This is a genomic window from Pseudomonas rosaeacicularis (assembly GCF_057128745.1).
This window is the reverse complement of record NZ_JBSKHT010000005.1, coordinates 1-57,671: the sequence shown is the minus strand read 5'-3', so window position 1 is coordinate 57,671 and position 57,671 is coordinate 1. Positions and strand designations below refer to the sequence as shown.

49 protein-coding genes, 2 tRNA genes and 1 riboswitch (1 of these 52 running past the window's edge) are annotated in these 57,671 nt (G+C 58.4%); of the genes, 12 read left to right on the top strand and 39 right to left on the bottom strand.

Going from position 1 to position 57,671, the window contains the following annotated elements:
- A protein-coding gene (gene ssp4, locus ACWKWM_RS08285) for an Ssp4 family T6SS effector (protein ID WP_483845682.1) crosses the window boundary here: on the bottom strand, positions 1-244 show its beginning. 677 nt of this gene lie to the left of the window's left edge; the window shows 244 of its 921 coding nt (coding positions 1-244); the start codon lies at positions 242-244; the stop codon falls past the left edge of the window.
- A gap of 194 nt (positions 245-438) precedes the next feature.
- Between ssp4 and ACWKWM_RS08280 the strand changes: the two genes are divergently transcribed.
- Complete coding sequence (locus tag ACWKWM_RS08280) at positions 439-927, top strand: Hcp family type VI secretion system effector (RefSeq protein WP_483845681.1); 489 nt, start codon at positions 439-441, stop codon at positions 925-927.
- Between the two features lie 54 nt (positions 928-981).
- Here the strand turns inward: ACWKWM_RS08280 and ACWKWM_RS08275 are convergent, their stop codons facing one another.
- The 8 genes from ACWKWM_RS08275 to rnr all read right to left on the bottom strand — a co-directional run bounded on the left by ACWKWM_RS08275 (position 982) and on the right by rnr (position 10,815).
- Positions 982-3,285 carry a YgiQ family radical SAM protein gene (locus ACWKWM_RS08275; protein WP_483845680.1) on the bottom strand — a complete coding sequence of 768 codons (2,304 nt, stop codon included), beginning with the start codon at positions 3,283-3,285 and terminating at the stop codon, positions 982-984.
- Positions 3,286-3,513: 228 nt separating this feature from the next.
- Positions 3,514-4,908: a replicative DNA helicase gene (dnaB, locus tag ACWKWM_RS08270; protein ID WP_268799322.1), complete on the bottom strand. Its 1,395-nt coding sequence runs from the start codon at positions 4,906-4,908 to the stop codon at positions 3,514-3,516.
- Positions 4,909-5,056: 148 nt separating this feature from the next.
- Positions 5,057-5,503, bottom strand: a complete 447-nt coding sequence (gene rplI / locus ACWKWM_RS08265; RefSeq protein WP_483845679.1) for a 50S ribosomal protein L9 — start codon at positions 5,501-5,503, stop codon at positions 5,057-5,059.
- A gap of 21 nt (positions 5,504-5,524) precedes the next feature.
- Complete coding sequence (locus tag ACWKWM_RS08260) at positions 5,525-6,421, bottom strand: YybS family protein (protein ID WP_483845678.1); 897 nt, start codon at positions 6,419-6,421, stop codon at positions 5,525-5,527.
- Between the two features lie 36 nt (positions 6,422-6,457).
- Positions 6,458-6,688, bottom strand: a complete 231-nt coding sequence (gene rpsR / locus ACWKWM_RS08255) for a 30S ribosomal protein S18 (RefSeq protein WP_037015707.1) — start codon at positions 6,686-6,688, stop codon at positions 6,458-6,460.
- A 28-nt stretch (positions 6,689-6,716) separates the two neighbouring features.
- The gene (rpsF, locus tag ACWKWM_RS08250) at positions 6,717-7,142 is read right to left on the bottom strand and encodes a 30S ribosomal protein S6 (RefSeq protein ID WP_122851041.1); all 426 of its coding nucleotides are present in this window, start codon (positions 7,140-7,142) and stop codon (positions 6,717-6,719) included.
- Positions 7,143-7,426: 284 nt separating this feature from the next.
- Positions 7,427-8,185, bottom strand: a complete 759-nt coding sequence (rlmB, locus tag ACWKWM_RS08245) for a 23S rRNA (guanosine(2251)-2'-O)-methyltransferase RlmB (RefSeq protein ID WP_483845677.1) — start codon at positions 8,183-8,185, stop codon at positions 7,427-7,429.
- Entirely contained in the window at positions 8,182-10,815 is a 2,634-nt protein-coding gene (rnr, locus tag ACWKWM_RS08240; RefSeq protein ID WP_483845676.1) for a ribonuclease R, read from the bottom strand. Before rnr ends, rlmB begins: the two co-directional genes overlap by 4 nt.
- Before the next feature lie 215 nt (positions 10,816-11,030).
- Here rnr and ACWKWM_RS08235 point away from each other — a divergent pair.
- A tRNA-Leu gene (locus tag ACWKWM_RS08235) sits at positions 11,031-11,117 on the top strand.
- Positions 11,118-11,423: 306 nt separating this feature from the next.
- Positions 11,424-11,510, top strand: a tRNA-Leu gene (locus ACWKWM_RS08230).
- 66 nt (positions 11,511-11,576) lie between these two features.
- Here the strand turns inward: ACWKWM_RS08230 and ACWKWM_RS08225 are convergent.
- The 12 genes from ACWKWM_RS08225 to ACWKWM_RS08170 form a co-directional block, all read right to left on the bottom strand.
- A complete protein-coding gene (locus ACWKWM_RS08225) occupies positions 11,577-13,511 on the bottom strand; it encodes a methyl-accepting chemotaxis protein (RefSeq protein WP_483845675.1) in 1,935 nt (644 codons plus the stop codon).
- A 150-nt stretch (positions 13,512-13,661) separates the two neighbouring features.
- Complete coding sequence (locus tag ACWKWM_RS08220; RefSeq protein WP_483845674.1) at positions 13,662-14,954, bottom strand: adenylosuccinate synthase; 1,293 nt, start codon at positions 14,952-14,954, stop codon at positions 13,662-13,664.
- A 54-nt stretch (positions 14,955-15,008) separates the two neighbouring features.
- Positions 15,009-16,196 carry an ATP phosphoribosyltransferase regulatory subunit gene (locus ACWKWM_RS08215; RefSeq protein ID WP_483845673.1) on the bottom strand — a complete coding sequence of 396 codons (1,188 nt, stop codon included), beginning with the start codon at positions 16,194-16,196 and terminating at the stop codon, positions 15,009-15,011.
- Between the two features lie 293 nt (positions 16,197-16,489).
- Positions 16,490-17,359, bottom strand: a complete 870-nt coding sequence (gene hflC / locus ACWKWM_RS08210; protein WP_483845672.1) for a protease modulator HflC — start codon at positions 17,357-17,359, stop codon at positions 16,490-16,492.
- Entirely contained in the window at positions 17,359-18,531 is a 1,173-nt protein-coding gene (hflK, locus tag ACWKWM_RS08205) for an FtsH protease activity modulator HflK (RefSeq protein WP_483845671.1), read from the bottom strand. Before hflK ends, hflC begins: the two co-directional genes overlap by 1 nt.
- A gap of 96 nt (positions 18,532-18,627) precedes the next feature.
- Complete coding sequence (gene hflX, locus ACWKWM_RS08200) at positions 18,628-19,929, bottom strand: ribosome rescue GTPase HflX (RefSeq protein WP_483845670.1); 1,302 nt, start codon at positions 19,927-19,929, stop codon at positions 18,628-18,630.
- A 12-nt stretch (positions 19,930-19,941) separates the two neighbouring features.
- Positions 19,942-20,202, bottom strand: coding sequence for an RNA chaperone Hfq (hfq, locus tag ACWKWM_RS08195; protein ID WP_268799311.1), 261 nt, complete (start codon positions 20,200-20,202; stop codon positions 19,942-19,944).
- A gap of 92 nt (positions 20,203-20,294) precedes the next feature.
- Positions 20,295-21,266 (bottom strand): tRNA (adenosine(37)-N6)-dimethylallyltransferase MiaA, encoded by a 972-nt coding sequence (miaA, locus tag ACWKWM_RS08190; protein ID WP_483845669.1) that lies wholly within the window; start codon positions 21,264-21,266, stop codon positions 20,295-20,297.
- A complete protein-coding gene (mutL, locus tag ACWKWM_RS08185; protein ID WP_483845828.1) occupies positions 21,266-23,203 on the bottom strand; it encodes a DNA mismatch repair endonuclease MutL in 1,938 nt (645 codons plus the stop codon). The genes miaA and mutL overlap by 1 nt, the downstream gene beginning before the upstream one ends.
- 38 nt (positions 23,204-23,241) lie before the next feature.
- Positions 23,242-24,666 (bottom strand): N-acetylmuramoyl-L-alanine amidase, encoded by a 1,425-nt coding sequence (locus ACWKWM_RS08180; protein ID WP_483845668.1) that lies wholly within the window; start codon positions 24,664-24,666, stop codon positions 23,242-23,244.
- 14 nt (positions 24,667-24,680) lie between these two features.
- Positions 24,681-25,151 (bottom strand): tRNA (adenosine(37)-N6)-threonylcarbamoyltransferase complex ATPase subunit type 1 TsaE, encoded by a 471-nt coding sequence (tsaE, locus tag ACWKWM_RS08175; protein WP_483845667.1) that lies wholly within the window; start codon positions 25,149-25,151, stop codon positions 24,681-24,683.
- Positions 25,139-26,635 carry an NAD(P)H-hydrate dehydratase gene (locus ACWKWM_RS08170; protein ID WP_483845666.1) on the bottom strand — a complete coding sequence of 499 codons (1,497 nt, stop codon included), beginning with the start codon at positions 26,633-26,635 and terminating at the stop codon, positions 25,139-25,141. Before ACWKWM_RS08170 ends, tsaE begins: the two co-directional genes overlap by 13 nt.
- Positions 26,636-26,697: 62 nt before the next feature.
- Between ACWKWM_RS08170 and queG the strand changes: the two genes are divergently transcribed.
- Positions 26,698-27,807, top strand: coding sequence for a tRNA epoxyqueuosine(34) reductase QueG (gene queG / locus ACWKWM_RS08165; RefSeq protein WP_483845665.1), 1,110 nt, complete (start codon positions 26,698-26,700; stop codon positions 27,805-27,807).
- A gap of 60 nt (positions 27,808-27,867) precedes the next feature.
- Here queG and ACWKWM_RS08160 read toward each other — a convergent pair whose 3' ends face one another.
- Together ACWKWM_RS08160 and orn are read right to left on the bottom strand one after the other, a co-directional pair.
- Entirely contained in the window at positions 27,868-28,479 is a 612-nt protein-coding gene (locus ACWKWM_RS08160; protein WP_483845664.1) for a trimeric intracellular cation channel family protein, read from the bottom strand.
- An 8-nt stretch (positions 28,480-28,487) separates the two neighbouring features.
- Positions 28,488-29,024: an oligoribonuclease gene (gene orn / locus ACWKWM_RS08155; protein WP_483845663.1), complete on the bottom strand. Its 537-nt coding sequence runs from the start codon at positions 29,022-29,024 to the stop codon at positions 28,488-28,490.
- Positions 29,025-29,138: 114 nt separating this feature from the next.
- Between orn and rsgA the strand changes: the two genes are divergently transcribed.
- The gene (rsgA, locus tag ACWKWM_RS08150) at positions 29,139-30,170 is read left to right on the top strand and encodes a small ribosomal subunit biogenesis GTPase RsgA (protein WP_483845662.1); all 1,032 of its coding nucleotides are present in this window, start codon (positions 29,139-29,141) and stop codon (positions 30,168-30,170) included.
- Between the two features lie 177 nt (positions 30,171-30,347).
- Here the strand turns inward: rsgA and motB are convergent, their stop codons facing one another.
- Together motB and motA are read right to left on the bottom strand one after the other, a co-directional pair.
- The gene (gene motB, locus ACWKWM_RS08145) at positions 30,348-31,385 is read right to left on the bottom strand and encodes a flagellar motor protein MotB (RefSeq protein ID WP_483845661.1); all 1,038 of its coding nucleotides are present in this window, start codon (positions 31,383-31,385) and stop codon (positions 30,348-30,350) included.
- Positions 31,386-31,388: 3 nt separating this feature from the next.
- Entirely contained in the window at positions 31,389-32,240 is an 852-nt protein-coding gene (gene motA, locus ACWKWM_RS08140) for a flagellar motor stator protein MotA (RefSeq protein WP_483845660.1), read from the bottom strand.
- Between the two features lie 211 nt (positions 32,241-32,451).
- Here motA and ACWKWM_RS08135 point away from each other — a divergent pair, with 211 nt between their 5' ends.
- The 4 genes from ACWKWM_RS08135 to ACWKWM_RS08120 all read left to right on the top strand — a co-directional run bounded on the left by ACWKWM_RS08135 (position 32,452) and on the right by ACWKWM_RS08120 (position 37,847).
- Complete coding sequence (locus tag ACWKWM_RS08135) at positions 32,452-33,990, top strand: HDOD domain-containing protein (protein WP_483845659.1); 1,539 nt, start codon at positions 32,452-32,454, stop codon at positions 33,988-33,990.
- 46 nt (positions 33,991-34,036) lie between these two features.
- Positions 34,037-34,852, top strand: a complete 816-nt coding sequence (gene rhdA / locus ACWKWM_RS08130; RefSeq protein WP_483845658.1) for a thiosulfate sulfurtransferase — start codon at positions 34,037-34,039, stop codon at positions 34,850-34,852.
- A gap of 68 nt (positions 34,853-34,920) precedes the next feature.
- Positions 34,921-35,790, top strand: a complete 870-nt coding sequence (gene asd, locus ACWKWM_RS08125; protein WP_483845827.1) for an archaetidylserine decarboxylase — start codon at positions 34,921-34,923, stop codon at positions 35,788-35,790.
- Positions 35,791-36,068: 278 nt separating this feature from the next.
- Entirely contained in the window at positions 36,069-37,847 is a 1,779-nt protein-coding gene (locus ACWKWM_RS08120) for a molecular chaperone (RefSeq protein WP_483845657.1), read from the top strand.
- Positions 37,848-37,957: 110 nt separating this feature from the next.
- On the opposite strand, the gene serB is transcribed toward ACWKWM_RS08120, so the two are convergent.
- Positions 37,958-39,172 (bottom strand): phosphoserine phosphatase SerB, encoded by a 1,215-nt coding sequence (gene serB / locus ACWKWM_RS08115; protein ID WP_483845656.1) that lies wholly within the window; start codon positions 39,170-39,172, stop codon positions 37,958-37,960.
- 130 nt (positions 39,173-39,302) lie between these two features.
- On the opposite strand from serB, the gene ACWKWM_RS08110 reads away from it, so the two are divergent.
- Entirely contained in the window at positions 39,303-40,814 is a 1,512-nt protein-coding gene (locus ACWKWM_RS08110; RefSeq protein ID WP_483845655.1) for an AhpA/YtjB family protein, read from the top strand.
- Positions 40,815-41,050: 236 nt separating this feature from the next.
- On the opposite strand, the gene ACWKWM_RS08105 is transcribed toward ACWKWM_RS08110, so the two are convergent.
- From ACWKWM_RS08105 to ACWKWM_RS08065, 9 genes are all read right to left on the bottom strand, one after another.
- Positions 41,051-41,755, bottom strand: coding sequence for a PqiC family protein (locus ACWKWM_RS08105; protein ID WP_483845654.1), 705 nt, complete (start codon positions 41,753-41,755; stop codon positions 41,051-41,053).
- A 181-nt stretch (positions 41,756-41,936) separates the two neighbouring features.
- Complete coding sequence (gene parC / locus ACWKWM_RS08100) at positions 41,937-44,201, bottom strand: DNA topoisomerase IV subunit A (protein ID WP_483845653.1); 2,265 nt, start codon at positions 44,199-44,201, stop codon at positions 41,937-41,939.
- Between the two features lie 10 nt (positions 44,202-44,211).
- On the bottom strand, positions 44,212-44,694 hold the full coding sequence (locus tag ACWKWM_RS08095; RefSeq protein WP_483845826.1) for a retropepsin-like aspartic protease family protein: 483 nt from the start codon (positions 44,692-44,694) through the stop codon (positions 44,212-44,214).
- 35 nt (positions 44,695-44,729) lie between these two features.
- Positions 44,730-45,707, bottom strand: coding sequence for an esterase-like activity of phytase family protein (locus tag ACWKWM_RS08090; protein WP_483845652.1), 978 nt, complete (start codon positions 45,705-45,707; stop codon positions 44,730-44,732).
- Positions 45,707-47,611 (bottom strand): DNA topoisomerase IV subunit B, encoded by a 1,905-nt coding sequence (parE, locus tag ACWKWM_RS08085; protein WP_483845651.1) that lies wholly within the window; start codon positions 47,609-47,611, stop codon positions 45,707-45,709. The genes ACWKWM_RS08090 and parE overlap by 1 nt, the downstream gene beginning before the upstream one ends.
- 66 nt (positions 47,612-47,677) lie before the next feature.
- On the bottom strand, positions 47,678-48,295 hold the full coding sequence (locus tag ACWKWM_RS08080) for a YqiA/YcfP family alpha/beta fold hydrolase (RefSeq protein WP_483845650.1): 618 nt from the start codon (positions 48,293-48,295) through the stop codon (positions 47,678-47,680).
- A 249-nt stretch (positions 48,296-48,544) separates the two neighbouring features.
- Entirely contained in the window at positions 48,545-49,354 is an 810-nt protein-coding gene (gene cpdA / locus ACWKWM_RS08075; protein WP_483845649.1) for a 3',5'-cyclic-AMP phosphodiesterase, read from the bottom strand.
- 124 nt (positions 49,355-49,478) lie between these two features.
- Positions 49,479-49,931: a DUF1249 domain-containing protein gene (locus tag ACWKWM_RS08070; protein ID WP_483845648.1), complete on the bottom strand. Its 453-nt coding sequence runs from the start codon at positions 49,929-49,931 to the stop codon at positions 49,479-49,481.
- On the bottom strand, positions 49,922-50,539 hold the full coding sequence (locus tag ACWKWM_RS08065; protein WP_483845647.1) for an NUDIX domain-containing protein: 618 nt from the start codon (positions 50,537-50,539) through the stop codon (positions 49,922-49,924). The genes ACWKWM_RS08070 and ACWKWM_RS08065 overlap by 10 nt, the downstream gene beginning before the upstream one ends.
- A 219-nt stretch (positions 50,540-50,758) precedes the next feature.
- Between ACWKWM_RS08065 and ACWKWM_RS08060 the strand changes: the two genes are divergently transcribed.
- On the top strand, positions 50,759-51,505 hold the full coding sequence (locus tag ACWKWM_RS08060; RefSeq protein WP_483845646.1) for an RsiV family protein: 747 nt from the start codon (positions 50,759-50,761) through the stop codon (positions 51,503-51,505).
- Here the strand turns inward: ACWKWM_RS08060 and cytX are convergent.
- Positions 51,474-52,763: a putative hydroxymethylpyrimidine transporter CytX gene (gene cytX / locus ACWKWM_RS08055; protein WP_483845645.1), complete on the bottom strand. Its 1,290-nt coding sequence runs from the start codon at positions 52,761-52,763 to the stop codon at positions 51,474-51,476. The genes ACWKWM_RS08060 and cytX overlap by 32 nt on opposite strands.
- Before the next feature lie 146 nt (positions 52,764-52,909).
- Complete coding sequence (gene thiC / locus ACWKWM_RS08050) at positions 52,910-54,796, bottom strand: phosphomethylpyrimidine synthase ThiC (protein ID WP_483845644.1); 1,887 nt, start codon at positions 54,794-54,796, stop codon at positions 52,910-52,912.
- 161 nt (positions 54,797-54,957) lie between these two features.
- Positions 54,958-55,062, bottom strand: a riboswitch (TPP riboswitch).
- Positions 55,063-55,226: 164 nt separating this feature from the next.
- Here thiC and ACWKWM_RS08045 point away from each other — a divergent pair.
- Positions 55,227-56,666, top strand: a complete 1,440-nt coding sequence (locus ACWKWM_RS08045) for a TolC family outer membrane protein (RefSeq protein ID WP_483845643.1) — start codon at positions 55,227-55,229, stop codon at positions 56,664-56,666.
- A 224-nt stretch (positions 56,667-56,890) separates the two neighbouring features.
- Here the strand turns inward: ACWKWM_RS08045 and ACWKWM_RS08040 are convergent, their stop codons facing one another.
- Together ACWKWM_RS08040 and ACWKWM_RS08035 are read right to left on the bottom strand one after the other, a co-directional pair.
- Positions 56,891-57,244, bottom strand: coding sequence for a hypothetical protein (locus ACWKWM_RS08040; protein ID WP_483845642.1), 354 nt, complete (start codon positions 57,242-57,244; stop codon positions 56,891-56,893).
- Positions 57,213-57,671 (bottom strand): RHS repeat-associated core domain-containing protein (locus ACWKWM_RS08035; protein WP_483845641.1); only part of this gene is annotated, 459 nt, incomplete at its 5' end. The genes ACWKWM_RS08035 and ACWKWM_RS08040, both read right to left, overlap by 32 nt.

The window sequence follows — 57,671 nt, the reverse complement described above, 5'->3', positions numbered from 1 at the left end:
CGCCCATATATCTGGGAGGCTCTCGAAGAATGACCCGCTTGATCGCTACGCTACAGATCGACTGGAACTCCCGCAGGGTGATCACGTTGAAGTCGGCATCGATGTAAACCACGCCCGCTCCGACAATTGCCGGATCACTGTCGATGACGCGGTACAGACGGTTAAGGTCAATGGTGTTCTCTATACGTTGCCGAGTATTCATTCGTGCAACCGAAAATCCATCGTGAAGCCGAATGGTGTTCATCCCTTTCCCCTACGTTTGTTCAGATCTGCTGTTCGGATCTGGCAAGGATAGGTAGTCGTCAGGGATGCGAATGTAGGAAGAGGTTTGATAGTGCGTAGGACTGCTCCCGTTCTGCCTGTAGTGCCTTGCGATCAAAAGCCCGGTGATAAAAAGTGTCGCACGACAATTCGTCGTGACACTCAAAGGAATGGCTGATGGCTACTGATATGTTTTTGAAGTTGGGCGGCATCAAGGGCGAATCGAAGGACAGTGCTCACAAAGAGGAAATCGACATTCACACGCTTCAATGGGGAATGACGCAATCGGGCTCCATGCACCAAGGCGGCGGTGGAGGCGCAGGCAAGGTAAACATCAATAACCTCAGTCTCACCAAGTCGCTGGACAAGTCTTCGCCCAACTTGATGATGGCCTGTTCAACCGGCAAACATTACCCAGAAGCAACCCTTACGCTGCGCAAGGCTGGTGGCGGTAGCCCCGTGGAATACATGACGATCACGCTAAAGGAGGTGATGGTCGTTTCCTACGGCACTGATGCCGGCAACAGCGATGAAATTCCGAAAGAAAGTATCGCGCTAAACTTCGGCACTGTTCTGGTTACCTATCAGCCACAAAACGCCGAGGGCGGTAAGGACGGTGGACCGATCAAGTACGGCTGGAACATTCGCGAAAACTCGCCCATTTGAAACGCAAAACGCCAACTCGGAAGTTGGCGTTTGGTTTTGCACGCAATCTGATAACTAGCGCGGGAAGACCGGCTTGCGAGGAGGCTTGCCGTTAGGCTTGCCACCTTTCGCCGCGTCCATACGCTCCTTGGCCGCTTGCTTGTTCCGCGCCATCGCGGCGGCTTTGGCTTCTTCGCGCTTGTCCCACGGCTTGCTGCCGTCACTCGCGCGCGGTGGCAGGCCGGTGTGCTGCGTTTGAATCAGCGTGGTCTTGCCAACCTTGTGGCTGCCGGACGGCGTCGAGTTCTTGCGTCGGGCGCTCTGATAGCTGTCAGTCTCGGGCTGATGCGACGGGATCAGTTGATTCTTGCCCGAACCGATCAAATCGGAACGGCCCATGCGCACAAGGGCTTCACGCAGCATCGGCCAGCCCTTCGGGTCGTGATAGCGCAGGAAGGCCTTGTGCAAACGACGCTGCTCTTCACTCTTGACGATGGTGACCGAATCGCTCTTGTACGTCACTTTACGCAGCGGGTTCTTGCCCGAGTGATACATCGCAGTGGCGGTCGCCATCGGCGATGGATAGAACGCCTGCACTTGGTCAGCACGGAAGCCGTTGCCCTTGAGCCACAGCGCGAGGTTCATCATGTCTTCGTCGGTGGTGCCCGGGTGGGCCGCGATGAAGTAAGGAATCAGGTACTGCTCTTTGCCCGCTTCCTTGGTGTACTTCTCGAACATGCGCTTGAACTTGTCATAGCTGCCAATGCCCGGCTTCATCATCTGATTGAGCGGACCTTCCTCGGTGTGTTCCGGGGCGATCTTCAAGTAACCGCCAACGTGGTGGGTTACCAGCTCTTTCACGTATTCCGGTGATTCGACAGCCAGGTCGTAACGCAGACCGGACGCGATTAAAATCTTCTTCACACCCGGCAAAGCGCGGGCGCTGCGGTACAGCTGAATCAACGACGAGTGATCGGTGTTCAGATTCGGGCAAATGCCGGGGAACACGCAGGACGGCTTGCGGCACGCGGATTCGATTTCCGGGCTCTTGCACGCGATGCGATACATGTTTGCGGTCGGCCCGCCGAGGTCGGAAATGACGCCGGTGAAGCCTGGCACCTTGTCGCGGATCTCTTCGATCTCGCGAATGATCGACTCTTCGGAACGGTTCTGAATGATTCGGCCTTCGTGCTCGGTGATCGAACAGAACGTACAGCCGCCGAAGCAACCGCGCATGATGTTCACCGAGAAACGAATCATGTCGTAGGCAGGAATCTTTTCCTTACCATACGCAGGATGCGGAACGCGTGCATATGGCATGCCGAACACATAGTCCATTTCTTCGGTGGTCATGGGAATCGGCGGCGGGTTGAACCAGACGTCGACTTCGCCATGCTTCTGGACCAAGGCCCGAGCGTTGCCTGGGTTGGTTTCCAGGTGCAGCACGCGGTTGGCGTGGGCATACAGCACCGAATCGTTGCGCACTTTTTCCATGGACGGCAGACGGATGACCGTCTTATCGCGGGTCATGCGCGGGCTCGCCAGAATCTGAACGACTTTGGCTTCGTTCGGGTCTTCAAGCGGGCCCTTGTCTTGCTCAATGGCGCAGGCTTCGGTGTCTTGAGTATTGACGTACGGGTTGATGATCTTGTCGACTTTGCCCGGACGATCAATACGCGTGGAGTCAACTTCGTACCAACCTACGGGCGTGTCGCGACGAATGAACGCCGTCCCGCGCACGTCGGTGATGTCTTCGATCTTATGACCATAGGACAGGCGCTGTGCAACCTCGACGATCGCGCGCTCGGCGTTGCCGTACAAAAGAATGTCGGCGGCGGCGTCGATCAGAATCGAGTTGCGAACCTTGTCTTGCCAGTAATCGTAGTGGGCGATGCGGCGCAACGAGGCCTCGATACCCCCGAGGACAATCGGCACGTGCTTATAGGCTTCTTTGCAGCGCTGGCTGTACACCAGACTCGCGCGGTCCGGACGTTTGCCAGCCATGCCGCCGGGGGTGTAGGCGTCGTCGGAGCGGATTTTCTTGTCCGCGGTGTAGCGATTGATCATGGAGTCCATGTTGCCGGCCGCGACGCCGAAGAACAGATTCGGCTCGCCTAGCTTCATGAAGTCGTCTTTGGACTGCCAGTTTGGCTGGGCGATGATTCCGACGCGGAAGCCTTGCGACTCCAGCAGCCGGCCAATGATCGCCATGCCGAACGAGGGGTGATCGACGTATGCATCACCGGTGACAATGATGATGTCGCAGGAGTCCCAGCCAAGCTGATCCATTTCATCCCGACTCATCGGCAGGAATGGCGCTGGCCCGAAACATTCGGCCCAGTACTTCGGATAGTCAAATAACGGCTTGGCTGCTTGCATGTCAGGACCTACGTGTTTGCACGTTGGAAAATCGCGGGCGCGGAATATAGCACAAATTTTGATCAAATCCGACTACGGCGGTCGGACGTTTACGGCTTGATTCCAATCGATGGAGCGAGTGGGCGGCATTCCGACTTGCCCGCGAAGCTGCTACCGCGGCTTATCTGACACTCCGCGCCTGTCAGCTTCGCGGGCAAGCCTCGCTCCAACAAAACAAAAAGCGCGCACTTACTCGTCGTCGAAGTTGTAACTGCCCGGCGCCAGGTTTTCGAAGCGGGTGTACTTGCCGATGAACGCCAGCCGCGCCGTGCCGATCGGGCCATTACGCTGCTTGCCGATGATGATCTCGGCAATACCTTTGTGCTCGGTCTCGGGGTGATAAACCTCATCCCTGTACACGAACATGATGACGTCCGCATCCTGCTCGATTGCTCCGGATTCCCGAAGGTCGGAGTTGATCGGACGTTTGTTCGGACGTTGCTCAAGGGAGCGGTTGAGCTGGGACAACGCGACAACCGGGCAGTTGAATTCCTTGGCCAGGGCTTTAAGCGAGCGAGAGATTTCGGAAATTTCGTTGGTCCGGTTATCGCCACCGGAACCCGGGATCTGCATCAGTTGCAGGTAGTCGATCATGATCAAGCCGATTTCGCCATGCTCACGCACCAGACGCCGGGTGCGCGCACGCATTTCCGAAGGGCTGATGCCAGCGGTGTCATCGATGAACAGCTTGCGGTCATTAAGCAGGTTGACTGCCGATGTCAGGCGAGGCCAGTCATCATCTTCCAGCCGGCCCGCACGGACCTTGGTCTGATCGATCCGCCCCAACGAAGAGAGCATACGCATGATCAGCGATTCGCCAGGCATCTCCAGCGAGTACACCAGCACAGCCTTGTCACTGCGCAGTACCGCGTTTTCCACCAGGTTCATGGCAAAAGTCGTTTTACCCATCGATGGACGGCCGGCAACGATGATCAGGTCGGACGGCTGCAAGCCACTGGTCATGCCGTCCAAGTCGGTGTAACCGGTGGAAAGCCCCGTGATCGCATTATCGGTGTTGAACAACGTATCAATGCGATCGATGGCTTTGGTCAGCAGGTCATTCACGCTGACCGGACCGCCGGTTTTGGGCCGGGCTTCGGCGATCTGGAAGATCTGTCGTTCGGCCTCATCGAGGATTTCGGCGCCGGAACGGCCTTCGGGATTAAAAGCGCTGTCGGCGATTTCGGCGCTGATGCCAATCAACTGCCTTAGAGTCGCCCGCTCGCGAACGATCTGCGCGTAGGCCTTGATGTTGGCGACCGAAGGAATGTTTCTTGCCAGCTCGCTGAGGTATCCAAGACCACCGACCTGAGAGGTCTGGCCCTCCTTGTCCAACTGCTCTGCCAGCGTGACCACGTCGATGGGGCTGTTCTGATCAGCCAGTTTCGCGATGGCGCGGAAGATCAAACGGTGGTCATGCCGGTAGAAATCGCCGTCCGACACCTGATCCAACACGCGTTCCCAGGCGTTGTTATCCAGCATCAGACCACCGAGCACGGCCTGTTCGGCCTCGATGGAATGCGGCGGCACCTTCAGGGCAGCAGTTTGCAGGTCGTATTGCTCGGGGGCGGAGATATCGTTCATGGCCACACAGAATCAGGGATTTTAAAATCAGGATAAGCAGAAAAACAAAAGGCACGACCTGAAAACAGGATCGTGCCCGATGTTAACCGCCTGACGCACAAGTCGCCAGACGCTTGGACTCCCGCACAAAGCGCGGGAATCAAACTGCTTAAGCAGCCACCACAACAACGCGGACGGTAGCTTCAACATCGCTGTGCAGGTGCACAGCAACGTCGAATTCGCCGACGTTACGGATGGTGCCGTTCGGCAGACGAACTTCGCTTTTCGCAACTTCAACGCCGGAGGCGGTCAGTGCGTCAGCAATGTCGTGAGTACCGATCGAACCGAACAGCTTGCCTTCGTCACCAGCAGTGGCAGTGATAGTCACTTCCAGCTCAGCCAGTTGGGCAGCGCGCGTTTCGGCAGATGCTTTCTTGTCAGCAGCGGCTTTTTCAAGCTCTGCACGACGCTCTTCGAATGCAGCCAGGTTGGCAGCAGTCGCAGCGGTCGCTTTGCCGAAAGGCAGCAGGAAGTTACGGCCGTAACCAGCCTTAACGTTTACTTTATCGCCCAGGTTGCCCAGGTTGGCGATTTTTTCCAGCAGGATCAGTTCCATTTGGGTAATAACCTCTTAACTTTAACCTTCACCGTTCGCAGAACCGTTATCGGCGTCTTTCGACGCCAGCCGGCCGCGAAAATCAATCAGGCTGTCGACGATGGCAAACACCACCAGCAACGGATAGATCAGCTGCATAAACAGCAACAGCGTGACGTACAACCCTACTAGCCAGAACCGGGTCAATCGCTTCGCAGCGACCATACCGTGAATCAAGGCCAGTCCCGCAAATACCAGCGGCACGCTGCACAACGGTGTCAACATTGCCAGCTGCGGACCGAAGTTCGGCCCCACCAGCATGCACACCAACAGCACCAGCATCGGTACCCGCGGGAGTTTCAGACTGCGAAATTCGCGCCCGAAACCACCTGGGTTGTACAACAACGCCTGCCAGTAACGCCCAAGAAGCAGGCACAACACGCTGACGATTTGCAACAAAGCCGCTATCAGGCCATTCAAGACCGGTGCAATCAGTGCCCCAAGACGCGCTCGCTCATCTACCGACATCTGCTGGTAGACCTCACCGAGGACATGCGGCAGGAGTTTCTGCAACTCCAGCGCCATGGCTTCGATAGGTTCGCGGAAAACCGCTCCTAGAATCACTGCGTACAACAATCCCACTGCCACGCTGACCAACAGCACACGTACCCAGGACTCACTGGCACGCAACACTGCAGCCAATCCCAATGAACCGAGCAACACCATAAGCGTGCGTGGTTCACCGAAATACCACCAGACCAAGGCCGGTAGCAGCGCCCAGGCGAGGACGCCAACGGCATCACTCAACCCGCGCCGCAGGAGCACAAGGCACCCCGCAGCAGCACTTACCCAAAACAACAGCGGCAACGCCGCACATCCAACCATCACAAGGATGGCCTGCATGCGGCCGCGCATAATGAAGTCAGCCAACGCGCGCATGCGATCTATCCCTTACTGCTTGTCGACTACCTGGTCTCAGCGGCCGTGGCTGTCGGTGTAGGCCAGCAGGGCCAGGAAGCGGGCGCGCTTGATAGCGGTAGCCAGCTGACGCTGATAACGAGCTTTGGTACCAGTAATACGGCTTGGAACGATCTTGCCGGTTTCAGATACATAAGCTTTCAGAGTGTTGAGATCTTTGTAATCGATCTCCTTCACGTTTTCAGCTGTGAAGCGGCAGAATTTACGACGACGGAAGAAACGTGCCATGTAATAGGCTCCTCAAAAGGTCCGTGGATTACTCGTCAGCGTTATCGCTGTTGTCACTGTTGTCGCCGTCATCGCCATCGGCGCTGTCGGAGTGCTCAGGACGGTCGCGACGCTCACGGCGCTCACTGCGGTTTTCTTCGGCCTTGAGCATTTCGGACTGACCGGTAACGGCTTCGTCGCGACGGATGACAAGGTTACGGATCACAGCGTCGTTGTAACGGAAGTTGTCTTCCAGTTCAGCCAAGGCCTTGCCGGTGCACTCAACGTTCAGCATCACGTAGTGAGCCTTGTGAACATTGTTGATTGCATAGGCCAGTTGACGACGGCCCCAATCTTCCAGACGGTGGATCTTGCCGCCGTCTTCTTCGATCAGCTTGGTATAACGCTCAACCATGCCGCCGACTTGCTCGCTCTGGTCCGGGTGAACCAGAAAGATGATTTCGTAATGACGCATGAATGCTCCTTACGGGTTGTAGCCTGCCGCCATATAGCGGTCAGACAAGGAGTGAATAACACTGGTTTGTCTTGCACAGGGACAGGCACGTGAGCGCCTGCCGTCACAGCAAGGGGCGCAATTGTAGAGAAGGGTCGAGAGAGGCGCAAGGCAATTGGTGATTATTTGAACAGGTGACGGATAGTGCTAGATGTATGAGCGCGCTTGCCCGCGAGGCTTACTGCGATCGACCTGACAAACCGCATCAAGCCTAAATCGCGGGCAAGCGCGCTCCTACATAGTCATCACTTCTTATTGGCGGACTTAACGCTGCGCTGACGCAGGGCCTCAAACAAGCAAACACCTGTCGCGACAGAAACGTTAAGACTGCTGACGCTACCCGCCATCGGCAGGCGCACCAGATAATCACAATGCTCACGGGTCAAACGGCGCATGCCTTTGCCTTCAGCGCCCATGATCAGGATCGTCGGGCCAGTCAGGTCCTGCTGATACAGCTCAAGCTCCGCCTCGCCAGCAGTGCCGACTACCCACAGGCCGCGCTGCTGGAGTTTTTCCAGCGTGCGCGCCAGATTGGTCACAGCTACCAGAGGAATCACCTCTGCTGCGCCGCAGGCCACTTTACGCACGGTAGGGGTCAGCGTTGCGGACTTGTCCTTGGGCACGATAACAGCCAACGCACCCGCCGCATCGGCAGTGCGCAGGCACGCGCCCAGGTTATGCGGATCGGTCACGCCGTCGAGCACGAGGATAAGCGGCGCGCCTTCGGTTCGATCCAGCAGCTCATCGAGCATCGCTTCGCCCCAGACCTGGCTCGGACTCACTTCCGCAACCACGCCTTGGTGAACGCCCTCGACCCAGACGTCCATCTCACGGCGCTCGGCCTGACCGACCGAAATTTTGCTCTGGGTCGCCAGCTCTACGATCACCTGAACCCGTGGATCGCTACGACCCTCCGCCAGCCAGACCTGCTTGACCCGCTTGGGGTGGTGACGCAATAGCGCTTCTACGGCATGCACGCCGTAGATTTTTTCCAGCTGACTCATGACTTGGCCTTAGGTTTACGCACTCCGCCGCCACTGGCAGCAGGAGCGGAGCCCGATTTCGACGGGCCTTTACGATGCTTGCTTGATTTGCCGGATGGCGCGGAATCAGCGCCAGCCTTACTCGACTTTCCCGACGGTGCCTTGCTACCGCCCTTCGCGTCTGCCAGCAGAGCTTTTTTCAGCTCCCGGCTTTTGCGAACTTCTGCGTTTTTTGCCGCTGCATCGCTGGGCCGGTAAGCCTCGGTCGCAGCAGGCGCCTTAGCCTTGGCGGGAGAACCACGACGACCGGACTTGTTAGGTGCCGCAGCCTTTTCTTTTTCGGCAGGTGCAGCAGTCGGCTCGGACGTACGACGTTTGCGGCCAATCGGCGCGCTGGTGGTCTTCTCCGACATTTCGAAATCGATCTTGCGCTCGTCGAGGTCAACGCGCATGACGCGCACTTCAACGGTGTCACCCAAACGGAAGCTGCGGCCGGTGCGCTCGCCTGCCAGACGGTGATGAACCGGATCGAAATGGTAGTAATCGCCCGGAAGAGCAGTCACGTGAACCAAGCCTTCGACGAAGATGTCAGTCAGCTCAACGAACAGACCAAAACCAGTCACCGCAGTGATCACGCCAGGGAAGGACTCACCGACGCGATCCTTCATGTATTCGCATTTCAACCAATTGACCACGTCACGCGTAGCCTCATCGGCACGACGCTCGCTCATCGAGCACTGTTCGCCCAACTGCTCAAGCGCTGCCTCATCGTACGGATAGATGCGCGCTTTAGGGATCACGGTCGCACCGGCACGACGTACGTGCGGCGTGTCCTGCTTGGAGCGAATGACGCTTCGGATCGCGCGGTGCGTGAGCAAGTCAGGGTAACGACGGATCGGCGAGGTGAAGTGCGTGTACGCCTCGTAATTCAAGCCGAAGTGGCCGTGATTGTCCGAGCTGTAAACCGCCTGGCTCAAGGAACGCAGCATCACGGTCTGGATCAGGTGGAAATCCGGGCGGTCCTTTATGGTTTCAAGCAGCGCCTGATAATCCTTCGGAGAAGGACCGTCCTTGCCTTTGTGCAGCGACAAGCCCAACTCGCCCAGGAACGCGCGCAGCTTTTCCAGACGCTCCGGTGGCGGACCATCGTGAACACGATACAGCGCAGGAATTTCATGCTTCTTGAGGAATTCGGCCGTGGCAACGTTCGCCGCCAGCATGCACTCTTCGATCAGCTTGTGGGCATCGTTGCGGGTGGTCGGACGAATTTCGGCAATCTTGCGCTCGGTACCGAAAATAATTCGGGTTTCCTGCGTTTCAAAATCAATGGCGCCACGGGTATGACGCGCACCGAGCAGCACCTTGTACAGCGCGTAAAGCTGCTTGAGGTCCGGCACGACATCGCCGTACTCGCCACGAAGCTGTTTTGCTTCGGCGGTCTTCGAATGCTCAAGGATCGTGCTGACCTTGTTGTAGGTCAGCCGTGCATGGGAATGGATCACCGCTTCGTAGAATACGTAGTCGGTCATCTCGCCGGTTTTGGAGATAGTCATCTCACAAACCATGGCCAAGCGGTCGACGTGCGGATTCAGCGAACAAAGGCCGTTGGATAACTGCTCTGGCAGCATCGGCACAACGCGCTCAGGGAAATACACCGAGTTGCCACGGACTTGCGATTCGGCGTCCAGCGCCGAACCGAGCTTCACGTAACTGGAGACGTCGGCGATGGCGACGTAGAGCTTCCAGCCACCCGAGAACAACCGCAGCTTGCCGGGCTTTGCCTCACAGTAAACCGCGTCATCGAAGTCGCGAGCGTCTTCACCGTCGATGGTTACGAACGGCAGATGGCGCAGATCGACACGGTTCTCTTTGTCTTTGTCTTCGACCTCCGGCTTGAGCTTGGCGGCCTCTTTGAGGACGGCTTCAGGCCAGACGTGCGGAATGTCGTAGGTGCGCAGCGCGACATCGATTTCCATGCCGGGCGCCATGTAATTGCCCACCACTTCAACCACATCACCCTGCGGCTGGAAGCGCGGCGTTGGCCAGTGAGTGATCTTCACTTCGACGAACTGACCGATCTTGGCGCTGTTGTTACGACCCGGTGTCACCAGCACTTCTTGCTGGATCTTTGGGTTGTCCGGAATCACAAAGCCAATGCCAGCCTCTTCGTAATAGCGGCCGACAATGGTTTCGTGCGCACGGGAAATTACTTCAACAATCACGCCTTCGCGACGACCGCGACGGTCGAGACCGGAAACCCGAGCCAGCCCACGGTCGCCGTCGAACACCAGGCGCATTTGCGCCGGGCTCATGAACAAATCATCGGAGCCGTCATCCGGGATGAGGAAGCCGAAGCCATCGCGATGACCGCTGATACGGCCAAGGATCAGGTCGAGCTTGTCGACCGGCGCGTATGTCCCGCGGCGGGTGTAGATCAGTTGAGCGTCACGTTCCATTGCGCGAAGGCGACGACGCAAGGCCTCGAACTGATCTTCAGTCGTCAAGCCGAACTCTTCGACCAGCTGCTCACGACTCGCCGGCGAACCGCGGTCGGAAAGATGCTGGAGAATCAGCTCACGGCTGGGAATAGGGTTTTCGTATTTTTCCGCTTCACGAGCGGCCTCGGGATCGAGGGACTGCCAATCGGCCATTAGAATGAGTTCACCTTATCTGTATGCATTTAGTTTGGCATATACCCGATTGAAACGCGAAGACACCATTTGCTGGGTGTTCTTGCTATTTCAAAAAAATATTTCACAACAGGGCTTTACAGCCCCTAATCTCCTCCGTAAGATGCGCCCCACAACGACGGCAGCGCCACGTTGTAGTTGAAGTCAACCGTTTTTTCGATTGAAATCAACGACTTGCCCAGATGGTGAAATTGGTAGACACGCCAGCTTCAGGTGCTGGTGACCGCAAGGTCGTGGAAGTTCGAGTCTTCTTCTGGGCACCAATTCAACGAAACCGAGCCAAGTGCTCGGTTTTGTGCTTTCTGGCATTTAAAAAACATTCAAACGGATCACCCAACGCTCAGCGTAGATCAGTCCAAGACCCATGCCCGCTTTTTCCTGCCGCAATGACGGCCACATGAGCACGCTTGCCCGCGATGAATCCGGACGCCCAACGTATCCCGTACGCCTGACTGGTCCGTCACTGGCAAGCCCGCCCTGATGAATCACTGCGCGACAAACCCATCCTGATCGCCAATTACTAAATTCCTGTTGCAATCGCTCCATAAATCTAATTAAATCAGCGCATTGCCCAGATGGTGAAATTGGTAGACACGCCAGCTTCAGGTGCTGGTGACCGCAAGGTCGTGGAAGTTCGAGTCTTCTTCTGGGCACCAAACCTGCAAAACCGAGCCCAGCGCTCGGTTTTGTGCTTTCTGGGGTAGCCAATCCCAGGCAGCCCATCAAGCCCTGAATTGTCCCAGACTGGCCTTGAGCTGCGCCGCCAGCTTATCCAGCGCCTTGCCGCTCGCAGTAGTCTCGACGACTGCCTGCGCCGCACGCTCGGCTTGAGCATGGATCACCTCCACGCGCCCTCTTACCTTGTGCGCGCCCTCAGCCTGATGCGCCGCGGCTTGCGTTGCCAATCCAATAGCCGCGTGCACCTGCTCGACCGATGCTTGCACAGACTGCTGAAGCCGGGCGCTATCTCGCAGCACAGCCAGACCCTCCTTTGCCTGACGCCCTGCCAGACCGATCGCTGCCACAGCCTCTTTGGCTCCAGATTGCAGTGCTCCAATATGCGCTTGAATATCACCCGTCGAACTTTGCGTCTTGCTCGCCAGCGCCCGCACTTCATCCGCCACAACCGCAAACCCGCGACCGGTTTCACCCGCACGCGCAGCTTCGATGGCCGCGTTCAGTGCAAGCAGATTGGTCTGCTCGGCGATACCGTGAATCACCTCCAGCACCACCTCGATCTGCTCGCTCTGCTGCGCCAGACGTTCTATGACCTTGGAGCCGGTTTCAACCTGCCCGGCCAGTGCTTCGATAAGGCTGCCCACCTGATTTGATGTGCGCGTGGTTTCATCAGTGGCCTGACGAATGTCCACCACTTGCTTGAGCGCGGCCTGCATCGCATGGCTTTCCGACTGGGCTTCGTCTGCCATTTGTGCCAAAGCGTTAAGACTTGCAGCCACTTCATCGCGCTGCAATTCGGCCGCAGCACTGGCGCCAGCATTGCGCTTGCTTAGCGCGCCGATTTCCACACCGGTCTGCTGAGCCACGTCGCCCGCTTCACGAACAATAGGCTGAAGCTTGTCGACGAAGCGGTTGACGGCTGCAGCCATGTCGCCGATTTCGTCATTGCTGTTGAGCCTCACCCGCTTGGTCAAATCGCCCTCGCCTGCTGCCAAATCATTGAGCGCGCTGATGAGCAGGTGAAGCTTGCTGACAACACGACGCCCCAGCACAACGGCCAGCGCCAGCAATACGCCCAAACCTATCAGGCCCAAGCCAAGCCCTATTCGCCAGCGCAAAGTCTGAGCCGCTTCTTGCACCGTTGTCGTGGTATTGCTCGCCATCGCTGACGCAGCGGTTTGCGCCGATTCGAGACGTGTGCGCAGCGCTGCCGAGCTTTCTGCTGCGGCACCCGCAAGACTCTCAGTGACCATCTGCTCGCCGTTGCCGATCAATGCGGTAAAGCGCTTGTCCAGCGCCGCCAGGTTTTCTTCCACGGTGGCCGTTGATACACCCATGCGCACCTTGCCGATCTCTACACCATTGGGGCTGATCGATGCTTCAACGTAATACACAGACGGATCGTTCTTGGCGGCATTCAGGACCTTGTCCATCGCCCGATCACCCTCGCCCTTGGCAAGCAAGGACTTGATCGACTCATTGTCCCGGTTCAAATAGCGCGTCAGATGCTCACCCTGGGCATCGTCATACACAACGAAGAGCACGTTGGGATTGCGCTGCGCTCGGCGAGCGAATTCAGAAAGTGTTGGGGTGTCGCCATCCCACATGGCGCGAGGTGAGACAGCGGCGAGTAGCTCTGCCATGTCGGTCGCCGAATCGTGGAGATCTTTCTCAAGGGTCGCTCGTAGCTGTTTCTGCTCATCCTTGAGACGCGCGGAAAGACCAACGCTGAGGCGCTGGCGTGTATTTTGCGAAAGATTATCGAGGCTGGCCGTTACGTCGCGACTGGCCTGCTCAAGTTCCGATGACAAGTGTTGCGAATCTACACCCAGCCGCGCAGCGAGATCCGCCTCCAGCGCTGTGACTGTGCTCCGGGTCAGGGCGACGGCCACCAACACCTGCACCAAAAGAGCAATGCCAAGAGCAATGAATACGGGGCGCAGTAAGCGGCTGCGCAAAAGCGATAGGACGGCTGACACGGGCAATTCCCCCACAACAAGCGCCATTAAAATGATGGCATCTTTTCTGACGGTTTCTACAGCAAGTGCCGTGCCGTTGCGGGCAACGAAATAATTCGGGCAAAACAAAGGGCCGCCTGGGCGACCCTTTGTTTGTATTTCAACGGCTTATCAGGCGAATGGATGACGCAGAACGATGGTTTCGTTGCGATCCGGCCCCGTCGAAATAATGTCGATCGGCGCGCCAACCAGCTCTTCCAGACGCTTGATGTAAGCACGAGCGTTAGCCGGCAGCTCTTCCAGGGTCTTGGCGCCCAAGGTCGACTCGGACCAGCCTGGAATTTGCTCGTACACCGGCTCAAGGCCGATATAGCTGTCAGCGTCGGTCGGCGCGTCAATCACAGCGCCGTTTTCGTTCTTGTAGCCCACACAGATGTTGATGGTTTCAAGACCGTCGAGCACGTCCAGCTTGGTCAGGCAGATGCCCGAGATGCTGTTGATTTCGATAGCGCGACGCAGGATCACCGCATCGAACCAGCCGCAACGGCGGGCACGGCCAGTGGTAGCACCGAACTCGTGGCCACGCTTGGCCAGGAATGCACCGATGTCGTCGAACAGTTCAGTCGGGAACGGACCTGAACCCACGCGCGTGGTGTAAGCCTTGGTGATGCCCAGGATGTAATCCAGGTACATCGGCCCCATGCCCGAACCGGTAGCGATACCGCCAGCGGTGGTGTTGGAGCTGGTCACGTACGGATAGGTGCCGTGGTCGATGTCCAGCAACGAACCTTGAGCGCCTTCGAACATGATGTCTTTGCCAGCGCGACGCATGTCGTGCAGCGCAGCGGTGACGTCCAGCATCATTGGCTTGAGCAGCTCGGCGTATTCCATGCACTCGTCGAGTGTCTTCTGGAAATCGATCGCCGGCTCTTTGTAGTAATTGACCAGAACGAAGTTGTGGTAGTCCAGCAACTCGCCCAGCTTGGCCGCGAAACGCTCGCGATGGAAAAGGTCGCCGATGCGCAAACCGCGACGTGCAACCTTGTCTTCGTACGCAGGGCCGATGCCGCGACCGGTCGTACCGATCTTGTGCTCGCCACGGGCCTTTTCACGGGCCTGGTCCAGCGCGACGTGGTAGGACAGGATCAGCGGGCAGGACGGGCTGATGCGCAGACGCTCGCGCACCGGAATGCCTTTCTCTTCCAGCTTGGTGATTTCGCGCATCAGTGCATCAGGCGCAACCACGACACCGTTGCCGATCAGGCACTGAACGCCTTCGCGCAGAACACCGGACGGAATCAGGTGCAGAACGGTTTTTTCGCCGTCGATCACCAGGGTGTGACCAGCGTTGTGGCCGCCTTGATAGCGCACTACCGCAGTAGCGTGTTCGGTCAGCAGATCAACGATCTTGCCTTTGCCCTCATCACCCCATTGGGTGCCCAGGACTACGACATTCTTACCCATTTCACTTGTCCTCATTCACGCAAACTTGGTGCCGGCGGCGGCCGGCAGGGAAACTCAAGAGACCAGCGGCATTACCTGCCAGTGCTCGCCATGCTGAATCAATTGCCGGTCGCAATCGGCCTCGCGCGCTGCCGAGACCTGTTGGCCGGGCAACGCCTGAACCACTCGCTGACCTTCGCTGCGAAGCTGGCAAACGGTCTGCCAGAGCGCAGCATCAGTGTTGTCAGGCATCCAGATACCGCCAGACGGTAGCTCGATCTGTGCCTGCCCCAACGTGACCAGGGTTTTCAAATCGGTAGAGAAGCCCGTCGCCGGACGCGCCCTGCCGAAGTCTGCACCGATATCGTCGTAACGACCGCCCTGGGCGATCGACTGACCGACACTCGGCACGAATACCGCAAACACCACACCAGTATGGTAGTGGTAACCGCGCAACTCACCGAGGTCGAAATACAACGGCATGTCCGGGAAGCGCGCCGACAGCCGCTCGGCGATTTCCTGCAGGTCGTCCAGCGCTTCGATGACTGGCGCGGGCGCCTTGGCCAAACGATCGCGGGCGGCGGCCAACACATCACGTCCACCACACAGATCGACCAGCGCGCGGAGCATCGTAGCCAGATCGTCAGGAAGAGTGGCGGTCAGGGCAACCACTTCATCAATTGCCTTGCGCTGCAGCGCATCGAACAACTGTTGCTCGACCTCGCCCGACAGACCGGCGGCACGAGCCAGACCACGATAGATACCGACATGGCCCAGGTCCATATGGACGTCAGGCACATCGGCCAGTTTTAACATGGCCAGCATCAGGCTAATGACTTCGACGTCGCTGGTCGGACTGGCATCGCCGTACAACTCGGCGCCCAACTGGATCGGACTGCGTGACGAAGACAACGCACGCGGCTGAGCATGAAGCACGCTACCGGCATAACACAGACGGCTTGGACCTTCGCGACGCAAGGTGTGCGCATCGATGCGGGCAACCTGCGGCGTGATATCCGCCCGGAACCCCATCTGCCGACCCGACTGCGGATCAACGACTTTGAAGGTGCGCAGATCCAGATCCGAGCCAGCGCCCGTGAGCAGTGATTCAAGGTATTCGATATGCGGGGTGACGACGAACTCATAGCCCCAGCTTTGAAACAGATCCAACACCTGACGACGCGCCACTTCTATGCGCGCAGCTTCCGGCGGCAGTACTTCTTCGATGCCATCCGGCAGCAGCCAGCGGTCAACCGTTGCCATTACGCCTTTCCCCTATCATCCGGGCGGCCACAACCCTTGGGCGAGCCTTGAGTGAAGCAGACAGCGGCCCCTCGCGATCAGGCTCATGCTTTGGACACGAACCACCAATCGGAAGCTACCGCCACTGTCCTCGAAAAAACTGCCGCGCACGAAACACGCCACGGCCAATCAATCGTGCAGACGCAAAAAAGCCGGGAATTTCCCGGCTGCCGCATCATACACACGTTTTACCGCGTGATCACCCCGCCAGACGGTTTTTGCCGCCCGGCGGAGCTCTCAAGCACCGTTAAAAGCTACGGTTTGGCTTTCTCAAGATAGCGAAAGAAATCGCTGCTTGGGTCCAGCACCATCACGTCACTTTTGTTGGCAAAGCTCTCACGGTAGGCACGCAAGCTACGATAGAAGGAGTAAAACTCCTGATCCTGACCGTAGGCCTTGGAGTAGATCGCCGATGCTTGTGCGTCGCCATCACCACGGGCCTCTTCAGACTCACGATAGGCTTCTGCCAGCAACACGCGACGCTGACGATCAGCGTCGGCACGAATGCCTTCCGCCAGCTCGTTACCTTTGGCGCGGTGCTCGCGGGCTTCACGCTCACGCTCGGTGCTCATACGCTCGAACACGCTGCGGTTCACTTCTTTTGGCAAGTCGATGGCCTTGACCCGTACGTCGATGACTTCGATGCCCAGTTCTTTCTCGGCCATCTTGTTCAACGAAGAAGTAATGTCCGCCATCAGTGCGTCCCGCTCACCCGACACAGCTTCGTGCAGAGTGCGCTTACCAAACTGGTCACGCAGGCCCGATTCGAGACGGCGCGACAGACGTTCATCGGCAATTTGCTTGAGGCCGGATGTCGCAGTGTAGAAACGCTCAGCGTCCTTCACGCGCCATTTGGCGTAGGCATCCACCATGACGGCTTTCTTTTCCAGGGTCAGGAAACGCTGGGTTGGCGCATCGAGGGTCAGCAAGCGACCGTCGAATTTGCGCACCTGGTTCACATAGGGAACCTTCACGTGCAGACCTGGTGGAACATCAGCCTGAACCACACGACCGAACTGCAGCAAAACCGCACGTTCAGTTTGCGAAACGATGTAGACGCTGTTCCATGCGACGACGGCCAGTACGACACAGACGATCAGAGCGACCAGAGATTTATTGCTCATCAGCGAGTCTCCCTAGTACGCGTGTCGCGTTGCTGTTGCATGTCCGCTGCTCTTGAACCTGGATCAACGACTGTCGCCGCTGCGCCCGTTGAAGCGGGTGCGCCGTTACGGCCACTTTCAATCATTTTGTCCAATGGCAGATAAAGCAGGTTGTTCTGACCTTTGTCGCCGGTCACGAGCACCTTGCTTGTATTGCTGAAGACTTCCTGCATGGTGTCCAGATACAGACGTTCACGCGTGACTTCCGGTGCCTTGCGATACTCGGCGACCAGCTTGGTGAAGCGGTCTGCCTCACCTTTGGCGCGAGACACGACTTCGTCGCGATAGCCGTTGGCGTCCTCGACAATACGCTGAGCCTGACCACGGGCTTCCGGAATTACACCGTTTGCGTAGGTTTCAGCCTGGTTACGCGAACGTTGCTCGTCTTCACGGGCGCGGATCACGTCATCGAACGCTTCCTGAACTTCACGCGGCGCCGCAGCGCTTTGCACGTTCACCTGAGTCACGGAAATACCCGTGCGATACGTGTCCAGGAACCGTTGCAGGCGCTCCTTGATCTCACTGGCCATCAATTCACGACCTTCGGTGAGCACCTGGTCCATTGCGGTCGAACCGACAACATGGCGCAGGGCACTTTCAGTCGCGTGCTGCAGGCTGACTTCCGGCTGATCAACGTTCAGCACGAAGTCCTGCAAATTAGTGATTTTGTACTGCACGGTCAGCGGCACTTCGACGATGTTTTCGTCTTCGGTGAGCATCTGGCCTTGCTTGCTGTACGCACGTTCACGTGTCACGTTTTCGAGGTACTTGCGATCAAACGGCGGGAAGTAAATGTTCAGACCCGGACCGACCGTTTCGTAATACTTGCCGAAGCGCAGCACTACAGCTTGCTCCTGCTCGTCGACCACGTAGATAGCGTTGTAAAGCCATACCGCGAGAAGCACGACAAGGCCGATACCGAGCAGGCCAAGGCCACCACCTCTTCGAGAACCGCCGCCACCGCCACCATCGCTACTGCGTTTCTTACCACCACCGAACAACCCATTCAGGCTTTCCTGCAGCTTTCGGAAGGCCTCGTCGAGATCTGGTGGCCCCTTGCGGTCGCCGCCCTTGCGCTTACCACCCCAAGGATCCTGATTATTCGAGTTGCCACCCGGCTCATTCCAAGCCATAGCGCTCTCCATCTGATAAAGCAAAGACGCGCCCACGGCGCGCCGACCAATGCTACAGAATGCCTGCGAAAGCGATACAACCGCTTTCTCAGGCTTTTATTGCAAAGTGTGTTGCTCGATGAATTCCAGCGGCTGCAGTCCTTCGCGACTCACCAGGCGATTGAATTCAACTCGCGGTAAACGTACTGCCAACAGGCTTGTGCCTTCTTCGTCGTGCTCTTCGCTCTGCACTGCACCCAGTTGGAAAAACTGAGCCCGCAGTCGAGCAAAACCCTGAGTCAAGCGCAAGGTGCCGATGAACAAATCGTCACCCAGCAGCTCGGAAATAGCTTGCTTGAGCAGATCCAGACCGCGACCATCGCGGGCTGAAACCCATACCCGCTGCGGCTTGCCATCGGGATCGCGCTGGATCTGAGGCTCGACCCCTTCAAGCAGATCGAGTTTGTTATAGACCTCCAGTATCGGCAAGTCCTGCGCCCCGATCTCGCCCAGCACCGCCATGACCTGCTCAATCTGTTCCATACGATCAGGCTCGTGAGAGTCAATCACATGCAAAAGAAGGTTGGAGTTGCTCGACTCTTCGAGCGTCGCGCGAAAGGCTTCGACCAATTTATGTGGCAGATGGCGGATGAATCCCACCGTATCGGCCAGCACGATCGGCCCCAGGTCTTTAAGTTCGAGGCGGCGCAGAGTGGGGTCGAGGGTCGCGAACAGCTGATCCGCTGCATAGACGTCGGAATCGGTGACCGCGTTGAACAGCGTAGATTTGCCAGCGTTGGTATAGCCCACCAATGAAACGGTGGGGATATCTGCTCGCGAGCGGCCGCGGCGCGCCTGATCACGCTGACTGCGAACCTTTTCCAAGCGGCCTTTGATCTGCCGCAAACGAACACGCAGCAGGCGACGGTCTGTTTCGAGCTGGGTTTCACCCGGACCGCGCATGCCGATGCCGCCGCCCTGGCGCTCAAGGTGAGTCCAGCCGCGGACAAGACGGGTACTCATGTGCTCGAGCTGTGCCAGCTCGACCTGCAATTTGCCTTCATGAGTACGCGCACGCTGCGCGAAAATGTCGAGAATCAGGCCCGTACGGTCAAGCACGCGACACTCGAAAACGCGTTCGAGGTTGCGTTCCTGACTGGGCGTAAGGACGTGATTGAAGATGACGATGTCGATCTTTTCGGCTTTGACCTGGTCGCGTAACTCTTCGACCTTGCCACTGCCAATCAGATACTTGGCCGTTGGCCGATGCCGTGGCACGCTGATAAACGCGACGGTATCGGCGCCGGCCGATAGAGCAAGTTCCTGGAACTCCTGCGGATCTTCGCGCGCCTCAGGGTCCTGACCATCCAAGTGAACGAGGATAGCCCGCTCACCACCACCGTGGCGCTCAAAGAACAAAGCAGACTCCTATCAGGCGTTACCTGGCTCAACGTCACCCGCTTCGGATTCGGTTGCGCTAGGCAGACGAATTGGACGAACCGGAACGACAGTAGAGATGGCGTGCTTATAAACCATTTGGCTGACAGTGTTTTTCAGCAAAATGACGAACTGGTCGAAAGACTCGATCGTGCCTTGCAGCTTGATACCGTTTACCAGATAGATCGAAACCCCAACCTTTTCTTTACGCAAAGTGTTCAGGTAAGGGTCTTGTAGCGAATGCCCTTTTGACATGTGCCGCACTCCTTTAAGGATCAATAGAATAATTCGAAAATTTTTTTGCTCGGGCCGCTTACCCCCCAAGGATAGACGGCTATTGCAAGGACTCAGCTCAATATGGAGACCGATCCCAAGTATTTCAAGGCGCGTGGCAGATTGTCGCAAGCCAGGCTGTCCAACCAGTGCAGATTTTCCCAGCTTCGCAACCAGGTAAATTGCCTTTTGGCCAACTGCCTCGTGGCGATGATGCCTCGTTCCTGCATCTCGTCGTGGGTCAGTTTGCCGTCCAGATGATCCCAGACCTGGCGGTACCCTACAGCTCTTATTGACGGCAAGTTCGAGTGCAAGTCACCCCTCGAGCGTAACGCCACAACTTCCTCTACGAATCCTTGGTCAAGCATTTGCGTAAAACGTTGCGCGATGCGGTCATGCAATACCTTGCGATCCACTGGAGCGATCGCCAGATTCGCGACAGTATAGGGCAATTGATGACGCCCCGAAGCGGCTGCTTCAGTACTTTGCGCACTTTGTTGCTCGCGGTGTGCGGTCATGCTCAATCCGCTCACCCGATAGACTTCCAGCGCACGAGACAATCGCTGCGGGTCGTTGGGATGAATCCGCGCCGCTGACACCGGATCAATCGCCGCCAAATCATCGTGTAACGCCTGCCATCCTCTGCTTGCAGCCTCTGCTTCGAGCTGTGCGCGGATTTCAAGGTTTGCAGCCGGCATGTCCGCCAAGCCATCCAATAGAGCCTTGAAATACAACATCGTGCCGCCTACCAGCAACGGAATTTTCCCGCGCGCGGTGATTTCGGCCATGGCGCTCAAGGCATCCCTGCGAAAGTCCGCGGCGGAGTAGCTCTGCGAGGGGTCGAGGATATCGATCAATCGATGTGGAAACTTGTCCAGAAGCGCTTTGGAGGGCTTAGCCGTGCCGATGTCCATACCGCGATAGACCAGTGCCGAATCAACGCTGATCAATTCGCACGGCAGCACTTTGGTCAGCTCGATGGCCAGGTCCGTTTTACCTGCGGCGGTTGGCCCCATCAAGAAGATGGCGGGAGGCAAAGCGCTCATCAGCGGCCACGCAGGAAGAGTTTGTCGAGATCGTCCAACCCCAATTGGGTCCAGGTCGGCCTACCGTGATTGCATTGACCGCTGCGCTCGGTGTTTTCCATGTCACGCAGCAGGCCGTTCATTTCGGGGATAGCGAGACGTCGATTCGCCCGAATCGCGCCATGACAGGCCATGGTGCCGAGCAGCTCGTTCATGTGGGCCTGCACCCGATCACTGGTGCCGTATTCCATCAAGTCGGCCAACACGTCCTGAACCAGTCGATTGGCTTCGGCTTGTTTGAGCAGCGCGGGTATCTGCCGAATTGCCAGGGTTTCCGGGCCCAAGCGCTGCAACTCAAACCCCAGTTGCTGGAAGGTTGCGATGTGCTCTTCTGCGCAGTCCGCCTCACGCTGACTGACTGCCAACGACTCGGGGACGAGCAAGGGCTGACCGCTCAATCCTTCGCTGGCCATGGCAATTTTCAGTCGCTCATACATGATCCGCTCGTGAGCGGCATGCATGTCTACCAGCACCAGCCCGTGGGCGTTCTCGGCCAGGATATAAATGCCCTTGAGCTGGGCGAGCGCATAACCCAGAGGAGGAATGTCACCAGTGGACTCAGGCAGCGCAACCGAAGCAGCGCCCAGTTCAACGCCTTGAGCGCTCGGCAGCGGAGCAAAGAACTCGCGATACGCGGCTTGGGCTTCAGCCGCCGGCAATACCGAGGACGGACGCGGCGTGTACTGATACTGATAACCAGCGCCGGCGCCTGAGCCTGCCGGCCTGTCCAAAGGATCGGCTGGTGGCTGCTCAAGCAAACTGTTGGCAAGGCCCATCTCACCCTGAGGCCCGAATTCACCAGCTTCCGGGCCGGTCGGACGTACCAGCGCAGTGACCGATGTAGTGCCTGCCAGTTGATCTTCCGGACGCACGTCACCCAATGCACGATGCAGCGTGCCGTATAGAAAGTCGTGGACCATGCGCCCGTCACGAAAACGCACTTCGTGCTTGGTCGGGTGAACGTTGACGTCGACCACAGCCGGATCAACTTCGAAGAACAGCACGAAGGTCGGATGGCGACCATTGAACAGTACATCGCGATACGCCTGGCGGACCGCATGGGCAACCAGCTTGTCGCGCACTGCCCGGCCGTTGACGAAGAAATACTGCAGGTCGGCCTGGCTGCGCGAAAAGGTCGGCAACCCGACCCATCCCCACAACTTCAGGCCATTGCGATCAATCTCGATGGGCAGCGCCTGTTCCAGAAACCCAGCCCCACAGATGGCCGAGACTCGCCGCGCGCGGGCAACGTCATCGTGGGCTTCGTGCAGGCTGAGGATGGTTTTGCCGTTGTGCCGCAGGTGGAAGGCCACGTCGAAACGCGCCAGCGCCATGCGCTTGATGACTTCCTGCAGATGATCAAACTCAGTCTTCTCGGCTTTCAGAAACTTACGTCGGGCAGGCGTATTGAAGAACAGATCGCGCACCTCCACAGACGTGCCAACCGGATGCGCTGCCGGCTGAACCCGCGAGGCCATATCACGCCCTTCGGTTTCCACCTGCCAGGCTTGATCGGCATCGCGCGTACGAGAAGTCAGCGTAAGGCGTGCGACCGAGCTGATTGACGCCAATGCCTCGCCGCGAAAACCCAGGCTCATTACGCGCTCAAGGTCTTCCAGGTCGCGAATCTTGCTGGTGGCATGTCGCGCCAGCGCCAGCGGCAGGTCATCGGAAGAAATACCGCCGCCGTCGTCGCGCACGCGCAGTAACTTGATGCCGGCCTGCTCGACGTCGATATCAATGCGCCGCGCGCCGGAATCGAGGCTGTTTTCCAGCAGCTCCTTGATCACCGAAGCTGGACGCTCAACGACCTCGCCGGCCGCAATCTGGTTCGCCAGACGCGGGCTGAGCAGTTCGATGCGTGCGGTCTTGGCCCCGGGATTGTCTGGCTGCGTCACGGCTGCCTCGAATCCTGACTCATCCAGCAAGAGATCGGTCACGGTTCACCCGCCAACGCCGTGCTGGGGATCTTCAAGTCCTGACCGATTTTCAGTTCGTCGGATTTCAATTCATTGGCGTTGCGCAGTGCGCCCGTGGTCAAGTCGTAACGCGCGGCGAGCATTGCCAGCGTTTCACCAGGACGCACGACATGGTTACGCGGCCCCATGGCAAGTTTGCCGGTGTCGCGCAGCCAGGCGATATAGGTGCCTTGTGGCGGATTTTGCTGGAAGAACTGCTTCACGCCAGCGGTAATCGAGCGCGCCAATGCCTGCTGATGACTGGCGCCTTCAAGCTTGTTCGCTTCTGCTGCGTTGGAGATGAACCCGGTTTCGACCAGAATCGACGGGATGTCAGGCGATTTCAGCACCATGAATCCCGCCTGCTCAACGCGGGATTTGTGTAGAGAAGTCACTCGCCCGATGTTGCTCAAGACCTTCTGCCCAACGTTCAAGCTGGAAGTCAGCGAAGCAGTCATCGAAAGATCGAGCAACACGCCTGCAAGCATTCGGTCCTTGTCGTCCAGGCTCACAGCGCCAGCACCACCGATCAGGTCGGAACGGTTTTCACTGTCTGCCAACCAACGAGCGGTCTCGGACGTGGCGCCGCGCTCGGACAGCGCAAACACTGAGGCGCCGAAGGCGGCAGAGGACGGCGCAGCATCGGCGTGGATTGATACAAACAGGTCAGCGCCCTTGGCACGGGCGATTTCCGTACGCTTGCGCAGCGGGATGAAGTAGTCGCCAGTACGCGTCAATTCAGCGCGATAGCCTTTTTCAGAGCTGATCTGACGCTGCAATTCCTTGGCAATCGCCAGCACCACGTTTTTCTCTTTCTGCCCGCGTCCGCCAGAGGCGCCCGGGTCCTCGCCACCGTGGCCGGCGTCGATCACCACCACGATGTCGCGCTTGCCGTTTGGCACAGGCGTCAGCTTGATTTCTGGTTTGGCAGGGCTTACCGGCACGGCAGGCGCGGTGTTTGCGGCTGTGTCCGGCACGGTGGAGATTGGCGTGGGATTGGCGTCAGCGGCGTTGTCGAACAGATCGACCACCAGACGGTTGCCGTACTGCTGGTTGGGCGCCAAGGTGAAGCTTTTCGGGGTCACGGCCTTTTTCAGGTCGATGACCACACGCAGGCTGTCCGGGGTGCGTTGCGCTGAACGCATGCTGGTAATGGGCGTATTGGCGGTGCCGACGTTCAGCGAGCCGCCCAATGTAGCGCCGTTGATGTCGATGACCAGACGATCAGGCGATTCGAGAGTAAACACGCTGGCCTGAACCGGGCCGGACAGGTCGAAAACCAACCGAGTGTTATCCGGTGCGCGCCATAAGCGGACACTTCGTACCTGTGAAGCGGCGAACGCATCGATGGCCAATGTCGTCAGCAACAGCCCTATCACAGTAACCAGCGCGCGCATGCGCATACCTAACCCCATATCTATTTGAATTCCAAAGCCAAAGCGGCACACCAAGCCTCGCCACGTGAGCCTTCCGGGCTCAAAGTCAGCGCTCGACCGTCAGCGTGCGGCCCAATGGTAATGGTCATGTCCGGCTTTGGCAAAAAGCCTGCACCCAGACCGGGCCACTCAATCAGACAGAGCGCTTCTCCTTCGAAATAATCGCGGATGCCCAGGAATTCTAGCTCTTCTGGATCAACAAGTCGGTAAAGATCAAAGTGATACGCGCGATATCTCCCAATTTCGTAAGGTTCTACCAGCGTAAATGTCGGACTTTTTACCGCGCCAACATGGCCCAGCCCTCGGATGATTCCACGCGAAAGCGTGGTCTTGCCCGCACCCAGATCGCCCTCCAGAAAAATAATCCCATTGCCATCAGTGACTTGAGCGATTTTCTCGCCAAATGCCGTCATGGCGTCTTCACCCACAAGGTGCAGGGTTAGCTCAGACACGGTTGTTGCTCCTCCAGCAGCGCACGAATAACAGGAATCAGATCAGCGGCTGCCAAGCCACGGCCAAGCTGGCCCAGTTGCTCCCCAGCCTTGGCGTGCAGCCAGACCGCGAGACAGGCAGCGTCGAACGGTGACATCTTTTGCGCCAGCAACGCCCCGATGACGCCGGACAGCACATCGCCGAGCCCGCCCGTTGCCATAGCCGGATGACCGTGGTCACACAAAGCAAGCTTACCTGCGGGGTTTGCGATCAGACTGCCCGTACCTTTAAGCACGCATACGGCATTGAATTTCTGCGCCAGGGCGCGCGCAGCTTTTGGGCGATCAGCCTGAATTTCTTTAGTACTGACGCCGAGCAAGCGCGCCGCTTCGCCGGGATGCGGTGTGATGACGCAATTCTTGGGCAACTGGACCCAGCCTTGGGCCAGTTGATTGAGCGCGTCGGCATCCCATACCTGCGGGCGATCAGCATTGGCCGCCGCCGATAACAGGCTGCGCCCCCAACTGTGCTGACCCATGCCGGGGCCGACGACCAGCACGGTCGCGGGCTCGATCAGCGCCATCATCTGATTGGCCGAGCTGATGCCCGCGCTCATGACCTCAGGAAACCGAACCAGCGCAGCCGGGACATGCTCAGGCCGGGTCGCCAGTGTGACCATCCCCGCGCCGCTGCGCAGCGTACTTTCGGTGGACAGCAGCGCCGCGCCGCCAAAGCCATGGTCGCCGCCAATCACCAGCACACGGCCGAACATGCCTTTGTGCGCAGTGCGAGGACGCGGCGCCAGAGTCGGCAAATTGAAGGTATCGAGGCGTTTCACGCTCACCGGGGTGGCGGCGACGATCGCAGGATCGGCCTGGAGGTCGTCGAACACCAACTCGCCCACCAGGTCCGCTGCATCGCCGGTAAACAGTCCGATTTTCAGCCCAATAAAGGTGATGGTGATATCTGCGCGTACCGCCATGCCCAACGTGCGCCCTGTGTCGGCGCTCAACCCTGAAGGGATATCAATCGATGCAACCGGCGAACCGCTGTCATTGATGGCCTGAATCGCACCCGCATAGGGTTCGCGGACTTCGCCGTTAAGGCCGGTGCCAAGCAACGCGTCCAGCACCACGCCGTCCAGCGCTTGTTGTTTCCAGGGGTGAACATCGACGCCAGTGCCAAGCGCTTCTTTATAAGCGTCCTGGGCATCGCCGGTCAGGCCTGATGAATCGCCGACGGCCAACACCTTGACCAGCCAGCCTGCACGTTGCGCCAACGCGGCCACCAGATAGCCGTCACCTGCGTTATTACCGCGCCCCGCCAACACGGTCATTTGCCCGGCGTCCGGCCAGCGTCGACGCACTGCACGCCAGGCTGCGTGGGCAGCACGCTGCATCAATTGCAGCCCCGGCGTGCCCGCTGCGATGAGGCGTGAGTCGAGATCGCGCACCTGCGCGGCGTCGTACAGTGCGTCGGGTAATTGGGGTTTGCTGTGCAACATACGTTTATGAGCTCCGATGTCTGGCAGAATTATACGCACCTGCGCCCCGGTGTCCTCTCTGCATGACCGCTATTACTGTTGATCCGTCCTCCCCTTCAACGTCGTTGACGACCGCTGAACTGAACGACCTCGCCGAGTCCATCAAGGCGTGGGGCCGTGAGCTGGGCTTTCAACAGGTCGGCATCTCGGGGCTGGATCTGGCCGAGCATGAACAGCACCTCGAGCGCTGGCTCGACGCCGGTTATCACGGCGAGATGGACTATATGGCAGCCCATGGCAGCAAACGTTCGCACCCGGACCAATTGGTACCTGGGACACTGCGCGTGGTATCCCTGCGCATGGACTACCTGCCGGGCGACACCGAAATGGCGCACCGCCTGACTGAACCGGAAAAAGCCTACGTCTCGCGCTACGCCCTGGGCCGCGACTACCACAAGCTGATTCGCAAGCGCGTGCAGCAACTGGCCGAGCGTATTCAGCAGGCGATTGGGCCCTTTGGCTTTCGGGCGTTCGTCGACAGTGCGCCGGTGCTGGAAAAGGCGATTGCCGAGCAAGCGGGATTGGGCTGGATAGGCAAGAACACGCTGGTGCTCAATCGCAAGGCCGGGAGTTACTTCTTCCTGAGCGAGCTGTTCGTCGATCTGCCTTTGCCGGCCGATCAGCCCCACTCCACCGAACATTGCGGCCGTTGCACCGCCTGTCTCGATATCTGCCCCACTAACGCGTTTGTCGGTCCGTACGTGCTGGATGCGCGACGTTGTATTTCTTACCTGACCATCGAGCTGAAAACTTCTATTCCGGAAGAGCTGCGCTCAATGATCGGCAATCGGGTGTTCGGTTGCGATGATTGTCAGATTGTCTGCCCGTGGAATCGCTTCGCTCGGCCAACCGATCAAAACGATTTCAAACCGCGCCACAACCTCGATAACGCAGGTTTGGCAGAGCTGTTTTTGTGGGACGAAGAAACATTTCTGAGCAAAACCGAAGGCTCACCCTTGCGTCGGGCGGGGTATGAGCGCTGGCTGAGGAATCTGGCGGTGGGACTGGGTAATGCGCCATCGACGATTCCGGTGCTGGAGGCTTTGGGGTCGCGTCGGGAACATCCGTCAGAAATGGTGCGCGAGCATGTGGAGTGGGCGTTGCGGCAGCATAAAGCGCGGGCCCGCGAATGAATCCTGCATGGAGGGTCAGGCAAACCGCGTTGCGAGCTTCGCGGGCAAGGCGCTTCTACATCAATGCCCATCCTTGTAAACGAACTTGGGCATTTCCCAGCGGTATTTGATCGCCAGCAAGCGCAACAACAAGCCGCCTGACAGGGTAATCAACGTGCCCTGCTCCACCGGCAAGCCGAAGTATTGGCACAGCAAAAAGCACCAGGCCGCTGCGAACGACACGCTGGCGTATAGCTCACGACGGAAGATCAACGGGATGTCGTTGCAGAAGATATCGCGCAAGATCCCGCCAAATACCCCGGTAATCACACCGCTGACCGCAGCAATCACCAGACCATGGCCCATGTCCAGCGCGGTGGTACAACCGATCACCGTGAAAGCCACCAGCCCCAGCGCATCCAGCACCAGAAACAGCGAGCGCAGATGGCGCATCAGCGGCGCAAGCAAGATGGTCATCAGCGCCGCGAAGCAGGTCAGCATCAAGTACTCGGGATGCTTGACCCACGTCAGCGGGTAGTGCCCCAGCAGTACATCGCGCATCGAGCCGCCACCCAACGCGGTGACGGAGGCGATCAGCACCACGCCGAACCAGTCCATGCCGCGACGCCCGGCCGACAGCGCGCCGGTCATGGCTTCTGCGGTGATCGCGATCAAATAGAGCATCAACAACATAGTGGCGCTCAGACCTTGATGAAGTGCTCGCGATAGAACTGCAGTTCGGCAATGGATTCACGAATGTCATCCAGCGCCAGATGCGTGCTGCCCTTCTTGAATTTCAGCTCAGGCGACCAGCGCGCAGCCAGCTCCTTGAGCGTCGAGACGTCCAGGTTGCGATAGTGAAAATAGTTTTCCAGGGCGGGCATGCGCTTATAAAGGAAGCGACGGTCCTGGCAGATGCTGTTGCCGCAGATCGGCGAGCTGCGTTCCGGCACCCATTGTTTGATGAAGTCCAGTGTCATCGCCTGGGCTTCATCGTTGGAAATTTTGCTTTCGCGAACCCGCTGGGTCAGGCCAGAGCCGCCGTGCTGGCGGGTGTTCCACTCATCCATGCCAGCCAGCAGTTCATCGCTTTGGTGTACAGCGATCACCGGGCCTTCGGCCAGCGTGTTCAGTTCGCTGTCGGTGATGATGGTCGCCATCTCGATGATGACGTCGTTATCGGGGTCCAGACCGGTCATTTCCAGGTCGATCCAGATAAGATTTTGCTTGCTCTGCATATGTAGGCTCCTCAACGTAGGCGCGCAGTTTAGCCCAAGCAGGCATGCTAGACTCCTTCGCGCTTCACACTATCAGCTGCATTTCGCGACATAAAAACGGAACACTGAACACCCATGGCCAAACGCCAACTCAATCGTCGTCAGAACTGGCGCATCGAAAAAATCCAGGGCGAGCGTGCAGCCCGCGCTGCCAAGCGTGAAACCCTGACCCTGGAGTCGCTTGAAGGCGGCGATCTCGGCCCCGAGCAAACCGGGCTGGTGATTGCGCACTTCGGCGTGCAGGTAGAAGTAGAGGCGCAGGAAGGCGACCTGAGCGGTCAGGTTTTCCGCTGTCACTTGCGGGCGAACCTGCCAGCGCTGGTGACCGGTGATCGCGTGGTCTGGCGCGCCGGCAATCAGGGCATTGGCGTCATCGTCGCGCAACTGCCGCGAACCACCGAGCTGTGCCGCCCGGACAGCCGCGGCCAGCTCAAGCCAGTGGCGTCCAACGTCGATCTGATCGTGATTGTGTTCGCGCCGATGCCCGAGCCTCACGCCAACCTGATCGACCGGTATCTGGTAGCCGCCGAGCATGCGGGGATTCACCCGCTCCTGCTGCTGAACAAATTCGACTTGATCGATGATCAGAACGCCCCGGCGCTGAATGCGCTGTTAGCGGTGTATCGCACCCTGGGTTATCCGGTGCTGGAAGTATCGGCGCATCACGGCGATGGCATGCAGCAGTTGCAGGCGCAACTGGATGGGCACATCAGCGTGTTCGTTGGCCAATCGGGCGTGGGCAAGTCCTCGTTGGTGAACAGCCTGCTGCCGGAAGTCGGCACCCGTGTCGGGCCGCTGTCGGAGCTGTCCGGCCAGGGCACACACACCACGACCACCGCGCGCTTGTTTCACTTCCCCAACGGCGGCGACCTGATCGACTCCCCCGGTATTCGCGAGTTCGGTTTGGGCCACGTCAGCCGTGCGGATGTCGAAGCGGGTTTTATCGAGTTCAACGACCTGATCGGCACTTGCCGCTTTCGCGACTGCAAGCATGATCGCGAACCGGGCTGCGCACTGCTCCAGGCGCTGGACGACGGCCGCGTGCAACAACAACGCATGAACAGCTATCGCTCGATCATCGCCAGCTTGCCGGAGAGTAGTTACTGATCGACGCTGGCCTGTAGGAGCCAACTTGTTGGCGAGATCGACACCGCGCCGTGTCAGCTCAGGACGCCTCGCGAACAAGTTCGCTCCTACACGTTGACGCGTTTGATCAATGATCCGCGCAGTCAACGCACATAAAAACGCCGCGATCATCGCGGCGTTTTTTATTGCGTCAAAACCCTAGTTCTTGGTCTCTTCGACCTTCAGTGTGCCCTGCTCGAAGATGTTCAGCTTTTGCCGAATTTCATGGGGCTGGGCGTAGGCTTGCGGATCAACGGTGGGCGTCGAGATAGAAGCGCCAGGTTTGGCGTCAGGAGCCGGCGCTTTGGGCGCATCCGGCGTTTGCGGCGCTTCACCTACGTTCTGCGAGCCTTCAATCTTCTGCTGCGCCTTTTTGGTCATGACCACGATATCGATGCGGCGGTTGATCGGGCTTGTCGGATGCTCCTTGTCATAGAGCGCCGACGAGGCATAACCCACTACCCGCGCGACCTGAGGATCCGGATACCCCCCCGCGACCAGCGCACGACGGGCTGCGTTGGCGCGGCCGGCCGACAGTTCCCAGTTACCAAAACCGTTATTGCCCACATATGGCGTCGCATCGGTGTGACCACTGACGCTGATCTTGTTCGGCACCGCTTTAATGGTGTCAGCCATGGCCAGCAGGATGTCTTCGAAATACGGTTTCAGACGCGCGCTGCCTATGTCGAACATGGGCCGGTTGTCGGCGTCCATGATCTGAATGCGCAAGCCATCCTGGGTGATCTCGAACAAAATCTGATCTTTGAATTTCTGCAACTGCGGATTTTCGTTGACCTTGTTTTGCAGCTCTTGCAGCAGCATTTCAAGGCGCTCCTGCTCAACTTGCTCGGCCTGTTGAGCTGCCGCTTCTTGAGTGTCTGCTTCGATCGGCACACTGTCAGGCGCCGGTGTGGACTTGATCTCCGGATTCAGCGTCTGGTCGGGGGACATCTCCGGCGAGCCGCCCAAATCGATCACATAAGGCGAGCCGCTGTCGGAAAAACCGACCGGATCCTTGAAATAACCGGCAATCGCAACCAACTGCTCCGGGGTGGCCGACGACATCAGCCACAGCACCAGAAAAAACGCCATCATCGCTGTCGCAAAGTCAGCGAAGGCGATTTTCCAGGCGCCGCCGTGATGGCCGCCGCCGTAGCGCTTGACACGCTTGATTATGATCGGCTGGTTATTTTCCATGGTTCAGCGACCGCGAACTGCTTGTTCCAGCTCGCTGAAGCTGGGGCGATGCGCTGGATACAGCACCTTGCGACCGAACTCCACGGCCAGCGAAGGCGGCACGCCGGAAGCCGAAGCAACCAGAGACGCCTTGATCGATTCAAAGACGTTCATTTCTTCCTTGGCATCGTGCGCCAGGGAAGTGGCCAGCGGCCCGAAGAAACCGTAAGCCGCCAGGATACCGAAGAAGGTACCGACCAACGCCGCGCCAACGTGCATACCGATAGCTGCCTTGTCACCGGAACCCAGCGAGGCCATGGTCACAACGATACCGAGTACTGCAGCGACAATACCGAAACCGGGCATGGCGTCCGCGACACCGGTCACCGCGTGGGAAGGATGTTCAAGCTCTTCCTTCATGCTCAACAGCTCCATGTCGAACAGACCTTCCAGTTCGTGCGGAGCCATGTTGCCGGACGACATGATGCGCAGGTAATCGCAGATGAAGGCGATCATGCGAGTGTCTTTCAGGACACTTGGGTATTTGGTGAAAATCGGGCTGTTCTCGGGTTCTTCAATGTCCCCTTCAATCGCCATCATGCCTTCGCGGCGGCTCTTGTTGAGGATCTCGTAGATCAGGCCCAGGACTTCAAGGTAGAACGCATGAGTGAAGCGCGTCCCGAACATCTTCAGGGATTTTTTGATGACGAGCATGGTCATGTAGCCAGGGTTCGCCTGCAAGAACGCACCCAACGCCGCCCCGCCGATGATCATCACCTCGTAAGGTTGAATCAGCGCGGCGATCTGGCCGTGGGACAGGACGTATCCGCCGAGTACACTCGCGAAAACGACGATGATGCCGATAATTTTTGCCATAGATAATGAATACTTACTGAGTCGGGTTCATGGTCATGTTTCGCAGGAGTGTCAAAACTCTTGTTCTACATATCGGCCTGACTGCGCCAGACTGTAGGCAAGCAGCGCGAAAAAACCCCGTGGCAGACAGCACGCGGGGTTCACTGCGAGGGCCAGCATGATGCCAGTATTGGACTTCATTCAAAACCATCCAGCCGTACGGGATTCCTGAATGCAATCAGAAACATCGTCACCACGGCCCGTCCCAAAGACACTCGACGCCTGGATCAAGCAACTCGATGACATCGCATTGCCGGTGCCTGCGGCTGCGCACGCAAGGGTGCGTGCGGCACTGAATGACAGTCGTCGCTCGATTCGCGATATTGCTGAAATGATGCAGGCCAGTCCTGCCCTGGTGTTGAGCGTGCTGCGCGAAGCCAATCATCACAGCAGCGGCGGCTTTTCCGAACCCGCCGAGAGCCTGGAAGTGGCGATCAATCGGCTGGGTCTGGCGCGCACTGAAACATTGCTCGCCCGCCTGCCCGCAATCGATGAGCGCGACATCCCACCCGCCCTGCGGCAACTGCAGATGGTCAGTCAGCACGCTACCCAGCAAGCCACGGGCTTATTTGCCAATCAGTTAGCTCGGCTTTGGCAAGATATTCATCTTGGCAGTTTGCTGTTTTTGTCGCCGCTTTGGCCGTTGGCGCTTGCCCATCCCAAACTGCTGGAAGAGTGGGAACTGCGGGTCATTCATAAGGGCGAATGCGCGAAAAAAACTGAAAAGGCTCTGTTTGGCATTCGTTTGATAGTCCTGTGCAAAGCGATTGCCGCACATTGGCATCTGCCAATGTGGGTGATGCGTGGCTATCAGTTGATGATCGGCGAGCAGCGCAATCTGGTGAAGGTGCTGCGTATCGCCCATGAAAATGACGATCCACTCATACAACAGCAGCGCCTGGATGCAGACCTGCCCCTGCAACGCTGGCTGAACCAGCCTGCCAACACCATCTTGCTGGCGAACGGACTGGCGCTCTCGGCGCAATACGCCTGGAACAGCCCTCATAACTTGCGCTGGGCGTTGTTGACCAGCCTGTATCTGCAACAACCGTTGGCGAGCGTTCAACAACAAATCCACCAAAATGCTGCTAGCAGTGCTCGATCGCACGCAGGTGTCGGCGTCTGGCATCCGGCTGAAGCGCTGCTGTGGCCGTGGGAAACGCGGCGCGTCCACAAGGGCCTGCTGGCTGCACCGGCGCCATCTACCGAGGCGCTGCAGGACTGGCGCAAGCAATGCGCGCAACTGTTGAAGGAGCCAAGTCCGTTCAGTAACGCTATGAATCTGACCTCATTCGCCCGGGATGCGCTGCTCGCCTGTGGCATGCAGCGGGTGATGCTGTTGATGATCGACCGAAAGATTGATGCCCTGTGCGTTCATCAAACGGCAGGGCTGGATAAGTCCGCCGCCTCCCTGCTGATACCGATCAAAGACAGCACCGTGCTGCAACGTCTGCTGGCCCAGGCGACTCAACTGCGCCTGACGCCCGCCAATAACGCACAATTCTCGGCACTGCTACCGGCCAGCCTCCGGGGGCAGTTCAGCGGGGAAAACCTGTTGATCCGCTCGCTCGCCAGTAATGGCCGGGTGATGATGCTGTTGGTCGCCGATCAAGGGGGTGGACTGTTGTCAGAAATTTCCGTGCAGGCCTTCGGAAAAACGTCGCAATGCATTGAGAAAGCGCTAACGACGTTTAGCCATCGCAATGCTTGACGCCTGAGCTACAATTCGCCTCTTTTGACGATCTGGAGACCTCTTTATGTCTGCCTTTTCAGGCTTGCCGCTGGTGATTGAACCCAGCGAACTCCAGGCACGGCTTGGCGCTTCAGAGCTGATACTCGTGGACCTGACCAGTAGCGCCCGCTACGAGGCCGGACACATTCCCGGCGCACATTTTGTGGACCCCAAACGTACTCAACTGGGTCAGGCGCCGGCTCCCGGCCTGCTGCCAACCCTGCCGGAGCTGCAAGCACTGTTCGGTGAATTGGGCCATAACCCAAACGCTGTTTATGTGGTTTATGACGACGAAGGCGGCGGCTGGGCCGGACGTTTCATCTGGTTGCTCGACGTGATCGGCCATCACCAATACCACTACCTCGATGGCGGCTTGCTCGCCTGGCAAGCCGCGGGTTTGCCCTTGTCCAACGAGGTCCCTGCCGCCGTCGGTGGTCCAGTCACGCTGACCCTGCACGACGAGCCGACCGCGACCCGTGAATACCTGCAAAGCCGCCTTGGCGCTGAAGACCTCGCGATCTGGGACGCTCGCGGCCCGACCGAGTACTCCGGAGAGAAGGTCGTTGCGGCCAAAGGCGGCCACATTCCCGGCGCCGTGAACTTCGAATGGACAGCCGGCATGGACCCTGCCCGCCAGCTGCGGATTCGCAAGGACATGCCGCAAATCCTCGAAAGTCTCGGCATCACGCCGGATAAGGAAGTCATTACCCATTGCCAGACCCATCACCGCTCCGGCTTCACCTATTTGGTGGCAAAAGCCCTGGGCTACCCGCGGGTCAAGGGCTACGCCGGTTCGTGGGGCGAATGGGGTAATCACCCGGACACACCGGTCGAGCGCTGACATCCGACCGTAATGCGGCGCCTTCCCGTGACCGGAGCGCGCCTTCAACCCAAGAACATGGTTTAGGAATTCTGATGAAACAGCGTCTGTTTATCTTCTTTCAATACGTACTCCCTCACCACTTGTTGTCGCGATTGGCCGGCTGCGTGGCCGAATGCCGCGTGCGCTGGTTCAAGAATGCATTCACTCAGTGGTTCGCGCGCCGTTATCAGGTCGATATGTCGCAGGCGCTGGTGGAAGACGTCACCGCATACGAGCACTTCAATGCATTTTTCACCCGCGCCCTGAAACCCGGCGCACGCCCGCTCGACCCAACTCCCGGAGCGATCCTGTGCCCGGCCGATGGCGCCGTCAGCCAACTGGGCACCATCGAGCACGGTCGGATCTTCCAGGCCAAGGGCCACAGCTTCAGCACGCTTGAGTTGTTGGGTGGCGACTCGCGCTTGTCTGCGCCGTTCATGGGCGGGGAGTTCGCCACAATTTACTTGTCGCCCAAGGACTACCACCGCGTGCACATGCCGCTGGCCGGGACGTTGCGCGAAATGGTCTACGTGCCCGGGCGTATTTTCTCGGTTAACCAGACAACAGCCGAAAACGTACCTGAGCTGTTTGCCCGCAACGAGCGAGTGGTTTGCCTGTTCGATACCGAGCGCGGTCCGATGGCCGTTGTGCTGGTCGGCGCCATGATTGTGGCGTCCATTGAAACGGTCTGGGCTGGATTGGTGACGCCGCCCAAGCGCGAACTGAAAACCACCCGCTACGATGAAGCCGCTCGCGGCCCCATTCATCTGGAAAAAGGCGCTGAGCTGGGCCGCTTCAAGTTGGGCTCCACGGCCATCGTGCTGTTTGGCCCAGGTCAGGTTAAGTGGGCCGAACAGTTGGTTGCAGGCTCCCCGACTCAAATGGGCCAGGCACTGGCACTTCCCGTTCAGGCTTGATTCTTGCGTTTGATTGTTCTGGCAGCATTTTACTGACGCGCGCCTTTGGAAGGGCGTCGTCAGCATCGTCACGGGGCTGAAGTATCGGCGCCGATACACTGTGGATTCGATCTTCGGGCTGCTAGCGCTAACCGATGCTGCTAAAGTCCAACATCGGTGCTGTAGGAATATTCGCTTTCGACTGTCGTAAGGCGGATGGCATTACAGGGCAAGACGTACTGCTTACATCAGTTTCAAGCCGCCGTTCGGGCCCGTAGTTGTTGGAGTCAGCCTGTCACATGAGTAATTTAAGTCTCCCACTGTTGTTGCGCGCACCTGTGCCGACGCAGTCGAGCCTGTCATTCTGCGACGCGACACCCAAGGACTTGAAGCGCTGGATAGCAACGCTGCCTAAAGCCAACCTCGGGGAAATGGCACGTCAGCTCTATCAAGGCCTCGGCGAACTGAATCAATTACTCACACCCAGCGACAATCGCCTGCAACTGCTCGAACTGCTGCGGCCCGAGGTGTATTACGTCTGTAATCACCTGGAGCGGCACTTTCTCAATCAGTCGGTGGTGCTCGAAGAACGCCCGCGCAAAGTCGCCAACTTATGCCAGGCCCTGCAAAACCATTTGGCGATCGGCTACAAGCAAATCATCGCTCGAATCGCGCCCAAACTGACCAAAGACCGCACGTCCTTGCTGACGACAGCCTTGCAGCGCGCGCTGCATTGCCTCAATGGCCCGTTGATTCGCGCCAATCAACTGTATTGTCCTGTTCAGGATGGTTTGTGGCTTGAGCTGCATCAGATTTATCAAATCGCCCGACATAGCAAACTGCAAAACATACAGGTAGCCGATAATCTGGCCCTGCATACCCGCACGCTGTCGGTCGAACAGACTTACGTCATAGCGCTGCTGATGGGGAGCTCGCGCTGCAATCAGATGCGCCAGCACAACATCGGCCGGTTGGCCGAAGTGCTCGACGCGTGGAGCTCGTTGGTCAAGCTGCAATCGCCCGCCGAAGAATCCAGCCTGTTTGCGCTGGCCCCTACCGCAGATGCCGCGCCGCGCTACAAATCCCTTTACACACCAGAGCAACTGCCGAACCTGCTGGGGATAAACCCGCTGGCGTTAGCCGCCGCTATTCAGCGCTATCTGGAGACGCCAGCAGATCAGCGCTCCGAGTCCACTCTGACCGTGCCGACAGGCTTTTCAGCTGATCTGCTGCAGCACTTGGCTGCAGCGTGGGGCGATGTATCCGAACGCGCCTTTCAGCGCACACCAGGTCAGGGCTCGCTGACGCTGTGCGTCGGAATGAGCGCGCTGCACTACTTCATCAGTGGTGAAAAATCTTTCAGCGATGTGTTGCAGTTGCCCGTTGTCAGCAAGCCCGCCGATTTCAGCCTGCAACCGCTACCATCAGGGAAACTCAACGCCTGGGGACACGTGAAGGATGATCTGAGGCCCAGCCACGGTTTGGCCCATGAGGAAATCCAGTATCGACCTGCCGAGGACGGAGCGGGCAGCGCCTTGGATAATCAACAGAGCTTCCCCACCTACAGTTTGAGTATTGTGAACCACAGCCCTGGCGGGTATTGCCTGGCATGGGCGAAGGAAGTCCCGGATCAATTGCAGGCTGGGGAGATGGTCGGCATTTACGATCCTGGGCAGGGTTGGAGTATCGCGACTGTGCGCTGGGTCAGGCAGGTTCGTAGCGGCGGCATGCAGATGGGCATTGAGCTGATCGCGCCCTTTGCCCAGGCCTGCGGGCTGCAACTGCTGCGTACTGAGCACAAAAGCCAGTATTTGCGTGCGCTGCTGTTACCAGAGGTGCGCGCCATCGATGTGCCGCCGACGGTCATGGCGCCGCGTTTGCCGTTTGAGGAAGGCAGCAAGGTGTTGATCAATACCAGCGGTCAGGAACGACGCGCAGGCCTGAGCAAGCGCCGCTCGACCACCGGCAGCTATAACCAGTTTGAATACCAGATCCATGAAGGGCCGAAAAAAGTGGATGCCGCACCCGACGATTCAGAGCCGGAGCAAGAGTTCGATTCGCTGTGGGGCGTGCTTTAGGCTTTTTGGAAGAGCTGAAGAGCTCCGCCATGCTGCGATAGGGCACGTCTGATACACCTCAATCGCAGCCTGGCGGAGCTCGTCAGTTCCTACACGGACGGTGCCAATTTTCAGCCGCGTCCTTCGCGATCACGAAAGCCCAGCAGGTATAAAACCCCATCCAGACCCAGCGTTGAAATCGCCTGCTTGGCCGACTGCTTGACCAGCGGTTTGGCGCGGAACGCAACGCCCAGCCCGGCTATTGCCAGCATCGGCAAATCATTGGCTCCATCTCCGACGGCGATGGTCTGCTCCAGACTCAAACCTTCTTTGGCTGCCAGTTCGCGCAGCAAATCGGCTTTGCGCTGCGCATCGACAATCGGCTCGATAGCATTGCCGGTGCACTTGCCATCGACCACTTCCAGTTCGTTGGCGAACACATAGTCGATACCGAGCCTGGCCTGGATCTGCCGGGCGAAGTAGGTGAAGCCACCGGACAGGATCGCCGTCTTGTAACCGAGTCGCTTGAGTTCGGCGAACAGGTTTTCGGCGCCTTCGGTCAAGCGCAGCGAAGCACCGATTTCGTCCAGCACACTGACATCAAGGCCCTTGAGCAGCGCCATCCGCTCTTTGAAGCTTGCCTTGAAGTCCAGTTCGCCACGCATTGCGCGCTCGGTGATCTCGGAAACACGCTCGCCAACACCGTGGGCTTTAGCCAGTTCATCGATCACTTCGGCTTCGATCAGCGTCGAGTCCATATCGAAAACTGCGAGACGACGGTTGCGGCGGAACAGGGAGTCTTGCTGGAACGCGATGTCCACATTGAGTTCTTGCGCCACACGCAGAAATTCCGCTTGCATCGCTTTCGGATCAGCTGGCTCGCCACGCACCGAAAACTCGACGCAGCCTTTACCTTGATCAGCCGGGGTGTCGAGCGGCATACGCCCAGACAGTCGATCGATGTGATCGATGTTCAGACCGTATTTGGCGGTGATGGCGCTGACACGCTGCAACTGTTCGGCCGTAACCTTGCGCGTCAGCAACGTAACGATGTGACGCGCCTTGCCTTGCCCTTCGACCCAATGCTGATAGTCGTCTTCCGAAACCGCCGTAAACCGGACCTGTTGGTCGAGTTTGTACGCCGTGAACAGAATGTCTTTGAGCACTGAGGAGCCTTGTTCGGTCCCTGGAATTTCAACCAGAATGCCGAACGACAGCGTGTCATGGATCACTGCCTGACCGATGTCCAGAATGTTCACGCCACCCTGGGCAAGCACACCGGTAATGGCCGCAGTGAGACCTGGACGGTCGAGACCTGTGATGTTTATCAGGACAATTTCGCGCAAGGCGCACCCCCGCAGTGGAAAAAAACCGCATTCTACTCACTTTCAGTGACCGCCGGGCACAGCGAGCGCTTTGCCGCACCTGGGTCGCTCGCTATACTGCGCGGCAACTTCTCCAAGAGAGCCGTGCTCTGTGAACCGGCCCACGCCCGTTAAAACCGATAACTTCTTCCTGCTAATCTTCCGGGCATTGCGGCATCGTCGTGTACCGATAGCTTTGCGTATCGCCAGCCATAACGTGATCCTCGTCGCGTTGGCTCTGGTGATCTACGCCTGCGTGATGGGCCTGCAATTCAAGCAGGCCATGCACGAACAGGCCGACGCACTGGGGCAGGCCCTGACCACGCAGACCGCTACGTCAGCCACTGAACTGTTGGTGTCCAACGACAACCTCAGTCTCAACGTGCTGCTGGGCAACCTGGTGAAAAACCCGTTGGTAGCCCACGCGGCTATTTATAGCGTCGACAACCGGATTCTCGCAGAAGCCGGCCAGCGACCAAAAAACGGTTTGCTGGGTGAAGCTGAGGGCCAGTACGAGATCAAGATCACTTTCCAGGACGTGGTCGCGGGTAATCTGCGTATCAGCCTGGACATGACCCAGTTCCAGCAACCGATGACCATCAGCCTGCAAAGCATGGCGATTCTCAGCGGTATCCTGCTGGCATTGTCACTGGCGCTGAGCCTGCGTCTTGGGCGGCACATCTCCACGCCGCTGCTGCAATTGCGCATGTGGCTGCGCTACATCGACCCGTACACCCCGGGGACCGATCGTCAGGATGAAATCGGCGATCTGGCACGTCAGCTCAAGGCATCGTATGCGCCGCCGGAGCCGGAGCCTGCTCCCGAACCCGAGCCTGAGTACGTCGAAGACGACGACACTGAAACCTCATTCGATGACAGCGACCTGAACGACCCTGACTTTGACGACGCGCCCAAACCTCGCGTCAATGTCACGCCCCGTCAGATCGTGGCTGACGAAGATGAAGAGGACGACCCGTTCTCCGACCTGAAGGACGATTCGCTGCCCAAGCCGATTGCGCGCCCGACGCTGCCTGTTGCGCCTTCGCAACCTCAGTACAGCGCCGTGCTGGCTGTGCAACTGGGTTCTCAGGAGCAACTGCGTCGATTGCCGCGCGCTCGCCTGACCGAACTGCTGGAGCGCTATCGCGACTGCATCGACCAGGCCGCCTCGCTGTACGACAGTGAACTGCACACGCTGAACGACGGCAGCTCGCTCATGCTGTTCAGCACTCAGGACAGCGGCGATGACTATCTGACCAACGCTATTTGCTGCGGCGAATTGCTGCGAGCGCTGAGCCATGCATTGCAAATCGAGGTCGCAGACAGCGGCATCGCCCTGCAACTGCAACTGGGTCTGACTCAGGGCGAAGGCCTGCACGGCATGACACAGATTGACTTGTTGCTCACTGAAACGGCCCAAGATGCTCTGGCGCTGTCTCAACACAGCCGCAATCTGTTGCTGGTTGAGCGCAAGATCAGTGAAGACCCGACCATCCGCCAACGCGCGCGCATCCGCCCGATCGCAAGCCCCGAAGGTGCCAGCTGTGTAGAGCGTTTGCTGGAACCCTACCCGTCGATGCTCGAACGCCAATTGGCGCGAATGCACGAAGCTCGCAAGGTCTGACCCCTTTCACAGGCTCGCTGCTATCTTCAGATAGACGCGGGCTTTGTAGGTCGCTTGACCGAGAGGCGGACCTGTGGGAGCGGACCTGTCCGCGAAGAGATGAGTACGGTCATCACTCTTCTATCGTCCATAAAAGCCGCATTCGCGGACAGGTCCGCTCCCACACAAAAGCTGAGACAGTTATCGCACCCACAAAAAAGCCCGCATCGCTGCGGGCTTTTTGTTGGGCGCTGAACTTAGAAGCGGAACACTTCCAGATCAGTCCGAATAGGCGAAGCCATCGGAATCTTCGGCTTATCCTGGTCAGTCCGGGTCTTGGCTGGAGCGGACTTTCTCGGCTCCTCAGCCACCAGCGGCTGACTGGCCACCGGCCTGACTGCAACACTCAGCTGATCCGCCAGACGCTGCAACAGCAGGCCTTGCGCCTTGACCTGAGCAGCTGAACTGCCCGCGTGAGGCTCTTCGAGGTGAATCAGCTTGGTATCACGGACGGTGCCGCGCCGATCAAGCAAACGCCACTGCGCGTCTAGAATGGCCGGTTGATCCTTGCCTGAGTCCAGACGAGTGATCGACAGCACCACTTGCACGTCAGGCGTAAAGTTCGCCGCCGCTGGCGCCATGACGACGCGCTGGCTATCGAGCTTCCACGCCAATTGGCGAAGCAGCAATTGATCGATATCCGAGGAAAGACTGCCGGCCCAGCGCCCATCGGTGGAAGCCGTCAGGCTGCCGTCGGGTTGACGCTGCAGTAATGTCTCGCGTTGCAAGTAATCAGCAACGGAAACCGGGCCCAGCAACACTGCCACCCCGCCGTTTTGTTTCGGTTGCCCAGGTGCGCCGCTATCAAGCTGATACAGCGAAGTGGGTTGATGCACGCTACACCCGGCCAAACCTAGAACGCCGGTCAACAGCAATACAACAGGAACGCGTAAGAAATTCATCATTCCATCCAGGTGGCGGCCACAAGGCACACCACGATGTTAAGGACTCAAGAAAACATGAAGGCACTCAGCCACGCCTGCACCTCAAGACGCCATATCATCCGTGAATATGCGCTATGACTCCAGCGATTATGCGTCGATCTTCGTGGCAGAACGAAGACCGACCGCCTAAATCGACTGCTTAAATAGCGCTTTCCACCAACAGACCGTCCACGCGCTGGAAGCCGCGCGGCAACTTATTGCCCCGGCGTCCACGCTCGCCCTTGTAATGTTCAAGATCGTCTGGCTTGAGCGACAGCGTACGCTTGCCCGCCTGGAGCACCAAGGTAGAGCCATCCGGAATGACTGCCAAACCTGTCACGTATTCTTCACGGCTCGCTACCCGCTCGCCGGGGATGCCGATGATCTTGTTGCCTTTGCCTTTACCCAGCTGCGGCAGGTCGCTGATTTTGAACACCAGCAAGCGACCTTCCGTGGTCACGGCAGCCAGCCAGTTCTGTTCACGATCAGCAACCGGACGCGGCATGATGACCTTGGCGCCTTTGGGAAGACTCAACAGCGCCTTGCCAGCTTTGTTCTTGGCCTGCAGATCCTCACCCTTGACCACGAACCCGTAACCGGCGTCAGAGGCGATGACATACAGCGCATCGTCGTCAGGCAACAATACGCATTCGAATGTCGCACCCGGCGGCGGCTGGAGCTTGCCGCTCAACGGCTCGCCCTGGCCCCGTGCCGATGGCAAGGTGTGGGCTGCCAGGGAATAACTGCGCCCTGTTGAGTCTATAAAAACAGCGAACTGGTTTGAGCGACCCATCGCAGCGGTCTGAAAACCATCCCCGGCCTTGTAGGAAAGCCCGGTGCCGTCAATATCGTGACCTTTGGCGGAGCGCACCCAGCCTTTTTCCGACAGCACGACCGTGACTTTCTCGTTCGGCAGCAGGTCATGTTCGGTCATGGCCTTGGCTTCAGCACGCTCGACGATCGGCGAACGGCGATCATCGCCATAGGTTTCAGCATCTTTGATCAGCTCGGTGCGCACCAGCTTCTTGAGCTTGGCTTCGCTGCCCAGCAAGGCCATCAGCTTGGCGCGCTCCTTGTTCAGTTCATCCTGCTCGTTGCGCAGCTTCATTTCTTCGAGGCGTGCCAACTGACGCAGACGGGTATCCAGAATGTAATCGGCCTGGATTTCGCTCAGTTCAAAGCGCTCGATCAGCTTGGCTCGCGGGTGCTCCTCGGTGCGGATGATGTGGATCACTTCATCCAGATTGAGGTAGGCGATCAGCAAGCCGTCCAACAGGTGCAGACGACGATCGACTTTATCGAGACGGAATTGGAGGCGACGGCGCACGGTCCGCACGCGGAACTCCAGCCATTCCACCAGCAGCGCTCGCAGGTTCTTCAGCTGCGGCTTGCCGTCCAGACCGATGATGTTGATGTTGACGCGGTAGCTGGACTCAAGGTCAGTACTGGCGAACAAGTGCTGCATCAACGCTTCGTGATCGACCCGGCTGTTCACCGGAATAATCACGATACGGCAGGGGTTTTCGTGGTCGGACTCATCGCGCAGGTCGGCAACCTGCGGCGCCTTGGAAGGCTTGGCTTGCATCAGGGCGGCGATCTGCTCCAGCACCTTGGCGCCGGAGACCTGATGCGGCAATGATGTCACGATGATGTCGCCATCTTCGACGTGGTACACAGCGCGCATGCGCACCGAGCCCTTACCGGTTTCGTACATCTTCAGCAGGTCGGCGCGGGGGGTGATGATTTCCGCTTCGGTCGGATAGTCCGGCCCTTTGATGTGTTCGCACAGCTCGCTGATGGTCGCTTTGGGCTCATCGAGCAAATGCACACACGCCGCAGCGACTTCCCGCAGGTTGTGCGGCGGTACGTCGGTGGCCATGCCCACGGCAATGCCGGTGGTGCCGTTGAGCAGGATGTTCGGTAAACGTGCCGGGAGTACCGAAGGTTCGTCCAGCGTACCGTCGAAGTTAGGCACCCAGTCGGCAGTGCCCTGTCCCAGCTCACTGAGCAATACCTCGGAATAACGCGACAGGCGCGCTTCGGTGTAACGCATGGCCGCAAATGACTTGGGATCATCTGGCGCACCCCAGTTCCCTTGGCCATCGACCAACGTGTAGCGATAGCTGAACGGCTGAGCCATCAGCACCATCGCCTCATAGCAGGCCGAATCGCCGTGAGGATGGAATTTGCCGAGTACGTCACCGACCGTACGCGCGGACTTCTTGTGCTTGGAATCTGCGTCCAGGCCCAGTTCGCTCATAGCGTAGACGATGCGTCGTTGCACCGGCTTCAAGCCGTCGCCGATGTGCGGCAGCGCGCGGTCCATGATCACGTACATGGAATAGTTGAGGTAGGCCTGTTCGGTGAAGTCAGCCAGTGATCGGCGTTCTACGCCATCCAGGCTGAGGTCAAGGGAGTCGCTCATGCGGGCCTCATCATTTTGTCTTCTGACGCAGCAGCATAGTGCCGCCGCGCTGGGTGAATTCGAGTTGTTTCATGGCGCTCATGCCCAGCAGCGCTTGTTCGCCGTCCAAACCGGGCACCACCAGGGCGCGCACATTGCTCAGGACGATATCGCCAATCTGCAGGCGGTCCAGCGTGGTCCGAAAACCTTCGCTGCGCCCGTTCGCGGTGCTGACATCAACCCGCGCTCCACGGCCAAGCCCCAATTGATCCGCCACGGAGGCGGGTATCGCTACGTCAGTCGCGCCCGTGTCGAGCATGAACTGCACAGGGCGGGTGTTGACGAGACCGGTCATCACGAAGTGACCCTGACGATTGGCGGCCAGTTGCACTTCGATATAGCCGTCGCCGTGCTGCGAGGCAACGGCGGTATTGGGGTTTTCCTGACGCTGCTCCCAATCGCCAAAAAACCGCGTCGCTAGAAACAGCGCCGCGGCCCAGGCCACTATCAACATCAAGCGGCCAGCGCGTTTGCCGGCAGGCGCCTGACTCAAGGCTTACCGCCCCAACCACCTTCAGGCGCTGCAAAACGCCAGACAATCGGACGTTTTTCACCATCGGCGCGCATACCGAAGTTATTGTCGATCCCGACCCAGGCGCCCTTTTCATCCACCACCAGCGCTTCGGTCAGACCAAATTTCTGATCGTATAGGCGGTTGGGCAGCAAGGCTTCCTTGGCGAATGACCAGCAGGCTTCGATTTTGCCGGTCTCCAGGCTGCGGCGGCAAATACGATATGCCGCTCGCTCCAGTGCATACAGCTTGCCTTTGAAGAGGGAGATGTCAGCAAAATCTATCGGTAAAGATTGCCCGCCTACCTGTGGAGGAAGCACGTCATTGCCCGACTCAACCCGCAAGATGCAGCTGCCTTTGCAATCCCAAGTGCCTTGGTCTTGATGCACCGCCAGCAGCCCGCGCTTGTCGCGCTCGGCCGCCAGCCACAACTGATCGCCCGCCGCATTGATGGCGATGCCTTCAAAGATGGCGTTGAAATGTCTCAGCATTCCGGCCGACTGGGCTTCCTGGACGACTTTTTTTGGCAGATCAAGCCATACCGGAGCACCGTCGACAGGGACTTTAAGGACCGTTGCATAGCCTTCGCTAACCAGGTACCGGTTGCCTGCCGCGTCACAGGTGACGCCTTCGAAATCCAGGCTGCCGCCACGAATGAGCGATGCTGCCTTGGCCAAAGACGTCATGGCGGTGGACAGGCCGCTGTCCGGAACAGGTGGAATGACAAGCAGCGTTTGCTTGGCCTTCCAGACGGTTTCGGTGGTGTCCAGGCTGTACAGGATCGAGTCGTCGCGGTCCGATACCGTCCACAGCACGCCATTGCATGAAGCCAGACCCGAAAGGTTGCCGCCGACCATGTCATCCACCGGATGCTCGGACAACAACTTCAATTCAGGTAACGGGGCCGCGAAAACCGGTGCTGAGATGAGCAGCAGCGCTGCAAGCCAGGCCCGCATCAAGTCAGCACCTCGGCCAGGTTGCCTTTGGATTCAAGCCAGCTTTTGCGGTCACCGGCGCGCTTCTTGGCCAGCAGCATGTCCATCATTTCCGAGGTCGCTTCAAAGTCATCCAGCGTGAGCTGGACCAACCGACGGGTGTTGGGGTCCATCGTGGTTTCGCGAAGTTGCGGCGGATTCATCTCGCCCAACCCTTTGAATCGGGTGACCTGAGGTTTGCCGCGTTTTTTCTCGGCGATCAGACGATCGAGAATACCGTCGCGCTCGGCTTCATCCAGGGCGTAATAAATGTCTTTGCCTAAGTCGATGCGATACAGCGGCGGCATGGCGACGTAGACGTGGCCAGCATCCACCAACGGCCGGAAATGCTGGACGAACAATGCACACAGCAGCGTCGCGATGTGCAGGCCGTCTGAGTCAGCGTCGGCGAGGATGCAGATTTTGCCGTAACGCAACTGGGCAATGTCAGCCGAGCCAGGATCGACACCAATGGCGACTGCAATGTTGTGGACTTCCTGACTGGCGAGCACCTCGCCGCCATCCACTTCCCAAGTGTTCAGGATCTTGCCGCGCAACGGCAGGATGGCCTGGAATTCTTTATCGCGGGCCTGCTTGGCAGAACCGCCGGCGGAATCACCTTCCACGAGAAACAGCTCGGAGCGCATCGGGTCCTGGCCCGCGCAGTCCGCCAGTTTGCCCGGCAACGCTGGGCCTTGGGTGATGCGTTTGCGCTCAACCTTTTTGCTGGCCTTCAGACGACGGCCGGCGTTATTGATCGCCAGCTCTGCCAGTTGCATGCCCAGATCAGAGTTCGCGTTGAGCCACAGGCTGAACGCATCCTTGACGACGCCTGAGACAAACGCCGCCGCTTCGCGGGAAGACAGGCGCTCTTTGGTCTGACCGGAGAACTGCGGCTCTTGCATCTTCATCGACAGCACGAAGGCAATACGTTCCCAGACGTCCTCGGGGGCCAGCTTCACGCCGCGCGGCAGCAGATTGCGGTATTCGCAGAAATCGCGCATCGCGTCGAGCAGCCCTTGGCGCAGACCGTTGACGTGGGTGCCGCCTTGCGCCGTCGGGATCAGGTTGACGTAGCTTTCCTGCACGCTGTCGCCACCTTCGGGCAACCACAGCAGCGCCCAATCGACCGCCTCTTTATTACCGGCAAAAACGCCGCAAAAAGGCTCATCCGGCAGGCGCAGGAAGTCACTGACCGAGTCCTGCAGGTATGAGCGCAGGCCATCCTCGTAGTGCCACTCGACTTTCTCGCCGCTGGCCTTGTCTTCAAAGCTGACCAGCAACCCCGGGCAGAGCACGGCTTTGGCCTTGAGCACATGCTTGAGGCGGCTGACGGAGAATTTGGGGGTGTCGAAATATTTAGGGTCCGGCGCGAAGTACACGCTGGTGCCGGTGTTGCGTTTGCCGACTGCGCCGATGACTGCCAACTCGGTGGACTTGTAGCCATCGGCGAAGGTCATTTCATACTCGTTGCCGTCACGTTTGACCCGCACTCGCACCTGGGTGGAGAGCGCGTTGACCACGGAGATCCCCACGCCGTGCAAGCCGCCTGAGAACTGGTAGTTCTTGTTGGAGAACTTGCCACCCGCGTGAAGCTTGGTGAGGATCAGTTCGACGCCCGACACGCCTTCTTCCGGGTGAATGTCCACCGGCATCCCACGACCGTCGTCGGCTACTTCAAGGGAGTTGTCGGCGTGCAGGATGACCTGCACGGATTTGGCGTGTCCGGCCAGCGCCTCATCGACGCTGTTGTCGATGACTTCCTGGGCCAAGTGGTTTGGCCGTGAGGTGTCGGTGTACATGCCCGGCCGCTTGCGGACGGGGTCGAGGCCCGAGAGGACTTCGATGGCGTCTGCGTTATAAGAGCTAGCGCTGGGATTGGCCATGGGGTCTCGTCATCAGTCGTTCATTAAATTTCGGATTGACTCTGTGCAATCTGTTAGCGCGACCCATCACCGTGCAGCGCGATCGATCGTTTGCAGCAATTGGGGCGCAAAGCCTGCAAAACTCAACAAGGCCGGCATCTTGGCGGCGAAGCCCTGGAAGCTGTGATCACCGCCCGCTTCTATACGCAAGGCGCATGCCCGGTAGAAAGTCTGCGCGCGGCGGTAGTCCAGCGTCTCATCAGCTGTCTGCAGCCATACTTGAATTCGTTGCGGGTCCTGCGGGGCTGGCACTTCGAGTTCGGCCAGCGCATCCACATGATCATGCGTCAGCTCCCAGCGCTCGCCGGTATAGAGGTTTTCCTGAGTACCGAGAAAACCGTCGAACAGCTGATGCGGGTTGACTGCCGGGTTGATCAATACAGCCTTTAGGCCGTGGCGCTCCGCCAAATGAGTCGCATAGTAGCCGCCGAGCGAGCTGCCGACCAGCAACGGCCGACCGAGGTCGCTGATAGCACTTTCCAACTGAGCAATGGCCCGCCGAGGATGGTGATGCAATTCAGGGACACGCAGCTGATCGATCAGCCCCAGGTGCTGCATCAGCTCGGTCAACTGCGTGGCTTTTTTCGACAAGGCCGAGCTGTTGAGCCCGTGTATATAAAGCAGAGTCGGCTGATCTTGATTCACGCGGTCGCCTCCGGGCACGGTCATTTCGGGCTGCGCGCATCAATGAGCGCGGGCTGGCACAGGCAAAGCCGTGCAGTTTACAGGGACAAGTGGGCTGTAGCTCATTTTTAGGCTGTTGGAGCGAGTGGGCGGCATTCCTACCTGGTCACGTAGCTGGGACCGTAGGGTGTCAGGCACACCGTGTCGTCGGCTTCGCGGGCAAGCCTCGCTCCAACGACCGCGACTGCGATAAAGGATTGGATAACGCCGTTAATACCCGCCTCCGCCAAGGTCAACATCGAAGGCCCCCTCGGCCAGCCGGGAAACACCCGTCTCGAGCTGCCCGTCGCGATGCAGACGTAACCAGCGATAACCTGGAGCGCGGCTGTCCAGCTTGAAATCGTCGCTAACTGGCGCGAACTGGATGCAGGTCGAAGGTGACGCCATTAATCGCACGCCATCTCGCCAGTGATCGAATTCCTGATGCACATGCCCCCACAGCACCGCACGAACCTGAGGAAACCGATCCAGCACAGAAAACAGCGCGTCCGGGTTTTTCAGACCGATCGGCTCCATCCAGGCGCAGCCGATCGGCACCGGATGATGGTGCAGACAGACCAGATGATGACGCTCAGGCGCCTCGCTCAAGGACTGCGCCAGAAGTTGCAGCTGTTTATCTTCGAGATAACCAGGCACGGAGCCGGGTACGGCTGAATCGAGCAACGTAATGCGCCAATTGCCGACATCGACAATAGGCTCAAGAAAGTCGCTTTGCTGCGCCGCCAATGCCATCTGGGGGAGCTCGTCGTGGTTGCCGGGGAGCCAGCGCTTAGGAGCAGCGATGCGGTCGGTGGCATCACGGAAGGCTTGATAGGACTCGACCGTGCCGTCCTGGGAAAGATCGCCGCTGGCAATCACCAGATCAATCAGCGGTTGTTCCTCAAGCACTTGTTCCACTGCGGCAATGAGGCTGTCGCGAGTATTCATGCCCATCAGCGTGCCGTCCGCTTCACCGAACAGATGGCTGTCGGTCAACTGGACCACAAGTACAGAAGCAGATTGTGAGGATGCGCTCGGCAACGGCCATCTCCTTGAGCGGGTTATGGCCGGATTATGGTGCGAGAGCGGCAAGACGGCAAACAGACAAAAGTGGCGTGGTTCGCATTTAAATCGAAGGTATGAACGGCAGCGCCAAACAGATCAATTAACGCACCGCCTCAAACTCATGCCCACACGCCAGACAGTGGCTCAGCCATTCACCTAAAAACAGGTTGAGCTGGGCCTTTTCGTCGGGCTGGTGCATTTCAGGATTGGGGTACGGGTAGATGCCTTGAAAGCGCCGCGCGTGTTCGGCGCCGATGACCTCGGCCATGCGGGCGTCGTGATAGACCTGCACTTCGAGCCTAGGCACAGGAAGCCACGGCAGGCTGTGTTCCTGGCGCACTTGCAACGTGGTGGTATACGGGCAATCGAGGATCACTTCGACTGCCAGCACGCCGAGCATTTGATCACCCTGCGTGACTGCCACGCGGCGGGACCGTTGCGTGTTGCGCATGTCCGGGAGCAAACGCATCAAGCGCGCATAGTTGGCCTCACAGGCTGCTTGCAGCCCGGCAAGGTCAACACGATAGCGATCGCGCAGAAGATTCACGTCCACAGCCCCCTGATTTCAGTGCGGTTCAAAGCCAGCCACTGTATGGCGATAATAGTTGCAGCATTAACAATGCGTCCGTCTTTTACAGCTTGAAATGCATCCTCGAACGACCAGACCGACACACGGATATCCTCGGCTTCTTCAACCAGCCCGTGCAAGCCCCCCGCACCCTCGCTTTCGCACTTGCCCAGGAACAGATGAACGAATTCATTGCTGCCACCCGGCGACGGAAAGTATTGAGTAATCGGCCACAACGCGCTGAAGACAAGCCCAGCTTCCTCCTGTCCCTCGCGGTGAGCAACCTCTTCGGGCTCCTCTTTTTTGTCGATCAGGCCGGCGACCATTTCGATCAGCCACGGGTTGGGCGTCTTGCCGACGGCGCCGACGCGAAACTGCTCCAGAAGCACCACTTCGTCGCGCTTGGCGTCGTAAGGCAGCACGCACACGGCATCGTGGCGCACGAACAGCTCGCGGGTGATTTCCGGGCTCATGCCGCCGGCGAACAGCTCATGGCGCAGGTGCAGCTTGTCCAGTTGATAAAAACCCTTGAAGCAGTTTTCGCGCTGGGTGATCTCGTGTTGGGTTGGCATCGATTTAGTCGTGTCAGTCATAAAATTCTCGCTGCGGGACCACCAATGTCTTCAGCCCATCCTAACGCGCTGGATCAAGGGATGCAGCCCCCGGCCCGGCATTTGTGGCAAGCAGGGTAGACGACGATGAGCGAAAAGATCTCTAATCGGGCAAGCGGCGAACTGATGGCGCCGTCTGTAGTCGAAGCACCTTGCAGCTGCCTCACGCAGCTGCTTTCTTTGCCATTGCCAAGGATCAACATGTCGTTTCTGAAGATCATTTCACTGGCTTGCGTGGCCCTGATACTGGGCGCCTGCCAAAGCTTGTTCCAGCCCAATCTGCGCAGTCCGTTGACCGTTCAGCGTGACGCCTCCGAGCTGATAAAACCGGGCTGCACCAGCGCCGATTGCCCGCTGGTGAACATCGACACCGTGCACTTCCCTGATGAGCCCAAACTCGATGCGATCGTTCAGCGCACGCTGCTGCAACTGACCCGCACAGATTCCGACGGCCCGGTGCCGCCAACGCTCAAGGCCTACCAGGAGCAATACCTGAGTCAAGCGCAAGCACGCAACAGCAGTTATTTGCAGGCCAAAGTACGCGAGCAGCATGACGGTATCGTCGTCATAGAGCTGTCCAGCTACCTCGATACCGGTGGTGCCCACGGCGATCCGGGCCGGGCCTTCATCAACTACTCGCGTGCGCAGCAGAAGGTGCTGACCCTGGCAGACATGCTGGTGCCAGGCCAGGAATCTGCCTTCTGGCAAAAAGCCGAGCTCGCACACCAGAGCTGGTTGATCAGCAGCAAGATGAACGAAGACCCGGCATTCGTGCAGAGCTGGCCGTTCAAGCGCACCGCAAACATTGCCCTGACCTACGGCGCGGTGATACTCAAGTACCCAGTAACGACTATCGCCCCCTACGCCATGGGCCACATCGAGCTGAAGATTCCTTACCCTCAGCTCAACGGCATCATCAAACCGGAACTGTTCCCCGGCCGGAGCTGATTGCCTTCCCCAAAATCAGTTGCAGCACGCCAGCCACGATAATGGCTGGCAGTGTTGCACCGATGTCCGGATAGAGGTTCGCCAACAAGTGATACGTACTGATCCCGCCCAGCCAAGCCAATAGCGTCATCCAGCGAAAACTCAATGTTACCGCCACGTCGCCGCGACGACGCAGGATGAAGTGATCTACCAGCACCACGCCGAACAGCGGCGCGAACACCGAGCCAATCAACAGCAGGAAATTTTGGTACTGGGCAAGTGGCGCAAAGCAGGCGATCAGGGTGCAAATCACACCGATTGCCAATGCAATGTGCTCAACCTTGGCCTTCACCAGAATCCCGCTCGAAACCGCTGCCGAGTGAATGTCTGCAAACGCGTTCTCCGACTCATCGAGCAAAATCAGCAGCAGCGGAATGCCCATCCCCGCACCCGCCAGCGCCAGCAAAAGCGCATTGGCATCGCCACTTGGCGCGAACGCCAGCGTGTACGCAACGCCCAGGCTCATCAGCCAGAAATTACCGATAAAAAAGCCCAGCGCGGTCCCGCCGAAGACACCGGCTGCGCGTTTGCCAAAGCGCGAGTAATCGGCAATCAGCGGCAACCATGAGAGCGGCATGGCGATCGCGATGTCAAAGCCGACGGCGAATGGCATCGAGCCGTCACCGGCGCGCGCCCACAGCACTGCCAGATCAGTTTTGCTCAGCAGGTTCCAAGTCAGCCAGATGCACGCAGCCAACAACAGCCAGATGCCCCACTTGCGCAGCACTTGCCGCACGAATGTCAGCGGGCCGCTGACCGCTAGCAACGTGGCAAGCGCACCGAATACCACCGTCCAGAGCAAAGGATTGGCTATCAAGCTGCCTTCTGAAGAGACGCGAGCGCCCAACAGACTGGCGGCATCGCGCATCACGATGATTTCGAACGAGCCCCAACCCACCAGTTGCAGCAGGTTGAGCAGCGCGGGCAACGTCGCGCCCTTGGTGCCGAGGCTGAGCTTGAGCGCAGCCATGGATGAGAGACCGGTGTCGCTGCCGATCAAACCCACGGCCGCCAGCAGCAGAACGCCGACCAGCGTGCCGATGAAGATCGCCAGCATCGAACCGGACATGCCCAAACCCGGCGCTAGCAAGGCCCCGGTTTGCAGGACCATGAGGCCAATGCCGAGGGAAAACCACAGGGAAAACAGATCCCGTGCGCCGAAGACGCGGTTGGTGGCGGGGATGGGAATATCGGGGGAGTAGGTGTTGGGTGTGTTCACGTTTTTATCTCGCAGGGTTGTGAGCTGTCTGCACGCGATCAACCTGTAGGAGCGAATTCATTCGCGAGAAATGTTCCAGACAACCTATTCCTGCCGGCTGTACTGGCCTCTCGCGAATAAATTCGCTCCTACAGTCATCGGCGGCGTCAGATCTTTTTATAAAGCTGACTACCTTCCTGCTTGAACCGCTCGGCCTGCTCGCGCAAACCCTCTTGCACCGAGACATCCAACGCCTCGATCTTCTGATTGGCGGCGTACTCGCGCACTTCCTGAGTGATCTTCATCGAGCAGAACTTCGGCCCGCACATAGAGCAGAAATGCGCCACTTTGGCCGAATCTTTGGGCAGGGTTTCATCGTGGTATGAGCGCGCGGTGTCGGGATCAAGACCGAGATTGAACTGGTCCTCCCAGCGAAATTCAAAGCGCGCCTTGCTCAGCGCATTGTCCCGGATCTGCGCGCCGGGATGCCCCTTCGCCAAGTCCGCCGCATGGGCCGCGATCTTGTACGTAATGATCCCGGTCTTCACGTCATCCTTGTTCGGCAGGCCCAAGTGTTCCTTGGGCGTGACGTAGCAAAGCATGGCGCAGCCGAACCAGCCGATCATCGCCGCACCGATGCCCGAGGTAATGTGGTCGTAGCCAGGCGCGATATCAGTGGTCAGCGGGCCAAGGGTGTAGAACGGCGCCTCGTCGCAGCACTCAAGCTGCTTGTCCATGTTCTCTTTGATCAGCTGCATCGGCACATGGCCGGGGCCTTCGATCATGCATTGCACGTCGTGTTTCCAGGCGATCTTGGTCAGCTCGCCCAGGGTTTCCAGCTCGCCGAATTGCGCCTCATCGTTGGCGTCGGCAATGGAGCCCGGACGCAGGCCATCGCCCAGCGAGAAGCTGACGTCATAAGCCTTCATGATTTCGCAGATGTCTTCGAAATGGGTGTAGAGGAAGTTCTCTTTGTGATGCGCCAGGCACCACTTGGCCATGATCGAACCACCACGGCTGACAATCCCGGTCACGCGCTTGGCCGTCAACGGCACGTAGCGCAGCAGCACACCGGCGTGGATGGTGAAGTAATCGACGCCCTGCTCCGCTTGCTCGATCAACGTGTCGCGGAACAACTCCCAGGTGAGGTCCTCCGCAGCGCCACCGACTTTTTCCAACGCCTGATAGATCGGTACTGTGCCGATGGGCACTGGCGAATTGCGGATGATCCATTCGCGGGTTTCATGGATGTGCTTGCCGGTGGACAAGTCCATGACGGTGTCCGAACCCCAACGAATCCCCCACGTGAGTTTGGCGACCTCTTCCTCAATGGAAGAGCCCAGCGCGCTGTTGCCGATGTTGCCGTTGATCTTCACCAGGAAGTTACGGCCGATGATCATCGGCTCCAGTTCAACGTGGTTGATGTTGGCCGGAATGATCGCGCGACCACGGGCGATTTCTTCGCGCACGAACTCGGCGGTGATCTCTTTCGGGATGCTCGCACCGAAGCTGTGGCCGGCGTGTTGCTGGTTGAGCAGACCGGCAGCGCGGGCTTCCTGCAGCTTCATGTTTTCCCGGATGGCGACGTATTCCATCTCGGCGGTGATGATGCCCTGACGCGCGTAGTGCATTTGGCTGACGTTGGCGCCGGCCTTGGCCCTACGCGGGTTGTTGACGTGGGCGAAACGCAACGCGGTCAGCTCGGGATCATTCAGGCGCTGTTGACCGAAGTTGGACGTCAGACCGGTCAGGCGCTCGGTGTCGTCGCGCGAATCGATCCACGGCGAGCGCACATCGGCCAGGCCTTTGCGTACGTCGATGATGACGCTGGGGTCGGTGTAGGGGCCGGAGGTGTCGTAAACGGTGACCGGCGCGTTGATCTCGCCGCCGAAGTCCGTGGGCGTTACGTCAAGATGCACTTCACGCATCGGCACGCGAATGTCGGGACGCGACCCCTGCACGTAGATTTTCTGCGAACGGGTGAACGGCTGAACCGAGCCGGAATCGACTTGGGCTGACTCACTCAGATTGGCGTTTTTTAGTTTTGTACTCATCACGGGCTCTCCAGACATCATCCAGCAGCGGATAGATTTGTCGGAGCTTGAGCCTGATGTGAACGGACGGATGCACCCGTTGAAAGAGTGCTGAGGATCGAGCGGACGGTGTTCAGCATGTGAACAATCGACCCCGGACGACACTCAAGAGGACTCGCCGGGAGACGAGAAATCTTGTTCCCTACGCAGGCGCTAACCTGATCAGGTTCAACGGGATCCGGATTATCCGATCTCAGCCTCAAAGCAAGGCACCCCGACAAGAACGCGGCCAGTCTAGTCGCCGTAACCGTCAAACGCCAAGTACGGAATTCAAACGCTCGTTAAATGGCTGATATACCCGATTGTTGTCGGCATCCTGCGGAACTACACTCGCTACGCGGCGCCAAAGCCATCTGAGTCCGCCGGGCCAACAACTACTAGGGAATGTCTCATGCTGCGCAAACTTTCACTGGCCATTGCCGTGTCGTGTGCTTCAAATGCAATGGCCGCAGCAGCGGATTTGCCTTTACCGACCAAGACGGGATTGGTCAGCGTTTATCAGGAAGCGGTCAATAACAACGCCGATCTGGCCGCTGCCCGCGCCGATTACGATGCTCGCAAGGAAATTGTGCCCCAAGCCCGCGCTGGCCTGCTGCCCAATATTACCGGCGGAGCAGATTCGAGCAGCATTCGCACTAAACTCGATGAGCCTTCGGCGGTGATCAACCGCACAGGAACGGTTTACCGGGCAACGCTGAGCCAGCCGATTTTCCGAGCTGACCGCTGGTTCCAGTTGCAGGCCGCCAAGGACGTCAACGAGCAGGCCGCACTTGAGCTTTCAGCTACCGAACAAAATCTTATTCTGGACAGCGCGCAGGATTACTTCACGGTGCTGCGCGCCCAGGACAATCTTGCTTCCACCAAAGCCGAAGAGGCCGCGTTCAAGCGCCAGCTGGATCAGTCCAGAGAGCGTTTCGATGTGGGCCTGTCGGACAAGACCGATGTCTTGCAAGCCCAGGCCAGTTATGACACCGCACGCGCTAGCCGCATCGTTGCCAAGCGTCAGGTGGACGACGCATTTCAAGCGCTGGTGACCCTGACCAATCGCGAATACAACTCCATCGAAGGCATCGTCCACACGTTACCGGTGCTGACGCCGACGCCCAACGATGCAAAAGCCTGGGTCGACACTGCCGCCCAGCAGAACCTCAACCTGCTCGCCAGCAATTATGCGGTCAGCGCGGCAGAAGAAACCCTGCGTCAGCGCAAGGCAGGCCACGCGCCAACGCTGGATGCCGTCGCGCAGGTGGAAAAAGGCGACAACGATGCTTTGGGCTTTAGCAATCCGAACTTCACCGGCCAGGCGTACCACGGCAACGTCGAGCAGCGAACCATCGGCGTGCAGCTGAACATCCCGATTTACAGCGGCGGCCTCACCAGCTCTCAGGTGCGTGAAGCCTACTCGCGCTTGAGCCAGAGCGAGCAGCGGCGCGAAAGCCTGCGTCGCCAAGTGGTCGAAAACACCCGCAACCTGCACCGCGCAGTGAACACTGACGTCGAACAGGTTCAGGCGCGCAAGCAATCGATCATCTCCAACCAAAGCGCACTGGAAGCCACGGAAATCGGCTATCAGGTCGGCACGCGAAACATTGTCGACGTGCTGGACGCGCAACGTCAGCTGTATGCGTCAGTGCGCGATTACAACAACACCCGGTATGACTACATTCTCGACAACCTGCGTTTGAAGCAGGCGGCTGGGACGTTGAATCCTGGAGATCTGCAGGATTTATCGCGGTATTTGAAAGCGGATTACAACCCGGATAAGGACTTCTTGCCGCCTGATTTGGCTAAGGAAGCGGCGAAGAATTTTGAGAGGCCGAGTGAGCGGTAGGCGAAAATACGTCTTTGCGTTGCGCAGAACAAGCGCCTGCATGAAAGCCTGGGAATATTAGTGCAATGACGCCTAGGCTCCGCGTCTGAAGGTTAACTAAAGGTTCTTTGATTTCCAGACTCGAGTTGCGGCTGCGAATGAAATACCTTTGAAGAAGAAGGCCAATTTGTTGACCTCATCCCAGCCGTATACACGATGCGAGCTAAAAACCACTGATCCGACGGCTACTTCTGCGGCTTTTGCCAGAACGGCAAGTCTTCCATGGCGCGCTCGGTATCATCCATATCGTCCGTTCCAAGCGTATGATCGAATCGCTTAGATAGCATGCGTCTTATGCTACATAGCCTTTCAACTACTTTTTGGTCGTCGACAAAGCTGGTTACTTCTTGGGCATATGCTACGGGGTCTACGCTCGCAGGATCGTCAGCGTTGTCGTAATAATGAATTGCAATATTTCGCAGAGAAATCATCATGTACTCGACTTCGGTCAGGATTCGGAGCGCAGATTTACCAGAGATTTTTATTTTCTTGTTTGCTTTGCGCAGCTTATTTTCTTTTTTTGAAAGTTGGGTTTTCAAGTTTAAGGTCTCCTAAAACAGTCAGCTCTTTAGTGTGATAACTAGGATTTTTTATCCATTCTAAACGCTCGGCTGGCACATCCGTCTCTATATAGTGGCGACCTCGTCCCTCATAGATTTTGTATTTGTCTTCTGCTTCTTGTTGGTTCAGCGCCTTTTTACGGGCTGGTTCTAAGTAAACCCGGTTGTTATCTCTAGCAGTAATCACACCACTATCCTTGATTCCCGCCAAACCCTTTGAGTTGGTGTAATGCCGCACACGAACACAACTCCAACCCCAAGGATCAATCCAGCCCACCGGGTTAGGCGCATATTGGTACAGATTGATCCCGCCCGACAAGCCGATCGGGTCGGGGGTGGTGAAGCGGCCGATGTCGGGGTCGTAGTAGCGGAAGGTGTTGTAGTGCAGGCCGGTTTCGCGGTCCAG

Bases quoted from the DNA above. Each gene is read 5' to 3' on its own strand.
- ACWKWM_RS08280 (WP_483845681.1), top strand. From the start codon at position 439: ATGGCTACTGATATGTTTTTGAAGTTGGGCGGCATCAAGGGCGAATCG.
- ACWKWM_RS08275 (WP_483845680.1), bottom strand. From the start codon at position 3,285: ATGCAAGCAGCCAAGCCGTTATTTGACTATCCGAAGTACTGGGCCGAA.
- dnaB (WP_268799322.1), bottom strand. From the start codon at position 4,908: ATGAACGATATCTCCGCCCCCGAGCAATACGACCTGCAAACTGCTGCC.
- rplI (WP_483845679.1), bottom strand. From the start codon at position 5,503: ATGGAACTGATCCTGCTGGAAAAAATCGCCAACCTGGGCAACCTGGGC.
- ACWKWM_RS08260 (WP_483845678.1), bottom strand. From the start codon at position 6,421: ATGCGCGCGTTGGCTGACTTCATTATGCGCGGCCGCATGCAGGCCATC.
- rpsR (WP_037015707.1), bottom strand. From the start codon at position 6,688: ATGGCACGTTTCTTCCGTCGTCGTAAATTCTGCCGCTTCACAGCTGAA.
- rpsF (WP_122851041.1), bottom strand. From the start codon at position 7,142: ATGCGTCATTACGAAATCATCTTTCTGGTTCACCCGGACCAGAGCGAG.
- rlmB (WP_483845677.1), bottom strand. From the start codon at position 8,185: ATGAGTCAGCTGGAAAAAATCTACGGCGTGCATGCCGTAGAAGCGCTA.
- rnr (WP_483845676.1), bottom strand. From the start codon at position 10,815: ATGGCCGATTGGCAGTCCCTCGATCCCGAGGCCGCTCGTGAAGCGGAA.
- ACWKWM_RS08220 (WP_483845674.1), bottom strand. From the start codon at position 14,954: ATGGGTAAGAATGTCGTAGTCCTGGGCACCCAATGGGGTGATGAGGGC.
- ACWKWM_RS08215 (WP_483845673.1), bottom strand. From the start codon at position 16,196: ATGGCAACGGTTGACCGCTGGCTGCTGCCGGATGGCATCGAAGAAGTA.
- hflC (WP_483845672.1), bottom strand. From the start codon at position 17,359: ATGAGCAATAAATCTCTGGTCGCTCTGATCGTCTGTGTCGTACTGGCC.
- hflK (WP_483845671.1), bottom strand. From the start codon at position 18,531: ATGGCTTGGAATGAGCCGGGTGGCAACTCGAATAATCAGGATCCTTGG.
- hfq (WP_268799311.1), bottom strand. From the start codon at position 20,202: ATGTCAAAAGGGCATTCGCTACAAGACCCTTACCTGAACACTTTGCGT.
- miaA (WP_483845669.1), bottom strand. From the start codon at position 21,266: ATGAGCGCTTTGCCTCCCGCCATCTTCTTGATGGGGCCAACCGCCGCA.
- ACWKWM_RS08180 (WP_483845668.1), bottom strand. From the start codon at position 24,666: ATGCGCATGCGCGCGCTGGTTACTGTGATAGGGCTGTTGCTGACGACA.
- ACWKWM_RS08170 (WP_483845666.1), bottom strand. From the start codon at position 26,635: ATGTTGCACAGCAAACCCCAATTACCCGACGCACTGTACGACGCCGCG.
- queG (WP_483845665.1), top strand. From the start codon at position 26,698: ATGACCGCTATTACTGTTGATCCGTCCTCCCCTTCAACGTCGTTGACG.
- ACWKWM_RS08160 (WP_483845664.1), bottom strand. From the start codon at position 28,479: ATGTTGTTGATGCTCTATTTGATCGCGATCACCGCAGAAGCCATGACC.
- orn (WP_483845663.1), bottom strand. From the start codon at position 29,024: ATGCAGAGCAAGCAAAATCTTATCTGGATCGACCTGGAAATGACCGGT.
- rsgA (WP_483845662.1), top strand. From the start codon at position 29,139: ATGGCCAAACGCCAACTCAATCGTCGTCAGAACTGGCGCATCGAAAAA.
- motB (WP_483845661.1), bottom strand. From the start codon at position 31,385: ATGGAAAATAACCAGCCGATCATAATCAAGCGTGTCAAGCGCTACGGC.
- motA (WP_483845660.1), bottom strand. From the start codon at position 32,240: ATGGCAAAAATTATCGGCATCATCGTCGTTTTCGCGAGTGTACTCGGC.
- ACWKWM_RS08135 (WP_483845659.1), top strand. From the start codon at position 32,452: ATGCAATCAGAAACATCGTCACCACGGCCCGTCCCAAAGACACTCGAC.
- rhdA (WP_483845658.1), top strand. From the start codon at position 34,037: ATGTCTGCCTTTTCAGGCTTGCCGCTGGTGATTGAACCCAGCGAACTC.
- ACWKWM_RS08120 (WP_483845657.1), top strand. From the start codon at position 36,069: ATGAGTAATTTAAGTCTCCCACTGTTGTTGCGCGCACCTGTGCCGACG.
- ACWKWM_RS08105 (WP_483845654.1), bottom strand. From the start codon at position 41,755: ATGAATTTCTTACGCGTTCCTGTTGTATTGCTGTTGACCGGCGTTCTA.
- parC (WP_483845653.1), bottom strand. From the start codon at position 44,201: ATGAGCGACTCCCTTGACCTCAGCCTGGATGGCGTAGAACGCCGATCA.
- ACWKWM_RS08095 (WP_483845826.1), bottom strand. From the start codon at position 44,694: ATGTTGATAGTGGCCTGGGCCGCGGCGCTGTTTCTAGCGACGCGGTTT.
- ACWKWM_RS08090 (WP_483845652.1), bottom strand. From the start codon at position 45,707: ATGCGGGCCTGGCTTGCAGCGCTGCTGCTCATCTCAGCACCGGTTTTC.
- parE (WP_483845651.1), bottom strand. From the start codon at position 47,611: ATGGCCAATCCCAGCGCTAGCTCTTATAACGCAGACGCCATCGAAGTC.
- ACWKWM_RS08065 (WP_483845647.1), bottom strand. From the start codon at position 50,539: ATGACTGACACGACTAAATCGATGCCAACCCAACACGAGATCACCCAG.
- ACWKWM_RS08060 (WP_483845646.1), top strand. From the start codon at position 50,759: ATGTCGTTTCTGAAGATCATTTCACTGGCTTGCGTGGCCCTGATACTG.
- thiC (WP_483845644.1), bottom strand. From the start codon at position 54,796: ATGAGTACAAAACTAAAAAACGCCAATCTGAGTGAGTCAGCCCAAGTC.
- ACWKWM_RS08045 (WP_483845643.1), top strand. From the start codon at position 55,227: ATGCTGCGCAAACTTTCACTGGCCATTGCCGTGTCGTGTGCTTCAAAT.